This window comes from Streptomyces argenteolus, from assembly GCF_042902585.1.
GTDB classification, from domain to species: domain Bacteria; phylum Actinomycetota; class Actinomycetes; order Streptomycetales; family Streptomycetaceae; genus Streptomyces; species Streptomyces argenteolus.
Genome location: NZ_JBIBEG010000012.1, coordinates 56,863 through 114,533, shown reverse-complemented (window position 1 = coordinate 114,533; position 57,671 = coordinate 56,863). Strand labels below are relative to the sequence as shown.

Genomic DNA, 57,671 nt, shown 5'->3' with positions numbered 1-57,671 from the left:
GGTGGCGACGGTGAGCACGGCCGCGTCGCCGCTCACCCTGGCTCCGGCGAAGTCCGCGCCCAGCGACTTCTCCAGCACCGCGGCCAGGGCAGCGGCCCGGTACTCGCCGGCTATCCGGGTCCGGGCCTCTCCGGCGTCGAGGCCGAGGTCGCGGCGCATGGCCTCGATCAGCCCCGGTGAGAGTCCGTCGGCGGCAGCCGCCGGGGCGCCGCCCGTCTGGCCGGCCGAGGCGACACCGGTCAGACCGGCGAGGCCGAGTGCGCCCACCGTCACGACGGCGGCACCTGCGGCGAGAACGCGTCTGCGCACCATGCTTGTCTCCACGTCACTCTCCATTGCTTGGGGGGAAGTCGAGCTGTGCGTACTCGCCGGAGCGAGTTCGGCGGGGAGGGGGAACAGCCGAGAACGTAGCCGCGCTCACCCCGGCCGCAGGAGATCCCGTCCGCCCCCTACCACCGCGTTATGGGGCCGCGGCCCACGGCCGGGACATCCGCTTCCGCCAGGTCGAAAGCCGTAGCCGGAGCGCCCCGACCCGTTGTCCGCCCGGCCGCGTCAGGCGGCTATAGGCTCCGGCCATGGCGACGCACGAGCACGAGATCACCGAGCCTGTCGACCTCTGCCTGCCCGACGGCACGCTGAACCCCGCTGCGGTCGGCTGGTCCCGGACACCGCTGCACCGGGCGAACCTCCGCGGGTGGGGACGGACCAAGCGGTGGGAGTACTGGTGCGTGACCACACCCACGCACCTGGTGGCACTGACCGTGAGCGATCTCGACTTCCTGGCCCTGAACTCGGTCTACGCCCTCGTGTACGGGCCCGGCGAGCGCGAGTTCGAGTGCTCCTCGCTGGTTCCGGCCGCCCGCGGAGTCCGTCTCCCGGACACCGTCGCCGGGGCGCCGGGCTCCGAGGACGTGGTGGTCGGGCCGGCCCGGCCGACGGGCGGCAAGGTCCGGGTGGAGATCCGGGACGAGAACGCCGGCACGAGGCTGCGGGCCCGCTGCCTGACCCCCGAGCGTCTGCCGCTGGAGGTCGACATCCTGGTGGCCCGGCCGGAGCGCCACGAGTCGCTCTCCGTGGTGGTGCCCTGGAGCGGTCAGCGCTTCCAGTACACCTCCAAACACACCGCGCTCCCGGCGACCGGACGGCTGCGGATCGGCCGCGAGATCCTGACGTTCGGCGGGGAGAAGAAGGACGCCTGGGCCGTCCTGGACCATGGCAGGGGACGCTGGCCTCGCACGGTCGACTGGAACTGGGGTGCCGCCTCCGGGCGTACGGACGGGCACACGGTCGGCCTTCAGTTCGGCGGTCGCTGGACCGAGGGAACCGGGTCCACGGAGAACGCCCTCTGCGTCGACGGGCGGCTCACCAAGATCGGGGAGGAACTGGACTGGCAGTGGTCCACCTCCGACCCGATGGCCCCCTGGACCATCCGCGCCCCCTCGTCCGGCCAGGTGGATCTGACGTTCACGCCCTTCCACAACCGGTCCGTGCACACCGACGCCGGGCTGATCGCCAACCGCACCGACCAGTGCTTCGGCCACTACACCGGCCGGGTCCGCACGGACGACGGCACCGAGATCGCCGTGGACCGGCTGCTGGGATGGGCCGAGGACGTCCACATGCGCTGGTGACTCCCCCACGGCCACGGGCACGGGTAGGTTGCCCTCCATGCACATAGGCCCACTTCTGGGCTCGGGCCGCACCGCCGACGTGTACGCACTCGACGGCTCCTGGGTCCTGCGCCGCCATCGCGACGGCATCGACAGCACGGGCGAACTGGCTGTCATGTCCTACCTGTCGGCCTCGGGCTTCCCGGTCCCGCGCCTCGGCCCTCCGGCCGAGGCGGCACGGCCCACGGACCTCGTGCTCCAGCGGCTGACCGGACCGACCCTGGCGGACGCGCTGCTGGCGGGGACGGTCTCCGGCCCCGAGGCCGCGGACCTGCTGGCGCGTCTGCTGAGGGAGCTGCACGCGATACCCTCGCGGCTCTCCCAGGACCCCGAGGACCGCATCCTGCACCTGGACCTGCACCCGGGAAACGTGATCCTGGCCCAGGAGGGTGCCGTGGTGATCGACTGGCTGACGGCCTCCGAGGGACCGCCCGCGCTGGACCGGGCGATGAGCGCGCTGATCCTGGCCCAGCCGGCACTCGACCCCGCGTCCGCCGCCGGTGCCCCCGCCCGGGAGCTGCTGGCGGCACTGCTCTCCCGGTTCGCCGACGACGGCGGCGTACCCGCCGTGTCCCTGGCCCGCGCCACCGCGCTGCGCGCGGCGGACCCCCGGCTCACGGTGGGGGAGACCGCAGGGCTGGAGGAGGCGGCCGGGCTGGTCGCGTCGCTCGCGGGCTGACCACGGCGTCCGGCCCGCCGCGTACGGATCACTTCCGCAGGTAGGCCAGCACAGCCAGCACCCGGCGGTTCGTCGCGTCCGTCAGGGAGAGGTCGAGCTTGGTGAGGATCGAGCCGAAGTGCTTGCTCACCGTGCCCTCGCTGACCGTCAGCACCTCGGCGACGGAGGCGTTGGACCGTCCCTCCGCCATCAGCGCCAGCACCTCCCGCTCACGGGCGGTCAGCCGGGACAGCGGATCCCGACGGTGCCTCAGCAGCTGACGCACCACCTCCGGGTCGACGACCGTGCCGCCCTCGGCGACCCGCTGGAGCGCGTCGACGAACTCCTCGACCTTGCCCACGCGTTCCTTCAGCAGATAGCCCACCCCCGTCCCGTCGCAGGAGTCGAGCAACTCCTCCGCGTACGCACGCTGGACGTACTGGCTGAGCACCAGGACCGGGAGCCCGGGCCGGACTTCACGCAGGGCCACGGCGGCCCGCAGCCCCTCGTCGGAGAAGCCCGGTGGCATGCGTACGTCCGTCACCACGATGTCCGGGCCGTGTTCGGCCACGGCGGCGGTGAGCTCCTCGGCGGTGCCGGCGCCGGCCACCACCCGGTGGCCGAACCTCTCCAGCAGACCGACGAGGCCCTCCCGCAGGAGCACGCTGTCCTCGGCCAGCACGATGCGCAGCATCCGACTCTCATTCGGCCAGGTGGGCGGGGACCCGTGGTACGTCGAGCCGGAACACGGTCGGTCCCCCGGGCGGGCTGGACAGTAGCAGCCGCCCGTCGAGGACGGAGAGCCGGTCGGCGACGCCCTGGAGACCGGTGCCCCCGGACGTCACCGCGCCGCCGTCACCGTCGTCCCGTACCTCGACGGTCAGCCGTTCCCCGTCGGTGGTGCCGGTCACCCACGCCCGGCTCGCCCCGCTGTGCTTGGCCACGTTGGCGAGCGCCTCGCAGACGGCGAAGTAGACGGCGGTCTCCACAGGCTGTGGAAAGCGTTCCGCCACGTCGATGTCCACCTCCACGGGCACGGCCGAGCGGTCGGCCACGTCCTCGACCGCCGCGGCCAGGCCCCGGTCCGTGAGGACCTGGGGATGGATGCCCCTGATCAGCTCCCTGATCTCGACCAGCGCCTCCCCCGCCTCCTCGTGCGCCTTGGCCAGCAGGCCGCCCAGCGGCTCGGCCGGATTCTCCAGTCTGGCCAGCCCGAGCGTCATCGACAGCGCGACGAGCCGCTGCTGCGCCCCGTCGTGCAGGTCGCGTTCGATCCTGCGGCGCTCGGCCTCGAAGGCGTCCACCAACCGCATCCGGGAGCGGCCCAGCTCCTCGATGCGGGAGGCGAGTCCGTCCCCGTGCACGGAGAGCAGCGCCCTGGTCAGCGACGCCCGCGCCACCGCCGCCCACCCGAGCGGGTAGGCGAGGAGCGGCAGCAGCACCAAGCCGAGCAGCGCGACGGCGAACGCCTGCGGATACGAATCGGCCAGCCCGAGCTTCAGCACCCGCACCTCATCGCCTCCGGTCACCGCGGCCATGACCAGGGGCGTCGACACCAGCCCTCCGCAGACGGCGAACACCCCACCGGCCAGCAGCCCTTCGAGCGGCCACAGCACCCCGGCGAAGAGCAGCGCGTAGCCGAACTCCCGCCAGGTGGCCCGCTCCCGGAGCCGGGTGCGCAGCCACGCCGTCAGTCCCGGGCGTTCCGGGGCCCGGTGCGGGTCGCCGAGGGGCACCGGATCGACCAGCCGCAGCCTGTGCCGCTCCACGGCGGCCACCGGCACACCGATCAGCGCGAGCATCAACAGGAGGGGCAGCCCGACGAGTACGAGAGCGAGGGCCCCGCCCGCCGCCGCCAGCAGCAGGACGGTCAGCAGCAGGGCCAGCCCGGCCGGGACGCTGCTCAGCAGGTACAGCGCCGCGCGCCACGGCCAGCCGCCGAGCGGGTAACGGCGGTGCACGAGGGCCTGCCGCAGGGTGGGGGAACTCATGGGCCGCACGGTAGACAGCCCGGGCCGGGCTGCACCACCCGGCGAGCGGGGGTGCGGGGGTGGAGCTGGCTCCACCCTCAGGACTCCCCCTCGCTGCGATGTGGCCACCGGACGCCGCCGGTTGAGTGGTCCACATGAACCAGCCACCCACAGCGGTCCGTCTCGACGCCGTCACCAGGTCCTTCGGCAAGGCCGCCGACGCGGTCACCGCCTTGGCCGGCGTCAGCCTCACCATCCCCCAGGGATCCTTCACCGCGATCATGGGGCCGTCCGGCTCGGGGAAGTCCACCCTCCTCCAGTGCACGGCCGGGCTCGACCGGCCCACCTCAGGCCGGGTGTTCCTCGGCACCACGGACCTGACAGGGCTGAGCGAGCGGAGACTGACGCTGCTGCGCCGGGAGCGGATCGGCTTCGTCTTCCAGGCCTTCAACCTGCTGCCCGCGCTCACCGCCGAGCAGAACGTGGCCCTTCCCCTCCGCCTCGCGGGCCGCAGACCCCGGCGGGCGGAGGTGCGCCAGGTCCTGGAGCGGGTCGGCCTCGGGTCCCGGGCCGGACACCGGCCCGCCGAGCTCTCGGGCGGCCAGCAGCAACGCGTGGCCCTGGCACGCGCGCTGGTCACCCGCCCCGACGTGCTCTTCGGCGACGAGCCGACCGGAGCGCTCGACTCCCGTACGGGAGGGGAGGTCCTGGAGCTGCTGCGGTCGATGGCCGACAACGGCCAGACGGTCATCATGGTCACCCACGATCCGGTGGCGGCCTCCTACGCGGACCGTGTCGTGTTCCTGGCGGACGGATCGATACGGGACGAGCTGCTCGATCCGGCGGCCGAGCAGATCGCCGCGCGCATGACGTCCCTGGCGGTGGTCCCGTGCTGAGCTCCGCCCTTCGCTCGATGCGGACCCGCTGGGTCACCTTCGTCGGCTCGTTCGTCGCGCTCGCCCTGGGCGTGGGGCTGATCGCCATGACGGGCCTGGCACTGGCGGCCACCTTCGACGCCCCGCGGCGCGCCCCGGAACGCTTCGCCGCGGCCCCCGTGGTGGTGGCGCCCTCGGACACCCTGCGGGTCGCCACCCCCGGCGGGGAGCGCACGGCGAAACTCGCCGTCCCACGCCCGGTTCCGGCGAGCCTGGTCACCGGACTCGCTGGTCTGGGGCGTGCGGCCGAGGACCGCACGTTCCCCGTGGACCTCGCGGGCGATGCGGCCGTCGGGCACCCCTGGTCCATCGCCGCCGCCACCCCGTACCGCCTCGTCGCAGGCCGGGCCCCGGGCGCGGAGGGCGAGGTGGCCGTGACGGCCTCGGCCGGCAGGGGGCCGCGCCCCGGCGACCGGGTCCGGGTCACGGCTCCCGGCATCCCGGCGGGCACCGGGGTCCGCACGGTCGTCGGCGTCGTGGCGGACGCCGGCTTCGAGAAGGCGGTGTTCTTCGGCGACGCGGAGGCCGCCCGCATCCACCCGGCCGTGGACGCGGTGGCCGTGCACGCCGACGCGGACACCGTCCGGACGCTGGCCGCACGGGTCCCGGGCATGAGGGTCCTCACCGGCGACGACCGGCGACGGGCCGACCCCGATCCCGACCGGGACTCCGAGGCCCTGACCGCCGTCAACGCGATGCTGGGCACGGCGGCCGGAATCACCGGTTTCGTATCGGTCTTCGTCGTCGCCTCGACGTTCTCCTTCGCGGTGGCGCAGCGCAGAAGGGAGTTCGGGCTGCTCCGCACCGCGGGCGCGACCCCGGGTCAGGTGCGGCGCGCGGTCGTCGCGGAGGCGCTCGTGATCGGCGTGGTGGCCTCGGCCGCCGGGTGTCTGCTGGGGAAGGCCGGCGCCCCCCTGCTGGCCGGCCGGCTCGTCGACGAGGGCTTCGCCCCGGCGTGGTTCGCCGTGGGCGACGCGACATGGCCCCTGCACACCGCCTTCTGGACCGGACTGTGCGTGGCGCTCGCCGGGGTGGCGGTCGCCTCCCGCCGGGCGGGCAGGGTCCGGCCGGTGGAGGCGCTCCGCGAAGCGGCCGTGGACGAGGGCGGTGTGCCGACGAGCCGCGTGCTGACGGGGACGGCCGTCCTGCTGACCGGCCTGGCCCTGCTGGGCTGGTCCCTGCTGACCGACCCCGGGGACGTGCTCAAGCGGAAGACGTACATCCTGCAGCCGATGTGGATCACCGTCGGTTTCGCACTGCTCGCCCCCCTGCTCGTGCGCCCGCTGACGCGCCTGCTCACCTGGCTGCCCGCCCGGCTTCCGGGTGCCACGGGGATGCTGGCCCGGCAGAACGCGTCCGCCGCCGTCCGGCGCACCGCCGCGGTCGCCGCTCCGGTCCTGATCACCGTGGCACTGGCGGGCTCGCTGCCGGGCACGGTGGCGACGCTCGCCGAGGCCAAGGCCACCGAGGCGCGGGCGGTCTTCTCTCGCGCCGACTACGTGGCGGGCGGGGACGGACCGCTCGACCCGCGCTTCGTCCAGCGCGTACGGAACATTCCCGGCACCGTCACCAGCGCCTCCCGCTCGACCGGGGTCGCCGTCCTGGAGGAGGGCACCGCGCTCGTCTCGTCGGAGGCGAGAGCGGCCGACCCGGCCGCACTCGCCGCGACGGCCCGTCTGCCCCTCGTCGCCGGGAGTCTCTCCGACCTGGACGACGACTCCATCGTGGTGAACGAGGAATGGGCGACCCGGACGGTGGGGCGCAGCGTCGACGTGTGGCTGGGCGACGGCAGCAAGGCCTCGCTCCGGATCGCGGCGGTGATGCGGACGGGCACCGGAAGCAACGGCGTGTACGTGACCCCGGCCAACGCGGCGGGTGCCGCCGTCGACCGTGTCGACGTCACCCTCAAGGACGGCGCGGACGCCACCGCCGTACGCGCCCTCCTGGAGGCGGCCGGTCGGGACACGGGCACCCGCGTCCTGACCCGGGACGCGTGGGTGGCGGCGCACCACTCGTCCACCGGCGGCACCACCCGGGCCGGCATGCTGCTCATCCTGGGCATCGCCCTGCTCTACACGGGAATCGCCCTGGCGAACACCCTGGTCATGGCCACATCGGACCGGGTCCGCGACCTGGCGGTGCTCCGCCTCGCCGGCGCGACGCACGCGCAGGTGCTCCGGCTGGTGGGCGTCGAGGCGCTGATGGTGGTGGCGGTGGGAGCGGTCCTGGGCGCGGCGGTGGCCGGGCTGAACCTGCTGGGGGTGAAGGGCGCGCTGGAGCTGCTCTCGGTGAGTTCCCCGGTGGTCGTCCCCTGGACGGCCCTGGGCGTGGTCCTGACCGCCTGCGCCGTCCTGGCCGCGGTCTCCGCCGTACTGCCCGCGCTCGCGGCGCTGTGGACGAGACCGGTAGAGACGGCGGGCGCCCGGGAGTGAGGCCAGGGCCGAGGGACGGGGCCGGGTGGACTCCTGGGCCCGGGTCCGGACCGCACCCGGCTCCGGCTCCGGCTCCGGCTCCGGCTCCGGCTCCGGCTCCGGCTCCGGCTCCGGGAGGATCATGCCTCGGCCGTGCGCCCGCAGGTTTCGTGGGCAGGGCCGTAGGTCTGGGGCCTCAGTGGGCCGGCCCGGTCGCGACGGGCAGGTCCGAGGGGCGGCCCCACTCGCTCCACGACCCGTCGTAGACGGCCACCTCCTGGTATCCCGCGCACTCGGCCGCGAGAGCCAGGACGCACGCCGTGACCCCCGATCCGCAGCTGACGACCAGTCGCTCCCGGCTGCCGGCCAGGGCACGGAAGGCGGAGCGAAGCTCGCGCCGGGCCAGCATGCGGCCGTCGCGCTGGACCGCGTCGAACGGGAGGTTCAGCGCACCCGGCATATGGCCACCCCGCAACCCCGGCCGAGGCTCGGCGGCGATGCCGGCGAACCGGTCGCGGGACCTCGCGTCGACGACGGCGGAGCAAGGGTCGGCCAGCGCCTCCACGAGAGCGTCGCTGCCCACCAGCATCCCCGGCCGGGGACGCGCGGTGAAGTCACCGGCCGGACAGGGGCCCCCGGCCGCACGGCCCTCCACCGGGAGCCCGGCGGCCTCCCAGGCGGGCAGGCCCCCGTCGAGCACCACGACCCGGTCGAAGCCCATCGCGCGCAGCATCCACCAGGCACGGGCGCTGGAGTAGATCCCGGCGGCGTCGTACACGACCACGGTGTCCGTGTCGTTCACACCCTGGGCGCGCATCTCCGCCTCGAAGCACGCCGCCTGAGGCATCGTGTGCGGCAGCGGTGAGGCACCGTCGGACATGGCCCCGTCGATGTCGAACCGACGCGCCCCCGGAATGCGCCGCCCCACCGCGCGGTGCGCTCCCACGGAGGCATCGAGCACCACGATCCCAGGCGCCCCGAGCACGGACGCGAGCCGCTCCACGTCGACCAGCGGGTGGGGCGGACCACCCACCGCGTCGCCGGTGCCCGGTCCCTCGGTGTTCACCCAGACATCCTCACAGCGCCCCCACCGCCGAACCGGGGGTGATGCGCTCCTTCGCCGTATCCCTCTCCAGGACAAGCAAAAGCCCCAGGTCACGGCGAGTGAGTCCTGAGGCTTCCACAGAGCCGCCTTCGGGATTCGAACCCGAGACCTACGCATTACGAGTGCGTTGCTCTGGCCAACTGAGCTAAGGCGGCGCGCTCTGGCACACCATGGTGCGGCAGCAGCGACGCCAAGTCTACACAGTTTCCGGGGGTGCTCCGTACCGCCCGCCGTCGTCGGCGTATCCGCAGGTCAGCTGCACTTCTTGCCGTCCTTGGGCGGGGTGCCCTCCAGCAGGTAGGTGTTGATCGCCGTGTCGATGCAGTCGCTGCCCCGGCCGTAGGCGGTGTGTCCGTCCCCCTCGTAGGTGAGCAGGGTGCCGGAGGAGAGCTGGTCCGCGAGGGCCTCGGCCCACATGTACGGGGTGGCCGGGTCGCGGGTGGTTCCGACCACGACGATCGGGGCGGCGCCCTCCGCCTCGGTGCGGCGCGGGGTGCCGGTGGCCTCGACGGGCCAGGAACCGCAGTTCAGGGCGGCCCAGGCGAAACCCCTGCCGAAGACCGGTGAGGCCTTCTCGAAGTCGGGGAGCGCCTTCTCCACCGCTGCGGGACCGGCGAAGGCAGGGGCGAGGTCGAGGCAGTTCACGGCGGCATTGGCGAACATCAGGTTGGCGTACGTACCGCTGGGGTCGCGCTCGTAGTAGCTGTCGGCAAGCGCGAGGAGGCCGGAGCCCTCACCACGCTGTGCGCCGGAGATGGCCTCGCGGAGCTGGGGCCAGGCGGCCTCGTCGTACATGGCGGCGATCACGCCCGTCGTCGCCAGGGACTCGGTCAGCTGCCGGGTCTCGCCGGTCTTCGCCGGTTCGGAGTCCAGATCGGTGAACAGCTTCTTCAGGGCCGTCGACGCGTCGGAGGTGTTCGTGGTGCCGAGAGGGCAGTCGTCCTGCTTCACGCAGTCGGCGGCGAAGGACTGGAACGCCGCCTCGAAGCCGGCGGTCTGGTCACGGTTGACGTCGATCGCGGGGAGCGAGGGGTCCATGGCCCCGTCGAGGACCAGACGGCCCACCCGGGCCGGGAAGAGGTCGGCGTACGTCGCGCCGAGGAACGTGCCGTAGGACGCACCTACGTAGTGCAGCTTCTCGTCACCGAGGAGGGCCCGCAGGATGTCCATGTCACGCGCCGTCTCGACCGTGGACACGTGCGGAAGGATCGTGCCGGAGCGCTTCTCGCAGCCGTTCGCGAAGGCGTCGAAGGCGTCGTTCAGCGCGGTGACCTCGCCCTGGTCGTCGGGGGTCTGGTCCACCTGCGTGTAGGCGTCCATCTCCTTGCCGGTCAGGCACGTGACCGGTTCGCTGCGGGCCACCCCGCGCGGATCGACGGCGACCATGTCGTAACGGGCGCGGACGGGGGCCGGGTAGCCGATGGCCGCGTACCCCTGGAGGTAGCCGATGGCCGAGGCGCCGGGGCCTCCCGGGTTCACCAGGAGCGAGCCGATCCGCTTCCCCGGGCCCGTGGCCTTCTTGCGGGAGACGGCCAGCTTCACGTCCCCGTCGCCCGGCTTCGCGTAGTCCAGCGGGGCCTTCATCGTGGTGCACTGGAAGCCCTCCACCCCGCAGTCCCGCCAGCGCAACTCCTGGCCGTAGTACGGTTCCAGCTCCTCGGCGACGGCCGAACCCGTCGCCGACGCGCTGGGGGCCGAACTGCCGCTGCTGCAGCCGGAGACGAGAAGGCCGGCAGTGCCGAGCGCGGTGGCGAACGTACGGAGCAGGCGCCTGGTGTCCATCCCCGGAGCGTAGCCCCCGGGTGACGAGTCGGCCGATTCCCTCCCCGTACGGGTGAATTCGCTCGCTCCAGCGGCTCAGGGACCTCCTCGTGACGGGGCCAGGACGCCGCTGAGCCGGGCCGCGTCCGCGTCGGAGGCTCCCGCGCACCCTGACGGGGGTCAGCCGGCCCGCAGCGACATCGTCATGGCCTCCACGGCGAGCAGGGGGGCGACATTGCGGTCGAGGGCCCGTCTGCACGCGATCACGGCCTCGATCCTTCGCAGGGTCCGCTCGGGGGTGGACGACTCGGCGACCCGGTCGAGGGCGTCCCGTACGTCGGTGTTGGCGAGGGCGATCCGGGAGCCGAGCTGCAGGGCCAGCACATCGCGGTAGAAGCCGGTGAGCTCACTGAGTGCCAGATCGAGGCTGTCGCGCTGGGTACGTGTCCTGCGGCGCTTCTGCCTGTCCTCCAGCTCCTTCATCGCACCGGCCGTACCGCGCGGCATCCGGCCACCGGCCACTCCCCCCAGCGCCGCCTTCAGGTCCTCCGTCTCCTTGACGTCGACCTCCTCGGCGAGCTGCCTGGCGTCGTCCGTGGCCGTGTCGATCAGCTCCTGCGCCGCCTTGAGGCAGCCGCCGACGTCGTGGACCCGCAGAGGGAGTTTGAGTACGGCGGCGCGGCGGGCCCGTGCCCGCTCGTCCGTGGCGAGACGGCGCGCACGGCCGATGTGCCCCTGGGTCGCACGGGCGGCGGAGGCGGCCCGCTCGGGGTCGATGCCGTCGCGTCTGATCAGGACGTCCGCCACGGCGTCCACGGGCGGCGTGCGCAGCGTGAGATGGCGGCAGCGGGAGCGGATCGTGGGCAGCACGTCCTCCAGGGAGGGGGCGCAGAGCAGCCACACCGTGCGGGGCGCGGGCTCCTCCACCGCCTTCAGAAGGACGTTGCCCGCGCCCTCCGTGAGGCGGTCGGCGTCCTCCATGACGATGACCTGCCAGCGGCCCACCGCCGGTGAGAGCTGGGCACGACGGACCAGCTCACGCGTCTCCTTCACCCCGATGGAGAGCAGATCCGTGCGGATCACCTCGACATCGGCGTGCGTCCCGATCAGCGCCGTGTGGCAGCCGTCGCAGAACCCGCAGCCGGGCGCCCCTCCCAGAGCCCGGTCGGGGCTGGTGCACTGGAGCGCGGCGGCGAAGGCCCGGGCGGCGGTGGACCGGCCGGAGCCCGGCGGCCCCGTGAACAGCCAGGCGTGGGTCATCTTCGAGCCGGGGGGCACCGCCTCACCCGCGGAATTGGCGGTGACCAGCGCATCGGCGTCCCGGGCGGCGGCACCGAGCTGCTCCTGCACCCGGTCCTGTCCGACCAGGTCGTCCCATACGGTCATGGTCACCGCCCTTCCGGAGGCGTCGTGCGGAAAAGCCGGAATCCCCAGCGCTTCCCTATTGTGCGGGAAGGGTCTGACAATCCCGGCGTTCCGTTCCCGCTCCGGCGCCCGCGGGCAGCAGGGCGCTCGTCAGCCGACCGCCCGACCGTCGGTCAGCGGCGCGGCCGGCGGCCGCCGCGGCCGGAGCCGCCCTGGTCGTCGTCCTGTCCGCCGAGCAGTTCGTCGGCCAGCGAAGGGAGATCGTCGAGCGGTGTCTCCTCCGCCCAGTCGGAACGCGGCCGCTTCCTTTCCTGAGAGCTCCGTCCGGCCCGCAGGTCGTCGCTGACCTGAGGCAGCTCGCGGGTGCGCTCGTTCTCACCCTCGGGGCGGGAGGCACCACGCTCGTCGCGGAAGACGCCGGGCGGCACCCGGTCGGCCGGGGCCTCGTCCCGCACGGGCGGCAGCACGGCCGTCTCGTCCGCGTCGCGCACGGCCGGCATCACCGTCGTCTCCTCCGCGTCGTGTGCCGGCCGGCCGGGGCGGGCGATCGGGACGGGCTGGGTGATCTCGTTCGGGTTCACGACGGGGGTCGGGACGGTGAGCTCGTTGTCCGGCGCGGACGGCCCGGACCGGCCGGAGTGACCCGACCCGGACGGCCCCGACTCCGGGTGCCCGGTCTCCCGGGAACGCTTCGCAGCCTCGGCGGCCTCGGCCTCCTCCGCCCGTGCGGCGGCCTCTGCCTCGGCGCGACGACGTGCCTCCTCGGCCCGTACGAGCGCCTCCTCCGCCTTGCGCTGCTTCTCCAGGCGGAGTTCCTCCGCCTCCTTGCGCAGCCGCGCCTCCTCCTGCGCCTGGAGCCTCAGCCGCTCCTGCTCGGCCTCGCGCACCCGCTCCTCGGCCTCGATGCGCGCCCGCTCCTCCTCGGCACGGCGGCGCGCCTCCTCGGCGCGCCGACGGGCCTCCTCGGCCTGGCGCTCGGCCTCGCGCCGGCGTGCCTCTTCCTCCTCGCGGCGCCTGCGCTCCTCCTCCTCGGCACGGAGCTTGGCGAGCTGAGCCTCCCGCTCACGCTCCAGCCGCTCCTCCTCGGCCTTGCGCGCGGCCTCTTCCTCGGCCTTGCGCCTGGCCTCCTCCTCGGCGGCCCTGCGCGCCTCCTCCACGGCCTGGATCTCGGCCTCGGAGAGCGGCAGGAGCTGGTCGAGGCGGTGGCGTACGACCGTGGTGATCGCCTCGGGCTCCTGGCCGGCGTCCACGACCAGGTAACACGCCGGGTCGGCGGCGGCCAGGGTCAGGAAGCCGGAGCGCACCCGGGTGTGGAATTCGGCCGGCTCGGACTCCAGGCGGTCGGGCGCCTCGGTGAAGCGTTCCCGCGCCGTCTCCGGGTCGACGTCCAGGAGAACCGTCAGGTGCGGGACCAGCCCGCTCGTCGCCCAGCGCGAGATACGGGCGATCTCGGTCGGGGCGAGGTCACGGCCCGCGCCCTGGTAGGCGACGGACGAGTCGATGTAGCGGTCCGAGATGACGATCGCGCCGCGCTCCAGCGCCGGGCGGACGACCGAGTCGACGTGCTCGGCACGGTCCGCGGCGTACAACAGCGCCTCCGCGCGGTTGGACAGTCCTGCCGACGACACGTCGAGCAGGATCGAGCGCAGCCGCTTGCCGACGGGGGTGGCGCCCGGTTCGCGGGTGACGACGACCTCGTGGCCCTTGGCCCGGATCCAGTCGGCGAGGGCTTCGACCTGGGTGGACTTGCCGGCTCCGTCGCCCCCCTCGAGGACGAGGAAGAAGCCGTTCTCCGTGTGCGCCTCGGCGGGGTCCCCACCGCGCAGCGCCTCGCGCAGGTCGCGGCGCAGGGGAACTCCGGCGCGGTCGTCGGTCTTGGCGAGGACGATCACCGCGACGGGCAGCAGCAGGGCGCCGACCAGCATCAGGGTGAAGGCGGCGCCGCCGTGCGCGAAGACGAAGTCACCGGAACCCAGACGGTGCCGGCCGATGGCTGCCGCGACGAGCGGACCGCCCACCGCGCCGAGCGCGACCAGCACCCGGACGACGGCCTGGAGGTGCTCGGTGGCCCTGGCCTGCCGGGTCACCTCGGTCTCCTGGTCGATGACCGCGTGCCCGATGTGGGCGGCGACCCCCGCCGCGTAACCGGCGATCAGCGCGATCAGCAGCCCGGTGGCCGTGTCCGGCACCAGGCCGAGCGCGAGGAGCGCCACCCCCGTGACCGCGATGGCCAGCGCGAGCAGCCGCCGCCGTGACAGGGCGGGCAGCACCCCGCGCGCCGTGCGGATACCGAGTGCGGTGCCCCCGGTCAGGACCAGGATCAGCAGAGCGAAGGTGGCGGCCCCGCCACCGAGGTCGGCGGCGTGCAGCACCGAGACGCCGGCGGCGGCGGCGATGGCCCCGGCGACCACGGCGCAGGCGGCGACGACCAGCGGGAGGCTGCCGGTGCGGCCCTTGTCGGGCCCCGTTCCGGTGGACGGCCGGCGCAGGCCCTCCAGGGGAGAGCGCGGGCGGGGCGTCCGGGTGTCCGGCAGCTGGAGGAAGTACAGGGTCGAGATCGAGGCGGAGAAGAGGCCCGCCGCGACGTACGAACCGAGGGCGGCCTGGTGGGCGGAGAACCAGTCGAAGCCCGTGCCGAGCAGTTCGCCGATTAGTGCGGCGACCACCAGGACGGCCGCGGCGGCGGGTACCGCCAGGAAGTTCGTCCGCAGGGAGAGCCTGCGCAGGGCGTCCAGGTGGTCGGGCAAGGGACGCACGGCAGCGCCCTCGGGGGGCGGCGCGGGCAGCAGGGCGGGGGCGGCGCTCTCCTTGGCCACCGTCCACAACCGCTCGCCGGCTCCTGCCACGAAGACGGTGATCAGGATCATCATGAGTGCCTTGTCCGGCATCCAGTCGATCCACAGGGGGGCGACGACCAGCAGGGCGAGCCGCAGCCCGTCCGTCCCGATCATCAGCCAGCGGCGGTCCAGCGGACCGCCGGGCGCCGTGAGCGCCGTCAGCGGCCCCAGGAGTACGGCTCCGAAGAGCAGGGTGGAAAGAATCCGGGCACCGAACACGGCGGCGACGGCGAAGGCCGCCCCGCGGTATCCGGCCCCGAAGGAGCCCTCAAGGACCGCCGCCTGCAGCGACAACAGCACCAGCACGAGAAGGGCGAGTGAATCGCCGATACTCCCGACGAGCTGTGCGCTCCACAACCGCCGGAGCGGGGGAATGCGCAACAGGGCTCGTACGGCGCGCTCGCGTGAGTCTGCGGCAAGTGTGTCGGAGGTGGGGCTCACGACCGGTGGCTGCTCGGCTCGCGTCATCCGCCCAGCCTATCGGGAGCGGCACGGTACCCGGGGGCCGCGTCCGAACATATGCCCAGGGGGACCCGGGGCACCCGTACGAGAACACCGGAGGAGCCGGGTCGTCCCAGCTCCTCCGGTGTTCCGGAGAGACGCCGTACGCGTACGGCGTCCTCCGGACGTCAGCTCTCGTCGGCCGAGGCCACCACCGTCTTCGAGGTGGCCGCCTTCTTGGTGGCCGCCTTCTTCGCGGTGGTCGTCTTCTTGGCCGCCGTCTTGGTGGCGGTCGCCTTCTGGGCGGTCGTCGTCTTCTTCGCGGCGGTCGCCTTCTTCGCGGTCGCCTTCTTGGCCGGGGCCTTCTTCGCCGTCTTCTTCTTGGCCGGCCCCTTGGCCCGCTTCTCGGCGAGCAGCTCGTAGCCACGCTCCGGGGTGATCTCCTCGACGCTGTCGTCGGTCCGCAGCGTCGCGTTCGTCTCGCCGTCCGTGACGTAGGCACCGAAGCGGCCGTCCTTCACGACCACCGGCGCACCGCTCACCGGGTCCGTGCCCAGCTCCTTCAGCGGCGGCTTGGCGGCGGCCCGCCCCCGCTGCTTCGGCTGCGCGTAGATCGCGAGGGCCTCTTCGAGGGTGATGTCGAAGAGCTGGTCCTCGGAGGTCAGCGAACGGGAGTCCGTGCCCTTCTTCAGGTACGGGCCGTAGCGGCCGTTCTGCGCGGTGATCTCGACACCGTCGGCGTCCTCGCCGACCACGCGCGGCAGCGACATCAGCTTGAGCGCGTCGGCCAGCGTCACCGTGTCGAGCGACATCGTCTTGAAGAGCGAGGCGGTCCGCGGCTTCACCGCGTTCTTGCCGGTCTTCGGCGTGCCCTCGGGCAGCACCTCGGTGACGTACGGACCGTAACGCCCCTTCTTGGCGACGATCTGGTTGCCGGAGACGGGATCGGCACCCAGCTCGAAGTCACCGCTGGGGCTGGCGAGCAGTTCCTCCGCGTACTCGACGGAGAGCTCGTCCGGTGCCAGGTCGTCGGGGATGTCGGCCCGCTGGTGGCCCTCGCTGTCCTTCTCTCCCCGCTCGATGTACGGGCCGTAACGGCCGACCCGGAGCTTGATGCCGTTGCCGACGGGGAAGGACGAGATCTCCCGGGCGTCGATGGCGCCCAGGTCGGTCACGAGCTCCTTCAGCCCGCCGAGGTGGTCCCCGTCGCCGTTGCCCGCGTCGGAGGCCGCACCGGCCCCGGCCGTGTCGTCGCCCGCGCCGAAGTAGAAGCGCTTCAGCCACGGCACGGACTGCGCCTCGCCCCGGGCGATGCGGTCGAGGTCGTCCTCCATGCGTGCCGTGAAGTCGTAGTCGACCAGCCGGCCGAAGTGCTTCTCCAGCAGGTTGACCACGGCGAACGAGAGGAACGACGGCACCAGGGCCGTTCCCTTCTTGAACACGTAGCCGCGGTCCAGGATGGTCCCGATGATCGAGGCGTAGGTCGACGGGCGGCCGATCTCGCGCTCTTCGAGCTCCTTGACCAGGGAGGCCTCGGTGTAGCGGGCCGGCGGCTTGGTCGCGTGGCCGTCCGCGGTGATCTCCTCGGCGGAGAGCGCGTCGCCCTCGGCGACCTGCGGCAGCCGGCGCTCACGGTCGTCCAGCTCGGCGTTCGGGTCGTCCGCGCCCTCGACGTACGCCTTCATGAAGCCGTGGAAGGTGATCGTCTTGCCGGACGCGGAGAACTCGGCGTCACGGCCGTCGCTCGAACGGCCACCGATCTTCACGGTGACGGAGTTACCCGTGGCGTCCTTCATCTGGGAGGCGACGGTCCGCTTCCAGATCAGCTCGTACAGCCGGAACTGGTCGCCGGTGAGCCCGGTCTCCGCCGGGGTGCGGAAGCGGTCGCCGGAGGGGCGGATCGCCTCGTGCGCCTCCTGCGCGTTCTTGACCTTGCCCGCGTAGGTGCGGGGCTTATCGGGCAGGTAGTTCGCCCCGTACAGCTGCGTGACCTGCGCCCGGGCCGCGGAGACCGCGGTGTCCGAGAGGGTCGTGGAGTCCGTACGCATGTAGGTGATGAAGCCGTTCTCGTACAGCTTCTGCGCCACCTGCATCGTGGCCTTGGCCCCGAAGCCCAGCTTGCGGCTCGCCTCCTGCTGGAGGGTCGTCGTGCGGAAGGGCGCGTACGGCGAGCGGCGGTAGGGCTTCGACTCCACCGAGCGGACCGCGAACGCGGACTCGGCGAGCGCGGCGGCCAGGCTCCGGGCGTTCGCCTCGTCCAGGTGCAGCGTCTGGGCGGACCCGGCCTTGAGCTGTCCGTCGGGGCCGAAGTCGCGGCCCTGGGCGATACGGCGCCCGTCGACCGCGCTGAGGCGGGCGGTGAGCGTGGAGGGGTCGGTGGCGTCACCGGTGCGGCCGGTGCCGAAGGTGCCGGTCAGGTCCCAGTAGCCGGCGGAGCGGAAGGCGATGCGCTCGCGCTCCCGCTCGACGACCAGGCGGGTGGCGACGGACTGGACACGGCCGGCGGACAGCCGCGGCATGACCTTCTTCCACAGGACCGGCGAGACCTCGTAGCCGTAGAGGCGGTCGAGGATCCGGCGGGTCTCCTGGGCGTCGACCATGCGCTGGTTCAGCTCGCGCGGGTTGGCGACGGCAGCCCTGATCGCGTCCTTGGTGATCTCGTGGAAGACCATCCGGTGGACGGGGACCTTGGGCCTGAGGACTTCCTGCAGGTGCCACGCGATGGCTTCGCCCTCGCGGTCCTCATCGGTGGCGAGGAAGAGTTCGTCGGATTCGGCGAGGAGCTGCTTGAGCTTCCTGACCTGGGCTTTCTTGTCGGCGTTGACGACGTAGATCGGCTGGAAGTCGTTTTCGACGTCCACGCCGAGGCGGCGGACCTCACCGGTGTACTCGTCCGGCACCTCGGCGGCGCCGTTCGGCAGGTCGCGGATGTGCCCGACGCTCGCCTCGACGACGTATCCGGGGCCGAGGTAGCCCTTGATCGTCTTCGCCTTGGCAGGCGACTCGACAATGACGAGTCGGCGGCCTGCGGTCTCGCTGGTCGGGGACAACTTCGCTCTTCTCTCCGGTCGGCACTCGTGGGCATCCGGGCAGCGGTAGGCGCTGCTCGCGGTGCTGTCGCTGCGGAGTGTGACGGTACAACCCGCCCCCGTGTCAAACGGCAAAAGCCCGCAACGGCCACTCGAACGGTAACCCGACTTCCGCCATTCCTGCCGCCCGGACTGCCCGGTCCGCTCCTGGCGAAGCCGTCGCCTGCGGGTTTCACGGTGCTGTCGGGGAACCCGGCGACCGGATGCCCGGCGGCCTTCCGGCCCCCGCGGAGAAGTGGATCAGATGCGGAAGAAGCACCACACGCCGAGGACGAGGAAGAGTACGCCGAAGAGCGTGGCGAGAGCGGTGGAAGCGACGGGGCTCACGCCGAGGGCCACCGGCGCACGCTGGACGGTGCGCGCCCCCGTCCAGACGAGGAGGGCGGCGCCGAACAGGCCGAATGCCGTCCCGGCGAAGACCGCGGTGACGCTCTCCATGTCCGTACCCCTCGTGTTCTGGCCATCGGCTGCTGCCCGCGGCGCTCAGAGCACCGGGAGGCCGGCGCCGCCTCGGCCGCGCGGCCTGAGAGCCGCTCGGCACAGGGGAGGCTGCCACGCCGGTGCGTCGCCGGTACGAACCCCGGGTGAACAGCGCCCAGCTCACCGGGGAACGTCCCTGAGCGGAACCCGTGCATCACGCCGGTGGATGCCTCGCGTCGGCAGGAAGGCACTGGTCATCAGGGGGTTGAGCCCCGGAATCCGCTGCTCCTGTGTACGCGAACGGAGCCCGGGACGCAGCAAGGAACACGGCTCCCCGCCAGGTCAGAACCCGGGTGGCGGAACCTTTGACCGTGCGGTACGCCGGGGAGCTGCGCGACAGCAGCCGTGCGCCAGGGAGCCGGACAACGGTCTCCGGGCACGGAAAGTCGCGTTCCAGTGCACAGGGTCGGCACCCGGCGTGGACACCGGGACCTCGGCACAGGTACGTCAACACCGGGTGCCGCCCGCCACGGGGCGTCAGCCGGGGGCGCGTGGGGCGCAGGGGTGTCAGCGCACGGGATCCAGGAAACCTTCCTCCACCAGGAGCCGGATGGCCTGCGGGGTGCGATCGCGCAGCAGTACGGGATCCTCGGCCATCAACTGGGCGATGGCGTCCAGGATCCGCCCCGCCGGCAGCGAACCGTCGCAGACGCCCGCGAACCCGGCCCCGACCGCGTCGACCTTGGTCGCACGGCGCATACCGCGGTGCTGACGCAGCACCACGTGCTCGGGATCCTCCGCACCCGGCAGCCCGACCTGCTCCTGCACCACCTCTGCCGCGAGGGTGAAACGCGCGGCCAGCAACGCCGCGTCGTCGTGCTCACGCAGATAGTCCTGCCGGGCGAAGTGCGCCTCGACGGCGGGCCCGAGAGGCTGCTCCACGGCGTGCGGCCACTCCTCGACGACGACCGAGGCATGCCCGGCATCGGCCGCGGCGGACCTGCGGAGCGTGATCCAGCCGAAGCCGACGGCCTTCGTACGGCGGGCCTCGAACTCGTCCAGCCAGGCCTCGTACCGCTCGGCGTACCGCTCGGGATCGGCGCGGTGGTCGCCGCTGTCGCGCAGCCAGAGCTCGGCGTACTGCGTGATGTCCTGCACCTCACGCTGCACGATCCAGGCGTCGCAGCCCGCGGGGACCCAGGAGCGGACACGGTCCTGCCACTCCTCGCCCTCGACGTGCTGCCAGTTGGCCAGAAACTGTGCGTATCCACCCTGGTTGAGCCGCTCCCCCGCCTGCCGCACGAGCGTCCGGCACAGGTCGTCGCCGCCCATACCGCCGTCGCGGTACGTCAGCCGGGCTCCGGGCGAGATGACGAAGGGCGGGTTGGACACGATCAGGTCGTACGTCTCCGTGCCGACCGGCTCGAAGAGGGAGCCCTCCCGCAGATCGGCGGGCGCCGCCCCGGACAGGGCGAGAGTGAGGCGGGTGAATTCCAGCGCACGCGGGTTGACGTCCGTGGCCGTGACCCGGGTGGCGTGCTGGGCGGCGTGCAACGCCTGGATCCCGGAACCCGTACCCAGGTCCAGGGCGGAGGTGACGGGCTCGCGCACGGTGATCCCGGCGAGCGTGGTGGACGCCCCGCCGACTCCCAGGACGACCCCTTCCTCGTGCGAGCCGATGCCGCCGGCCCCGCCGACCGCGCACCCCAGGTCGGAGACGATGAACCAGTCCTGGCCCTCCGGCCCGCCGTAGGGCCGCACGTCGACGGTGGCACGGACCAGGTCGCCTTCAGGGACCAGCCAGCCGTCCTCCAGGCACTCCTCCAGCGGGATCGCGGCGGCTGCTGCCTCAGCCGGCACGGTGCGCTGGAGGAGGAACAGCCGCACCAGCGTGTCGAGCGGCGTGTCCCCCCGGGTGGCGCGGAGCGCGGGGACGGTCTCGCTGCGGGCCAGCGCGGCGTACGCGGGCGCACCGAGCCGTTCGAGGAGGCCGTCGGCCGTGAAGGCGGCGGCGATCAGGGCTTCGCGGAGCCGGAGCGCGCGGTCGGATGCGGGGAGACTGGTCGTACTCACCCGACCATTGTGGCCGCTCGCACCGACAACGGCAGCGGCCCGGCCCCCTCGACGGGTGACCGGGCCTCCGCGGACGGCCTGCGCCCTGCTGCCTGCCGGCAGCCGCTACGCCTTGACGGTCGCCGAGGGTGAGGCGGGCTTGTCGGCCGAACCGGACGGCGCGGGGGCGGGCGGCGCCGAGCCGGTCGGCTTCTGGCAGCCCTTCTGCTTGGCCATCGCGGAACCGACCTCGCCGGACTGCAGCTTCTTCAGCGCCTGGTCACCGTTGGTGCTGATCTTGTTCAGCTCGTCGGCGATCCCCTTGAGGCCGTCGGCGAACTCCGCCTGGTCCTCCGTGTCGAGTGCGTCGACCTTCGTCTTCAGCTCGGCGTAGGCCGCGGAGGAGGCGTTCAGCTCCTTCACCGCCTCCTTCTGCGTGGTCTCACCACCGTCGACGGGCGGCGCACCGGCCGAATGCACGGCCGTACCCAGCGCCTTGTAGGCCTGCGAGATCTGCTGGAAGGCAGCCGAGTCGGTCGCCTGGACGTCGGCGGGCTTGCTGTTGTCGGCCGTCTGCTGCTGGATCGAGGCATTGGCGTTCGCGATCTTCTGCAGCTGCGGCTGCACCTGGTCGCAGACCTTCTTCGCCCAGTCGTTCACCTTGTTGTCGCTGTCGTCGCTGCAGCCCGACAGCGTCAGTACGAGTACCGCACCGCCGGACAGTGCGGCTGCAAGCTTCTTGTTCACCGGATGGGATCCCTTCCAAGGCTCTCGGCCCCGGAACTTACACGCCACGTGGGCGACATTCAGGCGCCCGCCATCCCATTTGTAATCTTTTGAAGCCATTTGCACCAAGGGAAATGAGGGAGATACCACTCGCTTCCTCTCCCGGACGCCCGCAGAAGCGTCACCCCTGCCCCCATGGCACGCCCCGTGCCGAAGCGGCGGGTGACGCGTCAGAACGCGCCGCCCGCCGCCTCGCTGAGCCGACGTCACCCCACAGGCCGTCTCCGGTGGGTCATGCCGTTCACGAAACAGCAGCGGGATCGGTGGACTTGACGGGACCGCCCCCTCCTCCGCCGTCGTCGCCCGGCCCCTCGTCCTCCCCTACGGCGATGCCACGGCGCTTGGACACGTAGACCGCGGCGATGACGACGACGAGCGCGATGACGGCCACCACCGCCCGCACGGGCGCGCTCGCGTCGTCGCCGTAACTGAACTGCACCACGGCGGGCGCGATGAGGAGCGCCACGAGGTTCATCACCTTGAGGAGCGGGTTGATGGCCGGGCCCGCCGTGTCCTTGAACGGGTCGCCGACCGTGTCGCCGATCACCGTCGCCTCATGTGCCTCGCTGCCCTTGCCGCCATGGTGTCCGTCCTCGACGAGCTTCTTGGCGTTGTCCCACGCGCCACCCGAGTTGGCGAGGAAGACGGCCATCAGCGTGCCGGTGGCGATCGCCCCCGCCAGATAGGAGCCCAGCGCCCCGACCCCGAGGGTGAATCCGACGGCGATCGGCGCCAGGACCGCCAGCAGACCGGGCGTGGCCAGCTCGCGCAGCGCGTCCTTCGTGCAGATGTCGACGACACGGCCGTACTCCGGCTTCTCCGTGCCGCCCATGATCCCGGGGTGCTCGCGGAACTGTCGCCGCACCTCGTAGACCACGGATCCCGCCGAACGGGAGACCGCGTTGATGGCCAGCCCGGAGAAGAGGAAGACGACCGCGGCCCCGAGGATCAGGCCGACCAGATTGTTCGGCTGCGAGATGTCCAGACTCAGCCCCAGCTCCCCCGCCCCGGCTCCCACATCGTCCACCGCCGTGGCGATCGCGTCCCGGTACGAGCCGAAGAGCGCCGCTGCCGCCAGGACCGCCGTGGCGATCGCGATGCCCTTGGTGATGGCCTTGGTGGTGTTGCCGACCGCGTCCAGGTCGGTGAGGACCTGGGCGCCGGCGCCCGTCACGTCCCCGGACATCTCGGCGATGCCCTGGGCGTTGTCCGAGACCGGGCCGAAGGTGTCCATCGCGACGATGACGCCCACCGTGGTGAGCAGACCCGTCCCGGCCAGGGCCACCGCGAAGAGCGCCAGCATGATGGACGTACCACCGAGCAGGAAGGCGCCGTAGACGCCGAGACCGATCAGGAGCGCGGTGTAGACGGCCGACTCCAGGCCGATGGAGATGCCGGCGAGGATGACGGTCGCCGGGCCGGTCAGCGAGGACTTCCCGATGTCCCGGACCGGCCGCCGGCCCGTCTCGGTGAAGTAGCCGGTGAGCTGCTGGATGAGGGCGGCGAGCACGATCCCGATGGCGACGGCGACCAGGGCGAAGACACGGGGGTCACCCCCGTGCGAGGTGATGGCGCCGTCGGTGACCCCGTCCAGTTCGGCGTACGTGGACGGGAGGTAGACGAACACGGCCACGGCCACCAGCACGAGCGAGACCACCGCGGAGACGAAGAACCCGCGGTTGATGGCGCTCATCCCGCTGCGGTCGGCGCGCCTGGGGGCGACCGCGAAGATCCCGATCATCGCGGTGACGACGCCGATCGCGGGAACCATCAGCGGGAAGGCGAGCCCCGCGTCCCCGAAGGCGACCTTGCCCAGGATCAGAGCGGCCACGAGCGTCACGGCGTACGACTCGAAGAGGTCGGCCGCCATGCCCGCGCAGTCACCGACGTTGTCACCCACGTTGTCGGCGATGGTGGCCGCATTGCGTGGGTCGTCCTCCGGGATCCCCTGCTCCACCTTGCCCACGAGGTCGGCGCCCACGTCGGCGGCCTTGGTGAAGATGCCACCGCCGACCCTCATGAACATGGCGATCAGTGCGGCACCGAGCCCGAATCCCTCGAGCACCTTGGGCGCGTCGGCGGCGTAGACGAGCACCACGCAGGAGGCACCGAGCAGACCGAGGCCCACCGTGATCATTCCGACCACGCCCCCCGTACGAAAGGCGATCTTCATCGCTTTGTGCGAGACGGCGGTGAGATCCTTTTCCGGCTCACCCTCCGCAGGGGTCGCCTCACGCGCGGCAGCGGCCACACGCACATTGCTGCGCACGGCGAGCCGCATACCGATGTATCCGGTGGCTGCCGAGAAAAGCGCACCCACCAGGAAGAACAGCGAGCGCCCGATGCGCTGCGACCAGGTGTCCGCCGGAAGCAGCAGAAGCAGGAAGAACACGACGACGGCGAAGATGCCGACGGTACGCAGTTGCCGGGCCAGATAGGCATTCGCGCCTTCCTGGACGGCAGCCGCGATCTCTTTCATGCGTTCGGTGCCTTCACCCGCGGCCAGCACCTGGCGCACGAGCAGCTGGGCGACGACCAGCGCGGCAAGGGCGACGACCGCCACGACGACGACGATCAGCCGATTGCCATCGGTGAGTACTGCGGCCGCGAGTGAGGTGGAACGGCCTGAAGGGACGGATACGTGCGCCAGTTCTGCCAGTGGGGTGGTGAGGATCTCCGCCATACGTCCTCCTTGACGCTGAGCGCTCAAGACGTGGACGGATTGTAGGGAGCAAAACCTGATCAAGACAGTGGGTGGTCAATGAAATCGACTTTCGTCCACCCAATGGCAAATGATCTCGGACGCAATTGAACCCGAATGCAGTAATGGGGCAGAGGTGTGGCGCATGCAAATTCTCGGAGATCACGGATCACGCGAAAAGAAAAATCCCCTGCTCAGCAGGGCCCGAAATCCCGATCACCTCCGGCGTGGGTGAGCCGCTGGATACGCCGCACGGGGGCGCGGGGGCGGGGCGGGGCGGCGCGGGGCGGTATGGGGTGCGGGGGCGGGGCGGGGGCGGCGTGTGGCTGGTAGCCGGGCCGGAACCGCTGTTGGCGCGCCTGGCGGCTCCTCGGAAGCCGACGGAGGTATCTCGGCACCGGAAGCCCTCCGGGTACCGCTGCGGTCAGGGCAGCCAGGGTGCCGGCGAAGGCGCGGAGAGGGTGACAACCGCCGGTGGTCGAAGGGCGGCGCCGGTGGCGGCCCAGGGGCCGGGGGACGCCGGTTGCCGCAGGAGCGGAGAGGGGGCGGACGCCGGTTGCCGCGGAGCGGTGGCGGTGGCGGACACGGAAGGCCGGAGGCTGGGGCGGACGCCGGTTATCGAGGGGCGGGGGTGCGGAGAACCGAGGGTGGCGTGGGGGTCATGCCGACGGCACACAACGGTGCGCCGATGGGCAGAGCACGGGCGAGATACAGCGGGGGCACCGGCCAGACAGGGGCGCCGACGGGACGGGCCAACGACGAGACGGGCTGGGCTGCCGGCACGGAGGGCCGGGCTACCGGCGACACGAAGGCGCTGGCCGACAGCGGGGCCGCCGGCGGGCACCTGGGCGCCGGTCGGGCAGCGGGCGCCGGTCGGGCAACGGTCCTCGCGCGGCGAGGCTGAGGCCGCCCGGATTCGCGGCATCCACGCAGGACACCGCTACCGAGACGCGGCTGAGAAGTCCTGGCCAGGCACTCGGCTGATCGGCTGACCGGCGGGCCTGCTCCGGTAGGTGGCCCAAGAGCGAGAGGCAGGACCAGGTGTCCTGCGACCGAGGGTCAGGGCCGGGGGTTCAGGGAAGTGCCACGGCCGTGGTCGTCGGCCAGGTCATACGGATGACTCCGCCGTCGGGCCCAGCGAGGACCTCCACGTCGTCGACCAGACCGCTGATGACCGCGAGGCCCATCTCGTCCTCGCTGTCCGCCTCCGGCTCTGCCTCGTCCGGACCTGCGCCGCCGGGCGAGCCGGGCCCTGAGGCCTCAGCGCCCGAAGCAAGGAGGCCGTCGCCCACCTCGATGGAGAACGCTTTCTCCTCCTCGGTCAGAACGACGGAGACCGGAGCAGAGATGTCGTGGCTCCGATGGAGTCCGACCGCACGGCTGCACGCCTCGCCGACCGCGAGTCTCACTTCGTCGAGCACCGCCTCATCGACGCCTGCCCGGCGTGCCACGGCGGCTGCCACGAGGCGGGCCGTCCTGACGTGTTCGGGCTGAGCGCTGAAGCGGAGTTCAACGGTTGGCATGGCCATCCCCCTCAAACCTACGGACGTGCATCTCAGGGGCCCGGGCGTGGCGCCCGGTACCCCTGCTCTCATTCTTCTCCGGAAACCGACGAAGCCGGCAGCCGACCCCAAAGGCCGACCGCCTGCTCATGGCGGCTGTCTGCTGCCGCCTGCCGGTCTGTCACTGCGTGCCTGCCGACCCTGGAGGGATCGGCGTGCGCCGACCGTCAGTCGGTTGCCGCGACAGCCTCGTCGACCGTGGTGTGGATGGGAAACACCTTGGTCAGACCTGTGATCCGGAAAATCTTGAGAATGCGCTCCTGGTTGCACACCAGTCGCAGCGAGCCCTCATGGGCCCGGACACGCTTCAAGCCGCCAACGAGCACGCCGAGGCCGGTGGAGTCGAGGAAGTCGACGCCTTCCATGTCGACAACCAGGTGGTAGCTGCCGTCATTCACCAACTCGACCAACTGCTCGCGCAGCTTGGGCGCGGTATACACATCAATCTCGCCACCGACCTCGACGACCGTACGGTCGCCACCAGGGCCGGACACATTGCGAGTCGACAGGGACAGGTCCACGGATCCTCCAGCACCTTGCTATCGAGCGGTCGCCCCTCGGTCTCCCCGACGGAGGCCAGGGGACGGATCGCCAGCCGCGATGGCATTCAATCACTTACCAGCAGCCATGCACGACGCCTTGGGACCATTGTCCGTCACGCCAGTGACACACTCGGTGCCGATGGCCAAGAATCACCGCCCCAGTCGACCACCTGAGAACCCGGGCTCGCGCCCCTCTCCCACGGTGGTTCTCGACCGGCTCGCCGCAGCGGCGGGCCGGGCAGCGCGCATCACTCATACGGAGCACTTGCCCCCGCGTGCGGGAACCCATGCCATCTGGCCGGACCGCATCCGGCCGGAGGTGATCTCGGCGATCGCCCGGGCCGGAATCGACCATCCGTGGACCCACCAGGCCACGGCGGCGGAGCACGCCCTGGACGGCGAGTCGGTCGTGATCGCTACCGGAACGGCGTCCGGCAAGTCGCTCGCCTACCTCGCTCCGGTACTGAGTGCCCTCCTGGACGGCTCGCAGGCCCCTAACGGCCGCGGCACGACCGCTCTGTACCTCGCGCCCACGAAAGCCCTGGCAGCTGACCAGCGCCGCGCCGTGAAGGCACTGGCCGCGCCTCTGGGCGCCGCGGTGCGTCCCGCCGTCTACGACGGCGACACGCCGGTCGAAGAACGCGAATGGGTGCGCCAGTACGCCAACTACGTGCTGACCAACCCCGACATGCTCCACAGGGGCATACTCCCCTCCCACCCTCGCTGGGCATCCTTCCTCCGCTCGCTGCGCTTCGTGGTGATCGACGAGTGCCACACCTACCGGGGTGTCTTCGGCTCCCATGTCGCCCAGGTGCTGCGCCGTCTGCGCCGGCTGTGCGCGCGCTACGGCTCCGATCCCGTCTTCCTCCTCGCCTCCGCCACCGCGGCTCAGCCCTCGGTCGCCGCAGGCCGTCTCACCGGCCTGCCCGTCAGGGAGGTGTCCGACGACGCCTCACCGCGGGGCGAGATGGTCTTCGCACTCTGGGAGCCCCCGCTGACCGAGCTGCACGGGGAGAAGGGGGCTCCAGTCCGCCGCACCGCGACGGCCGAGACGGCCGACCTCCTGACCGATCTGACCCTGCAGGGCGTCCGCTCGGTCGCGTTCGTACGCTCCCGGCGCGGCGCGGAGCTCATCTCCGTCATCGCGAAGGAACGGCTGGCCGAGGTGGACCGCTCCCTCCCCGGGCGGGTCGCGGCCTACCGCGGCGGCTATCTGCCCGAGGAACGAAGGGCCCTCGAACGGGCCCTGCACTCCGGTGACCTGCTCGGCCTCGCGGCGACGACCGCCCTCGAGCTCGGCATCGACGTCTCAGGCCTGGACGCCGTCATCATCTCCGGCTACCCGGGGACCCGCGCCTCCCTGTGGCAGCAGGCGGGCCGGGCCGGGCGTGCCGGGCAGGGCGCCCTGGCCGTTCTGGTGGCCCGCGACGACCCGCTGGACACCTTCCTCGTCCACCATCCCGAGGCGCTGTTCCAGCAACCGGTGGAGTCCACGGTCCTGGACCCTGACAACCCGTACGTGCTCGCCCCGCACCTGTGCGCGGCAGCCGCCGAACTCCCGCTGACCGAGACCGATATCGCCCTCTTCGGTCCCGCCGTGCCCGAGCTGCTGCCGCAGCTGGAGGCCGCGAAGCTGCTGCGCAGGCGGACGACGGGCTGGCACTGGACCCGCCGAGAACGCGCGGCCGACCTCACCGACATCCGCGGAGGGGGCGGCCGTCCGGTCCAGATCGTCGAGGAGGGCACCGGCCGGCTCCTGGGAACCGTCGACGAATCCGCCGCGCACACCACCGTCCACGAAGGCGCCGTCCACCTCCATCAGGGCCGGACGTATCTGGTGCGACGACTGGATCTGGAGGATTCGGTGGCCCTGGTCGAGGAAGCCGCCCCTCCCTACTCGACGAACGCCCGCGACACGACCGCCATCACCGTCCTGGAGACCGACACAGAGATTCCCTGGGGCGACGGCCGGCTCTGTTTCGGCTCGGTTGAGGTGACCAACCAGGTCGTCTCCTTCCTGCGCCGCAGGCTGATCACCGGGGAGGTGCTGGGCGAGACCAAACTCGACCTGCCGCCCCGCACCCTGCGTACCCGGGCCGTGTGGTGGACGGTCACCGAGGACCAGCTCGACGCCGCCCGGATCAGCCCCGAGATCCTGGGCGGGGCGCTGCACGCAGCCGAACACGCCTCCATCGGCATGCTGCCGCTCTTCGCCACGTGCGACCGATGGGACATCGGCGGCGTCTCCGTGCCGCTGCACCCGGACACTCTCCTTCCCACGGTGTTCGTGTACGACGGCCACCCCGGTGGCGCCGGCTTCGCCGAACGCGCCTTTCACACGGCCTGTACATGGCTCACTGCGACGCGTCAGGCCATCGCCTCCTGCGAGTGCGAGGCGGGCTGTCCGTCCTGCATCCAGTCCCCCAAGTGCGGCAACGGCAACGAGCCGCTGCACAAACGAGGCGCCGTACGCCTCCTGACCGAACTCCTCAGGACCGCCCCCGCCGACCCCGGGGAAGCCGGCCTGCCGGACGGAGGCAAGGGCTGAGATCACCTGCCTGAGGCGGCACCCTGGTGGGTGCCGGCGTCCCTCCGAGCCGACCACGCCCGGGTGGACGCCGGTCCCGCCGTACGGGGTGGGCCCACCTCGGCCTCCGGAGGCCCTGCTCTCGACCTGACCTCCGGCCTGTACGGGCCGAAGCGCGCCCGGGCGGTCACATCGGCGATCTCCCCCTGAATCGCACACCGCACCACCTCCGTGTCCTGGGCCCGGGCGACCTCGCGCGCCGCACCGCACGCTGTCTCCGTACCCCGCAGCGCCCGGTCAGCTGCGGCGAGTGCCGCCAGGTCCGCCGCCCCGCCGGCCTTGTGCCGGGTGGCCACGGCCTGGCCCAGACCCAGCACCACAGCGAACACCGCGCAGAGCGTCGTGGTGGTGACGGCCACCCACACCGTCGCCAGCCCTTGGTCACCGGTGACCGGTTGGGTTCTCCTCCCGCTCACAGACCCGTCTCCACGGTGTCCTCGGCCAACGCGACCGCTTCGGCGCCCAGTGTCAGAGCCAGCGGCCCGGGCCCGGGGGCCGGTGCCTCGACCCGCACCCGCCACAGCTCCCCCACCCGCTCCACGGCCACTCGCGCCCTGGCCGGCGCCGCTTCGCTCGCCGCGGCCCGGACCATGCCCTCCGGCTCCGACCGGGCCGCAGCCCGCGCCCCGGCCCGCGCGGCGTCCACGCATCGAATCTGGTCCGCCGCAGCCACCAGTGCCCAGACGAGCGCCAGGACGAAGGCCACCAGCACGGGCAGGGCCATCGCGGCCTCCGCAGCCACCGCCCCCCGGTCACTTCCCCGGCCCCGTCCCTGGCACGATGCCTCAGAACTTCGCCGCGGTGCCTCAGAACTTCGCATCGAGCGCGTCCTTGATCAGCGCCTGAAGCGCCGAGAGCACGGCACCGCTCGTCACGACCTTGTAGAGCACCGCCGCGAACGCGCAGGCGGCGATGGTGCCCACCGCGTACTCGGAGGTCGTCATCCCTCGGTCCAAGGCGTGGCGTCGAACACGCCCTCCGAACCTGTCCTCCCAGACCCGGCGTGCCGCAGTCAACGCCCGTCCCACGACTTTTCCACCCATCACGACCCCCACATTTCTTGGATTCGACAGATTCGAAAGATTCGGCAATGTGCTCGGAAATGGAGCTGGAACTGCGCTCTGGCCCCTGCTGCCGTGCCCAGCGCTGGACACCGCCCAGCCCGGACACGGGTTGCTCCTGGGGCCGGCCCGGGTCCGTGAGGACCGGACACCGCCCGACGGAGGCCGTCATCCGGCGGGGAGCCGACGAACACCGGCCCGGCTGCATCGGCTTCGGTCGCCGCCCGCAGACATGCAGGCTCGGCCCGGCCTTTTCGTTCAGCGGTGATGCAACAAGCCGGTCGCCAGTCCGATCACCACGGGTGCCACTCCCACCGCCAGGAATGCAGGAAGGAAGCAGAGCCCGACCGGCGCGGTGATCAGCACCCCGGCTCGTTGGGCTCGGGCCACGGCTGCGCTCGCCCGCTCGGCCCGCATTTCGTCGGCCAGTCCGGAAACCGGCTCGGCCGCCGGAGCCCCCGTCGACCCGGCCCGCTCGAGGCAACGGGCGAGAGGAGCGGCGCCCGGTATCGCACCGAACCGGCCCCATGCCTCGGCGGGTTCGCCTCCCAGCCGGATCTCCGCAGCGGTGCGAGCGAGCTGATCGCCGACCGCACCGCCCACCGACTCCCCGACCGCCTCCGCCGCGTCCCGCGGTCCGGCGCCCGCCGAGAGACAGGCTGCCAGCAGGTCCGCGACCAGCGGCAACTGCCTCGCAACGAGAGCGACCTCCGCTTCCCGCCCAGCCGATCCGCGTCCCTTTCCGGAGCGTTGCCACCGCCACACCCCGTATGCCGCGGCCAGCCCCGCAGCGCCACCCACCGATCCGCCGACGAGGATCCAGCCGACAGCCCCGGCCGCCACGGGCGGCGCCCATCGCCGGGCACGGAGCAGAGCTGACCTCCGCACGCCCAGCCGGCCGAGACGGGGCCCGGGGGTGGGGAGCCCGGACAACAGCGCCCTTCGTCTCCGTATCGCCCTCTCGTGGCGTCGCCCGGTCGACACGAGAGCGAGATACACGGCTGTGCCGAGCGCTGCGCCGACCACGCCTGCCACCCCCAACAGCGCATCCACGTCCCGCGTTCCGTTCATCCGGCCTCCCCTGACCGCACGATCCGCGATGCCCAGAGAAGCCCCGCGGTCTCCAGCGCTCCTCCTGTCAGCAGGCAGACCAGACCGCCCGGACTGTGCAGGAGCACCCCGAGCGGGTCCGCCCCGAGAGCCGCTCCGAGCCCCAGGCCCACCAGCGGCAGCAACGCCAGCACCGCCACCGTCGACCAGGCACCTGCCAACTGGGCGCGAAGTTCCTCCCTGTGGCGCCGCTCCGCCCTCAGCGCGCTCTCCAGCCGTGTCAAGCCCGCCGCGAGGCCTGCTCCGCCGTCCACAGCCACCCGCCAGCAGGCAGCCACCCCCGCGAGTCCTTCGGAGCCGGGCCGGGACGCCGCCTGGAGCAGGGCTTCCGGCACGTCCCCTCCGAACCGCGCCGCGGCCAGCACCGCGGACTCGGCGGTCCCCAGGGCGCCGGCGTTCCGCCCGGCCGTGAGCAGAGCCTGCCCGGGCTCATGACCTGCCCGGAGCTCCGCAGCCACCGCACCGCAGAGTGCAGTCACCGCGTCGGCGGCGTGCTCCCGCTCACGTCGCCGCGCCCTGCGCCGTGTCCAGCGCCGTGCCAGCGGAACCGCCACAGCCCCCGCGAGCAAGGGCAGCACCGAATCCCCCACAAGGGCGAGAAGTGCCGCCACAGGGGCGCACAGCCATTCCCTTCGCTCGAGGCAGAGCGTGCGGAGTCTCGCCCATCCCGCAGCGCCACGAAGCTCCAGCCGCGCCCTCGGCAGCATCGCCCGTGCTCGTCGCGCCCCCGGGTCCCTCGCCACGGCGATACCGCCTGCCAGCCCGGCGCAGACCGCCATCACCCACACCGAGACCTGTACCGAGGCACCGGGCACCGCGGCGCTCACGGGTGGGGCCCGATCAGCGCCAAGCCGATCAGCGACCCGAGCTGCTCCCAACCCCGCTCCGGCACGAACCCGTCCGCGCCCCAGCGCAGCGCGGGCACCGTGACCACCAGGCCTGCCGCGTCGCGCTCGAGCACGTGGACTTCGGAGAGCCGCCGTCGGCCGCCGCTGTCCCGCACGAGGTGGACCACCACGGAGAGCGCTGCCGCGAGCTGACTGTGCAGGGCCGCCCGGTCGAGTCCCGCGGCCGTCCCCAGTGCCTCCAGACGCGCCGGAACGTGCTCCGCGGCATTCGCATGGACCGTGCCGCAACCGCCTTCATGCCCGGTGTTCAGGGCTGCCAGCAACTCCGTCACCTCAGCGCCCCGGACCTCCCCCACCACCAGCCGGTCGGGACGCATGCGCAGCGCCTGGCGCACGAGGTCCCGCAGGGTCACCCGGCCCGCACCCTCCTGGTTGGCGGGGCGTGACTCCAGGCGCACCACATGAGGGTGGTCCGGCCGCAGTTCGGCCGAGTCCTCGGCGAGCACGAGACGCTCCCTCTCCCCGACGGCACCCAGCAGACTCGACAGCAGTGTCGTCTTTCCGGCGCCCGTACCCCCACTGATCAGGTACGAGACCCGGGCCTCCACCAGTGCCCTGAGCAGGTGGTCACCACCGGGCGGGAGCGTCCCGGCCTGGACGAGTTCCGCCAGTGTGAAAGCCCTGGGCCGCACCACCCGCAGCGAGAGACACGTCGAACCCACGGCCACCGGCGGCAGAACTGCGTGCATGCGCGTCCCGTCAGGCAAACGGGCGTCCACCCAGGGCCGAGCGTCGTCGAGGCGCCGACCCGCGACCGCGGCAAGCCTCTGAGCCAGCCTCCGGACCGCCGTCGCGTCCTGGAACGTGACCCGGGTCAGTTCCAGGCCCGCGCCCCGGTCCACCCATACCCGGTCGGGGGCTGACACCAGGACGTCGGTCACCGCCGGATCCGCCAGCAGCCGCTCGAGAACCCCCGTGCCGACCAGCTCGCCGCGCAGTTCCTTCGCCGCGCCGAGCACCTCCGCGTCGCCGAGCAGACGGCCCTGCTCCCTCAGCGCGGCGGCAACCCCGGCGGGAGTGGGCGCAGCACCGCTGCGAGCCAGCCGCTGCCGCACGGCGTCGAGAAGCGCGTCGGTCATGACGCCCCTCCGCCGGAGTGCCGCGCGGGAACGCCCTCGAGACGGCCGGACCCGTCCGCTCGCTCCCAAAATTCCGTACAGAAGCGCGCCAGCACGCTCCGTGAGTTGCTGCCCGGCGGCATACCGCCGTCCAGAGCCGAGGACAGCCCCGGCTCCAGGGGCAGGTCGCCGACGAGCGGCAGCTCCAGCGCCTGGGCCACCCACCGGTCGTCCAGGCCCGCCGTGTAAGGGCCTCGTGCCACGACCCGCAGGTCGTCCAGCACCGCGCCGGCAGCTGCAGACACCCTCCGGGCCGCGGCCACCGCCCTCAACTCGCCGGGCACGACCAGCAGCCCGACGTCGAGCTGTGCCAGAACTTCCGTCACGCTCTCGTCGAAGCGCCGCGGCAGATCCACCACCACCACTCCGCCCAGCCGACGCGCTGCGGCCAGCACCGACTGCATGGCTTGCGGAGGCACGGACGCCTCGTCCCCCCTGCCCCAGCTGAGCACCCGCAGGCCATGCAGCGCGGGCAGGGACTCCTCCAGCGCCCTGCCACCCAACCGGCCCCTCGAACGGGCGAAATCAGGCCACCGCAGCCCTTCGGATTCCTCTCCGCCGAGCAGAACGTCGATGCCGCCCCCCAAGGGGTCCCCGTCGATCAGCATGGTCCGTCTGTCCGACCTGGCCGCCGTCACGGCAAGGGCGCAGGCCAGTGTGGACGCGCCCGCTCCGCCACGCCCTCCCAGCACTCCCACGGTGAGTGCCGGTCTGCCCACCCCCTCGGCGGCATTGGCGATCTGGTCGACGAGCCAGTCCTCGGATTCAGGCAGCCGCAGCACGTACTCGGCGCCGATCTCCACGGCACGCCGCCAGACGTCCGGCTCCGCCCGGTCCCGTCCGACGAGCATGAGCCCGCGCCTCCGGGATGCCCCCAGGCAGCGCCGGGCCGCGTCGTCGCCCACGAGGACCAAAGGAGCCCGCTCCCAGCGGCCCTTCTCCTGCGGCAGCCCGTGAAGTACCTCGGGCACCGCCCCGGCCGCCGCGCACAGCCTGAGCAGATCGTCCAGCAGATCCGCGTCCTCGGTCACGATCATCGGCCCGCCGGCTCGCCGGTCGACTGCCGGCAGGCCTACGTCCGCGAAAGATCCAGCCACGATCTCCGCCCCCTTCTCGCTGTCCCTCCAGTGCGGTTTCGCGGCGGCCTCGGACCGATCCCGAGACGCGCGATTCCGGAACCCGCGGACTTCACGGGTGGAATCAACATGCAACGCCTCGGAAAAACATGTGGATCTTGCTCAAAAACTGTGGACAACCGCAGCCCTGTGAATATCTCGGTAGCTCGTACAGGGGACTTTCGGAGCGCAGCCCTTCCACTACGCACCGTGACGAGCGATGATCGAGGGGCCCCCGGGCCAATACAGGCAACGGGGCGACAAGGGGGCACCGCAAGCCGAGCCCTGGGCAGAAAACGCGTCCGGACATGCGACGACCCCCGCCGGGGGGGAGAGCGGGGGTCGTCCCCACGGCCGACTCGGGGGGGGAGGAGCCGGACCGGGTTAGCACGGTCGCGAACGATCCGTGACTTCCATGGTGTACCCGAGCGCCTTCTCAGGCAAACCCGCCAACCGGACTTTACGCCGAATGGCGGGCCCCTATGCTCACCTTTGTGGAAAATTGCTTCTCGCCGCGCACAGCAGCCTTCTTTGACCTGGACAAGACGGTCATTGCGAAGTCATCGACGCTCACCTTCAGCAAGTCCTTCTACCAGGGCGGACTGATCAACCGCCGCGCCGTACTGCGCACCGCGTACACACAGTTCGTGTTCCTTGCCGGGGGCGCCGACCACGATCAGATGGAGCGGATGCGCCAATACCTGTCGGCGCTCTGCAAGGGATGGAACGTCCAGCAGGTCAAGGAGCTCGTCGCCGAGACCCTGCACGACCTGATCGACCCGATCATCTACGACGAGGCGGCAACCCTCATCGAGGAGCATCACACGGCAGGGCGCGACGTGGTCATCGTCTCGACCTCCGGCGCCGAAGTCGTCGAACCGATCGGGGAACTGCTCGGCGCCGACCGGGTCGTCGCGACCCGCATGGTCATCGGGGACGACGGCTGCTTCACGGGCGAGATCGAGTACTACGCCTACGGCCCGACCAAGGCGGAGGCGGTCAAGGCCCTCGCGGAGTCCGAGGGCTACGACCTCTCCCGTTGTTACGCCTACAGCGACTCGATCACCGACGTGCCGATGCTGGAAGCGGTCGGCCACCCCCACGCCGTCAATCCGGACCGCGCACTGCGCCGTGAAGCCACACTCCGCGAGTGGCCGATTCTCGTCTTCGACCGGCCGGTGCGGCTCAAGCAGCGTCTGCCCGCGTTCTCCATGCCGCCACGACCGGCACTGGTGGCGGCAGCCGCGCTGGGTGCGGCAGCGATCACAGCCGGGCTGGTCTGGTACGCCAACCGCCGCCGCTCCGCAGCGGCCGCCACCTGAGAAGAGGCCCAGCGAGCGGAAGGCGCCTGAGCCCCGGACGGCGTCTTACCGCGACGCCCGAATCTGCACCGTTTGAACCTAAAAGTAAAGAAGTGCGGGCAGGACTTCCACTCCCCCTCGGCCTGGAGTACAAAGGATTCAACGGCCCGCGAGACCAAGGACATCCGAGAGGATCACCTTTTCACGCACATACGGCCCCACGGACCGAGCACGAAAGCCGAGCACCCACGCGACGTCGACCCGTCGATTACGGGCCAGCCGCACCAGGTGACGGGCAATGATCCCGGCCTGATGGGCATGTATCGAGGACGCTTGGTAACTGGGCGGACGTGCCAGCGGCGGTACCGGAAACGGTGCCGCCGCAACCCTTTCGGGCCGCTCACGCCCTCGCGGGATGCTCTCGCGTCACGCCGCCCCGCGCTGCAGCGCCTCGCACACCGCCGTGGACTCCCGGACCCCGAGTTCGACCGAGTGCCCACAATGGGCGATCCACGCGGCCATGCCCTCCGGGGCACCCGAGAGGTACCCCTCGAAAGCAGCCACGTAAGCGGCCCGCCCCTGCTCGGCGTGCCCGACCTCGGCAGGGCAGATCGACTTTGGATCAAGACCGCTGCCGATCAGCACGACACGCTCGGCGGTCCGGGCGACCAGGCCGTTGTGCGAGCCGAAGGGCCGCAAGGCCAGAAGTTCGCCGTGCACGACGGCGGCCATGACCAGCGCCGGCGCCGCACTTCCGGTGATGATCAGCTGCGACAGCCCTTCGAGCCGCCCGGACACCTCCGTGGCACTCGGGAGAGGCGCTTCGAGCAACGGCTCGTCGACACGCTCGCCCGCCAGCCGGGGCCTGCCGACCGTATCGTCCGGGGTCACCCCGCCCGCTGCCACCAGATGCAGCCGAGCCAGCACGCGAAGCGGTGACTGACGCCAGATGGAGAGGAGCTGCCCCGCTTCAGCCGTGAGCCTCAGGGCGGCGCCCACGGTGCGCGCCTCGATGTCGCCGCTGAAGTCCGTGCGCCGGCGCACCTCCTCGAGATTCCAGTCGGCGCCCGAGAGCGCCGCCGAACCCCTGGCTCCGCGCAGGGCGGCCTCCGCGGTGACCTCATTGCTACGGCGCCGCATCACCCGGTGCCCGTAGACACGGTCCACAGCCTTGCGTACGGAGTCCACCGCGTCGCCGACCCCGGGCAGAGCCCCGAGAGCGGCAAGCGGATCCGAGGAAGTCGTACTCATAAGTAGGGAGGCTACGCGCACCCGGTGCGGATACTGCCCGCGAGTGGCCATCTTCACCAACCTCGACAGCACAGAGCGATTGAGCGGCTACCCTAGGTGAACATGAAGATCGCTTTCGTAGGGAAGGGCGGCAGCGGCAAGACGACGCTGTCCTCGCTCTTCATCCGCCACCTCGCCGCCAATGAAGCCCACGTCATCGCGGTGGACGCCGACATCAATCAGCACCTCGGGGCCGCGCTCGGCCTCGACGAGAGCGAGGCGGCCGCACTGCCGGCCATGGGCGCCCAGCTGCCTCTCATCAAGGACTACCTCAGGGGAAGCAACCCCCGCATCGCATCCGCGGAAACGATGATCAAGACCACGCCCCCCGGAGAGGGCTCGCGACTGCTGCGCGTCCGCGAGGACAACCCGGTCTACGACGCCTGCGCCCGCACGGTCCGCCTCGACGACGGCGACATCCGTCTGATGGCCACCGGGCCCTTCACCGAGTCGGATCTGGGTGTCGCCTGCTACCACTCCAAGGTCGGGGCGGTCGAGCTCTGCCTGAACCACCTGGTCGACGGACCGGACGAGTACGTGGTGGTGGACATGACGGCGGGTTCGGATTCCTTCGCGTCAGGCCTGTTCACCCGCTTCGACATGACCTTCCTGGTGGCCGAGCCCACCAGAAAGGGCGTCTCCGTCTACCGCCAGTACAAGGAGTACGCCCGGGACTTCGGTGTCGCCCTGAAGGTGGTGGGCAACAAGGTGCACGGCCAGGACGACCTCGATTTCCTGCGCGCGGAGGTCGGCGAGGACCTGCTGGTAGGAATCGGCCACTCGGACTGGGTACGGACGATGGAGAAGGGCCGGCCGGCGCCGTTCGAGCTGCTGGAGGCGGACAACCGGATGGCACTGCAGTCCCTGCAGGACGTCGCGGAGGACTCGTACGAGCTGCGCGACTGGGAGCGCTACACGCGCCAGATGGTGCACTTCCACCTGAAGAACGCCGAGAGCTGGGGCAACGAGAAGACGGGTGCCGACCTGGCTGCCCAGGTCGACCCCGCCTTCGTCCTGCATGAGCACTCCACCGCCGCGGGCGCAGCCCAGCCGGCATGACCGACGGGAGCGGAGCCGGGGCGGCCCTACTCCGCGCCGCTGCCTGCCCCCTGGCCTGCCGGCTGATCCGCCGGCCTGGCAGGCACGGGGCTGGCCGCGGGCTTGCCCGGAGCCGTCCCCGCGAGGAAGGCGGGCCAACCCGGCTTCGGCGCTTCGCCCACCTTCAGCGTCCCGAGCTTGGCGAGCGTCGCCGGGTCCTGCGCGTCGAGCCAGTCGGCGAGCTGGCGGAAGGAGACGCACCGCACGTCCTGCTGCGTGCACACGGTCTTGATCGTTTCCTCCACGGCGCGCATGTAGGTGCCGCCGTTCCAGGATTCGAAGTGGTTACCGATGATCAGTGGGGCACGATTGCCGTTGTAGGCGCGGCCGAACGCCTGAAGCAGGCCGTCCCGCATCTGGTTGCCCCAGTAGGAGTGCTGGCCCGGGTCGCCCTGGGTCTTCGTCCCGGACTGGTTGAACATGAAGTTGTAGTCCATCGAGAGCGTCTCGAACGCGCGACCCGGCACAGGGACGAGTTGCAGGGGGAGATCCCAGATCCCGTCCTTCTTCGCGGGCCAGACCTGGTTGCCGACGCCACTGGAGTCGTAGCGGAACCCCATGGTCCGCGCCGCCGCGACCATGTTCTTCTGCCCCTCCAGGCATGGGGTGCGGGCGCCGATCAGTTCCTTGTCGTAGTCGAAGGGCAGGGGCGCCTCGGCCTTGAGCGCCGGGGCGTTGGTCTTCCAGCCCTTCACGAAGGCCTTCGCCTGGCTGATCTCGCTCTTCCACTCCTCGACCGACCAGGTGCCGACCCCTCCGTCCGGGCCGCAGAAGTGCCCGTTGAAGTGCGTGCCGATCTCGTTCCCGTCCAGCCATGCGGCACGCAACTCCTTCAGCGTGGCGCGAATCCCCTCGGTGTCGTTGAAGCCGATGTCTGAGCGGCCCGCCGCATGCTGCGGCGGCTCGTAGAGCGCCTTCTTCTCCTCCGGCAGGAGGTACACACCGCTGAGGAAATACGTCATCTTCGCGTCGTACTTCTTGGCCACGGCGCGGAAGTGCGAGAACAGTTTCTGACTGTCCTCCCCGGCGCCGTCCCAGGAGAACACCACGAATTGCGGGGGCTTCTGGCCGGGCTTCAGGCGCTTGACCGCGGGAAGCTTTGGCTGGACACCGGTGAAAGCCGTGGAGCCGTCGCCGATGAGCTTGACCGCCCCCTTGGGCGCCGCGGCCGGGGAGTTCCCCTCCGCGCCCGGGGTCTGCTTCTTTACGCCTCCGGACCCGGGGCCGGCGACCCCCGCGTCCGGACCCGAGCAGCCGGCCAGGCCGGCGATCAGCGCCGTGACCACGGCACCCAGGGCGATCCGCTTCGTGGCGGCCATCATCCGTCCACCCTCTTCCTTGCAGGAGTCGTGCGTTGAAGTGCCGACGCGGCGCGGTCAACGTCACACGCGGCCCTGCTGGAATCAGTACGACAAGCCGGATGAAAAGCTGCTTATTCACTTCAAGGAGTGACTCACTGGGCTATTTGCTCGAAAGCATGGACACCCTTCTTTACTCTCCATTACGATTCGTTTACGGAGAGTTGAGAAATCCCGCCGCATCACCCCACCGCCGCACGCCGTGAACCACGGCCGCCGTCACTCACATACCGCGACCGCGCTGCCCCGGAGGAGACGGGAACATGTCTGCCTGCGTCCCTACCCGCAATGACCACTCGCCCCGCCGTTCCCGCCCGCCCCGCGCCTCGGGGGCCAAGCGGCCACACAGTCCACCGCCCGGTCGGGGACGTTTCCGCGTCTCGGGCGCCGACCTGTCCGCATCGATCACCGTCTTCCTGATCGCCGTACCCATGTCGCTCGGTCTCGCCGTGGCCATGGACGCACCCTTGGCCGCCGGACTCGTCTCGGCGGCGATCGGCGGCATCGTCGCCGGCCTGCTCGGCGGCACACCTCTTCAGGTGAGCGGGCCGTCCGCAGGGCTCACCGTCGTCACCGCGGAGCTGATCCAGATCTACGGCTGGCGCACCACGTGCGCCATCACGATCGGCGCCGGCCTGCTGCAGATCCTGCTGGGATCGCTGAGAGCCGCACGCAACGCGCTTGCCGTCAGCCCGGCGATCGTGCACGGGACACTTGCCGGTATCGGGGTAGCCATCGCACTCGCCCAGCTGCACATCGTGCTCGGCGAGGCACCACGAAGTTCGGCTCTCGACAATGCCCTCGCGCTCCCCGCGCACGTGGAGCACTTCAGTCCGGCAGGGCCCCTCGTCGGGGCGCTGACCATCACCCTCCTGGTGCTGTGGCCACGACTGCCCGGCCGCGTCGGAGGCGCGCTGCGCAGAATTCCCGCCGCACTCGCCGCCGTGTTCGTCGCGACGGCTGTGGCAGCTGTAGCGGCCCCCGGGATCGCCCGGGTGGACCTTCCTTCCTGGCGCTCTCACGCCCTGCCGGAAATGCCGCAGGGCCCGATGGCCGCCCTCGCCGCGGCTGTTCTGACCGTCACACTCGTGGCCAGCCTCGAATCCCTGCTCGCCGCGGTCTCCGTGGACAAGCTGGCTGCCGACCGGGCCGCGGCCCCGCCCAAGCCCGGCGGCAAGGCGGCGGCTCCCGTCAAGCGCTCGGACCTCGACAGGGAACTGCGCGCCCAGGGTGTCGCCAACGCACTGTCCGGACTCGCCGGCGGCCTGGCCGTGTCCGGTGGCGCCGTACGCAGTTCCGCCAACGTGCGAGCCGGCGCCGAGACGCGGGCGGCCACCGTGCTGCACGGCGTCTGGGTACTCCTCGCGGCCGTGCTGCTGGTCACGGCCCTCGAATGGATCCCTCTGGCAGCACTCGCCGCGCTGGTGATGGTGGTCGGCATCCAGATGGTCAGCTTCGCCCATATCCGCAAGGTTCACCGGCACCGCGAGTTCCTGGTCTACGGCGCCACCATCAGCGGTGTTCTCCTCGCCGGGGTGCTCGAAGGGGTGGCGATCGGCATCGTCGTGGCGGTGGCCGTCGCCCTCCACCGCCTGGCCCGTACGAGGATCACGGTGACGGAGCATGACGGCCGATACCTGGTGACCGCTCGCGGGCAGCTGACCTTCCTGGCCGTCCCGCGCCTCAGCCGCGTGCTCGGCCGGCTCCCCCAAGGAGTACACGCCGTGGTCGAGTTGGACGGCTTCTTCATGGACCACGCGGCCTACGAGACCATCCAGGACTGGTACGCGGCGCAGACCGCGATGGGGGGCCAGATCGAATTCACCGGGCGCTCGGGGGGCAGGATCGCCGAGCCTGCGTCCGCGGCCCATTCCTGCTGCCGCCCGTGGACGCCATGGCGTAACCATCACTGCCACGACCGCGTACACGAGACCGGGCCGGGCACCACCGACCACACTGCGCACACGGTCACGCCGACCGCCCCTGTGACGGTCTCCGCCTCCGCCGGCGAGCGGCAGGGCGGCCATCGACTGCTCAGCGGCCTCAGCTCGTTCCAGCGGACCACCGCGCCATTGGTCCGTGAGGAACTGGCCCGGCTGGCCGCCGAGGGGCAGCGGCCCTCCCAGCTGTTCCTCACCTGCGCCGACTCCCGTCTGGTCACCAGCATGATCACGGCAAGCGGCCCCGGCGATCTCTTCACCGTACGGAACGTCGGTAACCTCGTCCCCCCACCGGGCACCGGAGACGCCGGGGGCGACGACTCGGTGGCCGCCGCCATCGAGTACGCGGTGGACGTGCTCAAGGTCGAGTCGATCACCGTATGCGGCCACTCCGGATGCGGGGCCATGCAGGCCCTGCTGGGGGGCGCTCCGAAGACTCCCGGCACGCCGCTCTGGCGATGGCTGCGGCACGGGCTTCCGAGCTTGGAGCGCATGCGCTCCAAGCACCACTCCTGGGCGCGCATCGCCGGACGACTGCCGGCCGACGCGGTGGAGCAACTCTGTCTGACCAATGTGGTCCAGCAGCTGGAGCACCTCAGGGCCCACGAATCGGTGGCTCGCCGGCTCGCGGCAGGAACGCTGCAACTGCACGGCATGTACTTCCATGTCGGCGAGGCACAGGCCTACCTCCTGACCGAGGGCGCCAGTTCAGGGACCGGCCCGGACGAGGTGTTCGCCAGGGTCGCCCCAGGGGCCGTATGGAGTGCCGCTCCGAGCTCGGAGGCTCTGCACCCCACCGCCGACTCCCCCGTGAGCGCCTGAACCGCTCGCACACCCGGTCCGTGAGACCTTGTGGTCCCGCTTTCGCACCGCACTCCGCTGCCGGCGGAAGCGGGACCTCGACTCCGTAACACGAGAATAGGTCTAAACCAATTTCCGGCAGGCACTTGTCACCTGGCCTGTGGCCTGATGAGCTGTCCCCCGGGACACAACGGACACCCTGGGAATGGGAGATGTCGTGAGCAACGAAAGCCTGGCCAATCTGCTCAAGGAGGAGCGGCGGTTCACACCGCCTGCCGATCTGGCCGCGAACGCCAACGTGACCGTGGAGGCGTACGAGCAGGCCGAGGCGGACCGGCTGGGCTTCTGGGCCGAGCAGGCCCGACGCCTGACCTGGGCCACGGAGCCGACCGAGACACTCGACTGGAGCAACCCGCCCTTCGCGAAGTGGTTCGCCGACGGCAAGCTCAACGTCGCGTACAACTGCGTGGACCGCCACGTCGAGGCGGGGAACGGCGACCGGGTCGCCATCCACTTCGAGGGCGAGCCCGGCGACAGCCGTGCGATCACCTACGCCGAGCTGAAGGACGAGGTCTCCCGCGCGGCCAACGCCCTCACCGAACTCGGTGTCGGCAAGGGCGACCGGGTCGCCGTCTACCTGCCGATGATCCCGGAGGCAGCCGTAGCGATGCTGGCGTGCGCCCGGATCGGTGCCGCCCACTCGGTGGTCTTCGGCGGATTCTCCGCGGACGCCATCGCCGCCCGCATCCAGGACGCCGACGCCAAGGTCGTCATCACCTCGGACGGCGGCTACCGCCGGGGCAAGCCCTCCGCGCTGAAGCCCGCCGTGGACGACGCGGTCTCCCGAATCGACAGCGTCGAGCACGTCCTGGTGGTGCGGCGCACCGGCCAGGACACGGCGTGGACCGAGGGCCGGGACGTCTGGTGGCACGAGATCACGGCCAGGCAGTCGACCGAGCACACCCCCGAGGCCTTCGAGGCCGAACAGCCTCTCTTCATCCTCTACACCTCGGGGACCACGGGTAAGCCCAAGGGCATCCTGCACACCTCCGGTGGCTACCTGACCCAGGCGGCGTACACCCATCACGCGGTCTTCGACCTCAAGCCCGAGACCGACGTGTACTGGTGCACCGCCGACATCGGCTGGGTGACCGGGCACTCGTACATCGTCTACGGCCCCCTGGCCAACGGCGCGACCCAGGTGATGTACGAGGGCACCCCGGACACGCCCCACCAGGGCCGCTTCTGGGAGATCGTCCAGAAGTACGGCGTCACGATCCTCTACACCGCGCCGACCGCGATCCGTACGTTCATGAAGTGGGGAGACGACATCCCCGCCAAGTTCGATCTCTCGTCTCTGCGTGTCCTCGGTTCGGTCGGTGAGCCGATCAACCCCGAGGCCTGGATCTGGTACCGCAAGCACATCGGCGCCGACACGTGCCCCATCGTGGACACCTGGTGGCAGACCGAGACGGGCGCGATGATGATCTCTCCGCTGCCCGGCGTGACGGCGACCAAGCCGGGCTCAGCACAGCGGGCCCTGCCCGGGATCTCCGCCACCGTCGTCGACGACGAGGCCCGGGAGGTGCCGGACGGAGGGGGCGGCTACCTCGTCCTCACCGAGCCGTGGCCGTCGATGCTCCGCACCATCTGGGGCGACGACCAGCGTTTCATCGACACCTACTGGTCGCGCTTCGAGGGCAAGTACTTCGCCGGTGACGGCGCCAAGAAGGACGAGGACGGCGACATCTGGCTGCTCGGCCGGGTCGACGACGTCATGCTCGTCTCGGGGCACAACATCTCGACCACCGAGGTCGAGTCGGCCCTCGTGTCGCACCCGGCGGTCGCCGAGGCAGCCGTGGTCGGTGCCAACGACGAGACGACCGGGCAGGCCATCGTGGCCTTCGTGATACTGCGCGGCACCGCCACCGCCTCCGACGAGCTCGTCGCCGAGCTGCGCAACCACGTCGGCGCCACCCTCGGGCCCATCGCGAAGCCCAAGCGGGTCCTCCCGGTGGCCGAGCTGCCGAAGACCCGGTCCGGCAAGATCATGCGCCGCCTGTTGCGTGATGTCGCCGAGAACCGTGAGCTGGGCGATGTCACGACCCTCACCGACTCGTCGGTCATGGCCCTCATCCAGACGCAGCTGCCCGCCGCGTCCTCCGAGGACTGAGACGAGAGCGGCCACGGCACGGCTCCGAGGGGCATCCGGTACCACCGGGTGCCCCTCGGAGCGTCCGGTGAGGGACGTCCGCACGCCTCCGGGCAGGCGGCACCGGATCCGGATACCGTTTCGAGACCCCAGGTAGAGTGGTGGTTTCGTCGACGGAGCACGTCTGGCGAAGCACGTCGGCACGGGCACATCGCACATGGATCGCACGGGCGGACGTACTTCGGAGCGGTACGCACGCCGGCGCGGGCACGTGGGACGGCCCGTCACCACGGACAATCACACAGGACATCTCCACAGGGGCGCCGGGAAGTCTGGTCGGCATGTGACACCGCCATGCCACCACCACCGCAACCCGACCCGGAGGTCCCCCCGTGGCCACGCCCACACCCCCGTCCGACAACCGCGGCACCCTGTTCGGCCGGCTGCCCCTGCCCGAGCGGAACTACGTCGCCGAGGCGCTCCGCACCGAGACGGTCGGCGGCGTCATCCTGCTGGTGGCGGCCGTGGCCGCGCTGATCTGGGCGAACACCTTCGGCTCGAGCTATGAGGCCGTCAGCCACTTCCACTTCGGCCCCGAGGCGCTGGGGCTCGACCTCTCGGTGGCTCACTGGGCGGCCGACGGACTGCTCGCCGTCTTCTTCTTCGTGGCAGGCGTCGAACTCAAGCGTGAACTGGTCGCCGGCGAACTCCGCGATCCGCGGGCGGCGGCCCTGCCGGTCGCCGCAGCGCTCTGCGGCATGGCCGTACCCGCCGTCGTCTACATGCTGACCGCCATGGCGGGAGACGGCTCCACCAGCGGCTGGGCCGTCCCCACCGCCACCGACATCGCCTTCGCGCTCGCCGTGCTCGCGGTCATCGGCACCTCGCTGCCGGCTGCCCTGCGGGCCTTCCTGCTGACGCTCGCCGTCGTCGACGACCTCTTCGCCATCCTGATCATCGCCGTCTTCTTCACCGAGAACATCGATTTCCTGGCGCTCGGCGGTGCCTTCGCCGGCCTGGTCGTGTTCTACGTGCTGCTGCGCACGGGGGTGAAGGGGTGGTACGTGTACCTCCCGCTCGCGCTGGTCATCTGGGGTCTGATGTACAACAGCGGGGTCCACGCCACCATCGCCGGTGTCGCCATGGGACTCATGCTGCGCTGCACCAGGCGTGAGGGTGAGGCGCACTCGCCCGGCGAGCACATCGAGCACCTGGTACGCCCCCTGTCGGCGGGTGTCGCGGTTCCGCTGTTCGCACTCTTCTCGGCCGGTGTCACCCTCAAGGGCGATGCCCTGGCGGGTGTTTTCACCCAGCCCGAGACACTGGGAGTGGTTCTCGGCCTGGTGGCCGGCAAGACCATCGGTATCTTCGGCGGCACCTGGATCATCACCCGCTTCACCAAGGCCGAACTCAACAAGGACCTGGCCTGGGCGGACGTCTTCGCGGTGGCCACGCTGGCCGGTATCGGGTTCACCGTTTCCCTGCTCATCGGGGAGCTCGCCTTCGAGGGCGACGAGGACATGATCAACGAGGTCAAGGCCGCAGTCCTCGTCGGTTCCCTCATTGCCGCCGTACTCTCCGGTGTACTGCTCAAACTGCGGGTACGCAGATACAGGGCGCTGTACGCGGCCGAGGAACTCGACGCGGACGAATCAGGGGTTCCCGACATCTACGAGCAGGACGACCCGGAGTACCACCTGCGGATGGCAGCGATCCACGAGAAGAAGGCCGCCGAGCACCGCCGCCTTGCCGAACGGGCGGGGGCAGCGAGCAGCAAGCCGGACAGTCCGGCATGATCTGACATCGGATGTACGGAAGAGGAGAGGGAGTCAGGGATGAGCGACCCCGGCAACTACGCGGGCACCGGCACGTACGCGGGCAGCACCGACCGTAGTCTCGGACAGCTGTTCGCTACGGCGACCGCCGAGATGTCCGCCCTGGTACACGACGAGATCGCCCTGGCGAAGGCCGAGGTGCGTCAGGACGTGAAGCGCGGCGTGATCGGCAGCGTGGCGTTCATCGTCACGGGTGTACTGATCCTCTTCGCGATCCCCGTTCTGAGCTTCGCGGCGGCGTACGGCATCCACAACCTCGGGCTGGGTCTCGCCTGGTCGTTCCTGATCGTGGGGGGCGCGTTCATCCTGCTGGGCATCCTGCTGGCCCTGTTCGGACTGGCCAAGTTCAAGAAGGTCAAGCCGCCGGAGAAGTCCATCGCCTCGGCCAAGCAGACCGCAGCGGTCCTTCAGGGCGTCAAGCCGCACCCCCGCCCGGCCGTCACCACCGTCGCGATCGAGCGGGCCCAGGGCAGCTCGCTCACGGACAAGGCCATCGAGAACCGTCCTGTCCAGGACAAGGCGGTCTCTGTGACACGCTCGTCCACATGACCGACCCTGATTACAGCGCATCCGGCCCGGTAGGGCCGTTGGGACCGGCGGCCGGCTCCGGCGGCCCCGTCCGCCTGGACGGCCCCTGGACCCACCGCGATGTGGCGGCCAACGGCGCACGGTTCCACATCGCCGAGCTCGGCGACGGACCGCTGGTGCTGCTGTTGCACGGTTTCCCGCAGTTCTGGTGGACCTGGCGCCACCAGCTGACCGCCCTGGCGGACGCCGGATACCGCGCGGTCGCGATGGACCTCCGCGGGGTCGGCGGCAGTGACCGTACGCCCCGGGGGTACGACCCGGCCAACCTGGCACTCGACGTCACCGGCGTCATCCGCTCGCTCGGGGAGCCCGACGCCGCTCTGGTGGGGCACGACATGGGTGGGTACCTCGCCTGGACGGCCGCCGTGATGCGGCCGAAGCTGGTGCGGCGGCTCGTGGTGTCGTCGATGCCGCATCCGCGCCGCTGGCGTTCGTCCATGCTCTCCGACCTCGCACAGTCCCGGGCCGGCTCCCACATCTGGGGGTTCCAGCGGCCGTGGGTCCCGGAGCGGCAACTCGTCGCGGACGACGCCGCACTGGTGGGCCGGCTGATCCACGACTGGTCCGGGCCGCGTACCCCCGACTTCCCCGACGACAAGACCGTGGACGTCTACCGGCGCGCGATGTGCATCCCCTCGACGGCGCACTGCTCGATCGAGCCGTACCGGTGGATGGTCCGCTCGCTGGCCCGTCCGGACGGCGTCCAGTTCAACCGGCGGATGAAGCGGCCCGTGCGTGTGCCCACGCTGCATTTGCACGGATCGCTCGATCCGGCGATCCGGACGCGTAGTTCCGCGGGGTCGGGCGAGTACGTCGAGGCACCGTACCGGTGGCGACTTTTCGACGGTCTGGGCCACTTCCCCCATGAGGAGGATCCGGTCGGGTTCTCGACCGAACTCATCAACTGGCTCAAGGATCCTGAGCCGGATCGGTAGTCACGGGCACACATGTCCGACGAACAGCCAATTGCCTGCCGCATAAGCCAATTGGCTGACTCACACGCGATTACCGACCTTGGGTCACGGGCAGACGTCGGGGTATGGGCTGGACGCGCGACTTCAATGACGCAGCACGCAACCGCCGCTCGACCGCTCCTGCTGGTCCGAGCATTCACGAGGGGGGCGGCTCTCCGAGCCGGGTGCACGATGTGAGTGATTTCCATGAGCTGCGACTGGGCATTCCGCGCATCCTCCACCGAAGGGCCCGCTGGGTGTCGGCGCGGCTGCGTCATCCCCGCGGCTGATCCAGAGACCGCCCTACCGCACACCGCACACGAGACCCCGGGCTCCTGAGCCCGGGGTTCCCGGTGCGCCATCACGCCGACGGGACCGGGAAGCCACCTGAGCCCGAGGCCAGGCGGGTGCGATCCCGTGAGCCCTGCGGTACCCGGCCGCAGGACTCCTCGCCGCACGGGAGCGTGCGGAGCCGTCAGGCCGCCGCACGGGAGCGACAGGGCCGTCAGGCTCCGGCTCCCCGCGCGAGCGCGTTGCCGGTCGACCAGCGGGCCGGCCTCCCGGCAGAGCCCTCAGAGCGCGCAGCCCTGGCTGTCGACCTGCTGGACGCTGGACTTGCCGAGCTCGATGTCCTGCCGGATCTCGTCGGCCGTCAGGGCGTAGCCCGTGTCAGGGTCGTCGAGCGACTTCGCGAACACCACTCCGTACACCTTGCCGTCCGGGGTGAGCAGGGGCCCGCCGGAGTTGCCCTGGCGGACCGTCGCGTACAGCGAGTACACGTCACGCCGGACCGTACCCCGGTGGTAGATGTCCGGGCCGTTGGCATCGATGCGTCCGCGGATGCGCGCCGAGCGCACGTCGTAGGCGCCGTTCTCCGGGAACCCGGCGACGATGGCACTGTCACCGCTCTCCGCGTCGCTGTCCGTGTCGGTGAAGCGCAGCGGCCGGGCGTCGAGGTCCGGGACGTCCAGGACGGCGATGTCCCGCTGCCAGTCGTAGAGGACGACCTTGGCGTCGTACAGCCGGCCCTCGCCACCGATCTGGACGGTGGGTTCGTCGACGCCACCGACCACGTGGGCGTTGGTCATCACACGGCGGTCGGAGAAGACGAAACCGGTACCTTCGAGGACCTTGCCGCAGCCGGGCGCCATGCCGACGACCTTCACGATCGACTTCTTCGCGCGGGCGGCGACCGGGCTGCCGACCAGGGCCGGGTCAGGGGGCTCGACCTCGGTGATGGGCTCGTTGGCGAACGGGCTGAAGACCTGCGGGAAGCCGTTCTGGGCAAGGACCGAGGAGAAGTCCGTGAACCAGTTGGAGGCCTGATCGGGCATCACCCGGGAGACCCCGAGCAGCACCGAGGAGTTGCGGACCTCCTTGCCCAGCGTCGGGAGTGACGTACCCGCCAGCGCCGAGCCGATCAGCCAGGCGACCAGGAGCATGGCCACCACGTTGACCAGGGAGCCGCCGGTGGCGTCCAGGGCGCGCGCGGGTGACCACGTGATGTAGCGGCGCAGCCTGTTGCCGAGATGGGTGGTGAAGGCCTGACCCACGGAGGCGCACACGATCACGATCACGACCGCGACGATGGCGGCGGTCGAGGAGACTTCCGATCCGTCGGTCATCTGGTCCCAGATGACCGGCAGCAGGTAGACGGCCACGAGCCCGCCGCCCAGGAAGCCGATCACGGACAGGATGCCGACGACGAAGCCCTGGCGATAGCCGATGACCGCGAACCACACGGCGCCGACGAGCAGCAGGATGTCCAGCACGTTCACCGTCTATAGCCTCGCAGATTCGTCACCTGGCCCGTCCGGTTCGACGGGGTCCGGGCCAGGCCCGGAACAGCGCAGCACGGGAGTCAGCCTGTCATGCGCGCCAGTCGAGCGGCACCTGCCTGGTCCTGTCCCAGGGGCGTTCCCACCCCGCGTAGTGCACAATCCTGTCGATCACCCCGGCTGTGAATCCCCACACCAGAGCGGATTCGACCAGGAACGCGGGGCCTTGATGACCGCTGGGATGCACGGCGGTCGCGCGATTGGCCGGATCCGTGAGATCCGCCACGGGGGCGGTGAAGACCCGGGCGGTCTCGGCCGGGTCCACGACTCCCACCGGGCTCGGGGTGCGCCACCAGCCGAGGACGGGCGTGACCACGAAACCGCTCACCGGGATGTAGAGCCTGGGCAGGACCCCGAAGAGCTGCACACCGCTCGGATCGAGTCCCGTCTCCTCCTCGGCCTCCCGCAGGGCGGCTCGAAGCGGCCCCGTGGTGGCGTGGTCACCGTCCTCGGGGTCCAGTGAGCCTCCAGGGAAGGACGGCTGGCCGGGGTGGGAACGCAGGGAGCCGGCACGCTCCATCAGAAGCAGCTCAGGACCCCGCTCGCCCTCACCGAAGAGGATCAGGACGGCGGACTGGCGCCCCGCGCCGTTCTCCGGCGGCAGGAAGCGGCTCAGCTGCTGAGCTCTGACGGTCCGCGCCGCCCGGGCGACGGGCTCGAGCCAGGAGGGCAGGCCCTCGGCGGAGACGGTGAGCGCGGTGTCCTGCGGCGCGCTGCCTCCCGTGGTGGCCGCGTCGGCCGCGGCCCGTGTGCTCTGTGCGTGCGTCATGGGCACCCCCGTCGTTCCAACGCCTGTCGTCCGCCATTTCGTTCCGCCCGGCACCGTACGAGGGTCCGGATCACCCGTCCGGGAATCCCCGTGCCCCGCGACGGGCTCCCCACGCTGCGCGGAGGCCCGTGCCACGTGAGCCGACGCCGGCGGCGCACACCGGCCGCCGGCGCCGGGGACTCCTCCGCTCACCCGGCTCCCAGGGGCGGAGCGGGGCGGCCCGGATAGTCCGGGGGCGGGCTGAGGCGCTGCCCGGGATACCCGCCCATCTCGTACTTCAGGAGCTTCTTCGCCTTGTCCGGGTCGGTCTCCCCCTCCCCGTAGGCGGGGCAGAGCGAGGCGATCGGGCAGGCTCCGCAGGCGGGCTTACGGGAGTGGCAGATGCGGCGACCGTGGAAGACCACTCGGTGCGAGAGCATCGTCCACTCGCTCTTCGGGAAGATCGCGGCGACCTCCGCCTCGACCTTCTCCGGGTCCTCCTGCTCGGTCCACTTCCACCGGCGGACCAAGCGGCCGAAATGCGTGTCCACCGTGATGCCAGGCACCCCGAACGCGTTGCCGAGGACGACGTTGGCCGTCTTGCGGCCCACCCCGGGCAGCTTGACCAGGTCCGCGAGACGGCCCGGGACCTCCCCGCCGAAGTCGTCCCGCAGGGCGGCCGACAGCCCCATCAGGGAGCGTGCCTTGGCCCGGAAGAATCCGGTCGGCCGGATGATCTCCTCGAGCTTGTCGGGGACGGCGGCGGCCATGTCCTCCGGCGTCGGATACGCGGCGAAGAGAGCGGGGGTGGTCTGGTTGACCCTCAGGTCGGTGGTCTGGGCCGAGAGCACCGTGGCGACCAGGAGCTCGAAGGGATTACGGAAATCCAGCTCGGGGTGGGCGTACGGATAGACCTCGGCGAGCTCACGGTTGATCCGGCGGGCACGGCGCACCATCGCGAGATGCGACTCCGGCTTGGCTGCCTTGCCTGCCCCCGCACCACCCGAGCCGGACGCACCCTTTTTCCTACTTCGTACACCCTGTTCGCCCACGGCGGAATTCTTGTCTCCCGACACCCCATCAGCCCCCTTGGCCTGTGCTGTCACCGGCGTACCGGACACCCGGCCAGCCTAGAGCCAGGGGCTGACATCCGCCCCGGTCACCGCGCATCCACGCCCAATCGGCCCCCTGCCGTAGGGTCCGGCACGCCCGTGCGTCAAACTGGTTTGTGATCGATCGCACTGTTTTACCGTCCGGCATCATGGAAACCACGCTTCCCTGAACAGGCCGACAAGGAGAGAACTCGTGGACGACGTTCTGCGGCGCGCCCCGCTTTTCGCGGCGCTCGATGACGAGCAGGCCGCGGAGCTCCGCGCCTCGATGAGTGAGGTGACCCTCGCGCGCGGCGACGCGCTGTTCCACGAGGGCGACCCGGGTGACCGGCTGTACGTGGTCACCGAGGGGAAGGTGAAGCTCCACCGCACCTCCCCCGACGGGCGGGAGAACATGCTGGCCGTCCTCGGCCCCGGTGAGCTGATCGGTGAGCTGTCGCTCTTCGACCCGGGCCCTCGGACCGCCACCGCGACGGCGCTCACCGAGGTCAAGCTTCTCGGCCTCGGCCACGGAGACCTCCAGCCCTGGCTGAACGCCCGCCCCGAGGTGGCCACCGCGCTGCTGCGCGCCGTCGCCCGCAGGCTGCGCAAGACGAACGACCAGATGTCCGACCTGGTCTTCTCCGACGTTCCGGGCCGCGTCGCCCGTGCGCTCCTCGACCTGTCGCGCCGCTTCGGCGTGCAGTCGGAGGAGGGCATCCACGTCGTGCACGACCTGACCCAGGAGGAGCTGGCCCAGCTGGTCGGCGCCTCCCGCGAGACGGTCAACAAGGCGCTCGCCGACTTCGCGGGCCGCGGCTGGCTGCGTCTCGAGGCGCGCGCCGTGATCCTGCTGGACGTGGAGCGGCTGGCGAAGCGGTCCCGCTGACGCCTCCGCCGCGCGCACGGCGTCCGGGACAGCCGGAACCGGCCCTCGCCCGAAAGAGCGCGCGAAGACAGCCGCACAGACGTGGAAGGGCCCCCACCGGGGGCCCTTCCCGCATCTGCGCGGCCGGATCAGATCAGGCCGTGCTCGGTGAGGTACTCCATCTGGGCGCGCACCGACAGCTCCGCGGCCGGCCACAGGGAACGGTCCACGTCTGCGTACACCGCGGCGACGACCTCGGCCGGTGTCCCGTGGCCCGCCTCCACAGCTGTCTCGACCTGTGCCAGCCGGCTGGCACGGTGGGCCAGGTAGAACTCGACCGCGCCCTGTGCGTCCTCCAGGACCGGCCCGTGCCCCGGGAGCACCGTGTGCACCCCGTCGTCGACGGTCAGCGAGCGCAGCCGCCGCAGGGTGTCCAGGTAGTCGCCGAGCCGTCCGTCCGGGTGCGCGACCACGGTCGTGCCGCGCCCCAGGATCGTGTCGCCGGTCAGCACCGCACCGTCGGCGGGCAGGTGGAAGGAGAGCGAGTCGGCGGTGTGCCCGGGGGTGGGCACGACCCGGAGCTCGAGTCCACCCGTGGTGATCACGTCGCCGGCCGCCAGCCCTTCCTCCCCCAGCCGCAGGGCGGGATCCAGGGCACGCACGTTCGTGCGCGTGAGCCCGGCGAAGCGGGAGGCCCCCTCGGCGTGGTCGGGGTGGCCGTGCGTCAGCAGGGTGAGGGCGACGCGCCTGCCCGCCCGCTCCACGGTGTCGACGACGGCGCGCAGATGTATGTCGTCGAGCGGCCCGGGGTCGATCACGACGGCCAGCTCGGAGTCCGGTTCCGCGACGATCCAGGTGTTCGTGCCGTCGAGGGTCATCGCCGAGGCGTTGGGCGCCAGGACGTTGACCGTGCGTGCGGTGGCCGGCCCGGAGAGGACGCCGCCACGGGGCTGGCCCGGCAGTGCGGCCGCGTCGCTCATGCGGGGTCACCGTCCGTTCCGCCCCCGGCGGGGGCAGGACCGCCCGCCGGTACGTGCTTGGTGAACTCCTCGTGCCCCGGCCAGGTCAGCACCAGCTCCTCACCCTCCATGCGGGCCTCTGCCAGCACAGGAGCCAGGTTCTGGGAATCAGCCGCCTTCAGTGCCTCCCCGGCCGTCCCGTACGGCCTCAGGGCCCGCAGGGTGGCGACGGTGGGCGGCATCATCAGCAGCTCACCGCGGTCGTAGCCGTCGGCAGCGTCTCCCGGGCGGATCCAGACGGTCCGGTCGGCCTCGGTGGAGGCGTTCCGGGTGCGCTGGCCTTCGGGGAGGGCGGCCACGAAGAACCAGGTGTCGTAACGTCGCGGTTCGAACGCCGGGGTGATCCAGCGGGCCCACGCCGCCAGCAGGTCCGAGCGCAGTACGAGTCCCCGGCGTTCCAGGAACCCGGCGAAGGACAGCTCCCGGGCGACGAGGGCCTTACGGTCGGCCTCCCAGTCGTCGCCCGTGGTGTCGCTCACCACGGTGTCGGCGGTCGGCCCGGCCAGCAGGACGCCCGCTTCCTCGTACGTCTCACGGACCGCCGCGCAGACCACGGCCTGTGCCTCGGCCGCGGTGTCCACGCCGAGGCGCGCGGCCCAGCTCTCCAGGGAGGGACCCGCCCACCCCACGAGGTGGTCGTCGTCACGCGGATCGACCCCGCCACCCGGATAGGCGTACGCGCCCCCGGCAAACGCCATGGAGGTGCGCCGGCGCAGCATGTGGACGGCGGGACCCGTGGTTCCGGCCTCCGGCGGGTCGTCCCGGAGCAGCATCACCGTGGCCGCTCTCCTGGGGACCACGGCCGTCAGCTCGCCGCTGGCGAGGGCCCTGATCCGGGCGGGCCATTCCGGTGGGTACCACTGACCGTTGGACATGGCCGGAGGCTATCCGGAACCGCGCCGATGTTCGAGGGGCCTCGGACACGGATGTCTTCCCCGTACATGCAGTCCGCCGCGTGCCCGCGCGGCCTCCGGTCCGCGCAGTCGGCCGGCTGCCGGCACGGCCCCGCACACGCGTGATCCCGCCCGGTCGCGGGACCGGGCGGGATCAGAGAGGTGTGGGATCAGAGGGGTGCGGGCTCAGGCGTCGACGAGCTCGACCTGGACCTCGACCTCCACCGGGGCGTCCAGCGGCAGCACCGCGACGCCCACGGCGCTGCGGGCGTGCACGCCCTTGTCGCCCAGGACGGCGCCGAGCAGCTCGCTCGCGCCGTTGATCACGCCCGGCTGCCCGGTGAAGTCGGCGGCGGAGGCGACGAAGCCCACGACCTTCACGACACGGGCGATCCGGTCGAGGTCGCCCGCGACCGACTTCACGGCCGCCAGGGCGTTCAGCGCGCAGGTCTTCGCCAGCTCCTTGGCCTCGTCCGGCGTCACCTCGGCGCCGACCTTGCCGGTCACCGCGAGCTTGCCGTCCACCATCGGGAGCTGGCCGGAGGTGTAGACGTACACCCCTGACCGCACGGCCGGCTGGTAGGAGGCCAGCGGCGGTACGACGTCCGGAAGCGTCAGGCCGAGTTCGGCGAGCTTCGCCTCGACGGCGCCGGCCACTACGGCTTCTCCCGCTTCAGGTAGGCCACGAGCTGCTCGGGGTTGTTCGGGCCGGGAACGACCTGGACCAGCTCCCAGCCGTCCTCGCCCCAGGTGTCCAGAATCTGCTTGGTCGCGTGCACGAGAAGGGGCACGGTCGCGTATTCCCACTTGGTCATGAGCCGACTGTAATGCCTGGCACAGGCGGCCTCGTGCGTAGCCTGCCTGCCGACTGGTTAGGCTCGAAGACGTGAGCAGGTTCCAGGTCGTCAGCGGCAAGGGCGGGACCGGTAAGACCACGGTCGCCGCCGCACTCGCGCTCGCCCTCGCGACCGAGGGCAGGCGCACCCTCCTCGTCGAGGTCGAGGGCAGACAGGGCATCGCCCAGCTCTTCGAGTCGGAGGCACTCCCCTACGAGGAACGCAGGATCGCGGTGGCGCCGGGCGGTGGCGAGGTCCACGCCCTGGCCATCGACGCCGAGCGCGCGCTCCTGGACTACCTCCAGATGTTCTACAAACTCGGCAGCGCCGGCCGGGCGCTGAAGAAGCTCGGCGCCATCGACTTCGCCACCACCATCGCGCCCGGCGTACGCGACGTCCTGCTGACCGGCAAGGCCTGCGAGGCCGTGCGGCGCAAGGACAAGCAGGGCAGGTTCGTCTACGACTACGTGATCATGGACGCGCCCCCCACCGGCCGGATCACCCGCTTCCTCAACGTGAACGACGAGGTGGCGGGCCTGGCGAGGATCGGGCCGATACACAATCAGGCACAGGCCGTCATGCGGGTCCTGAAGTCCCCCGAGACCGCCGTCCACCTGGTGACCCTCCTGGAGGAGATGCCCGTCCAGGAGACGGCCGACGGCATCGCGGAACTGCGGGCCGCCGAGCTCCCCGTGGGCCGGATCGTGGTCAACATGGTGCGGCCCCATCTGCTGGACGAGGACGCGCTGCGCACGGCGTCGGGAAACCGCCGCAAGGAGCTCGCGAAGACGCTCACCCGGGCGGGCGTGACCGGGTCCGCGGGGCTGGTGCGACCGCTGCTGGAACAGGCGGCCGAGCACGCCCAGCGGGTCGGCCTGGAGCGTGAGCAGCGCGCGGTGCTGGCCGGGCTGGGGCTGCCCACGGCCGAGCTCCCGCTGATGGGCGAGGGGGTGAGCCTGGCCGCTCTGTACGAGCTGGCGGAGGAGTTCCGTAAGCAGGGTGTGGGCGACGAGACCGCGGACGAGGCGGGGCGGACGCCCCGGGGCCGTGGCGCCGGACGAGGGGTGGGGTCATGACGCTGGGCACGGAGATCGCACCGGGGCTGGACACGGACGCGCTCCTGGACGACCCGGAGATCCGTATCGTCGTGTGCTGCGGCTCCGGTGGGGTGGGCAAGACCACGACCGCCGCGGCGCTCGGCGTGCGGGCGGCCGAGCGTGGGCGCAAGGTCGTCGTCCTCACCATCGACCCGGCCCGCCGGCTCGCCCAGTCCATGGGCATCGACCGGCTCGACAACGTGCCACGCCGGGTCGACGGCATCGCGGGCGACGGCGAACTGCACGCCATGATGCTCGACATGAAGCGCACCTTCGACGAGACGGTCGAGGCGCACACGGACGCCGAGCGGGCCCGGGCGATCCTGGAGAACCCCTTCTACCAGTCGCTGTCGGCCGGCTTCGCGGGCACGCAGGAATACATGGCGATGGAGAAGCTCGGGCAGCTGAGGGCGCGGGACGAGTGGGACCTGATCATCGTCGACACACCGCCGTCCCGGTCCGCGCTGGACTTCCTGGACGCGCCGAAACGTCTCGGCTCCTTCCTGGACGGGAAGTTCATCCGGGTGCTGATCGCCCCGGCGAAGATCGGCGGACGGGCCGGGATGAAGTTCCTGAACGTCGGCATGTCGATGATGACCGGCACGCTCGGCAAGCTGCTCGGCGGGCAGTTCCTGCGCGACGTACAGACCTTCGTCGCGGCGATGGACTCCATGTTCGGCGGATTCCGTACCCGGGCCGACGCGACGTACAAGCTGCTCCAGGCTCCTGGGACGGCCTTCCTCGTCGTGGCGACGCCGGAGCGGGACGCCCTGCGCGAGGCCGCCTACTTCGTGGAACGCCTGGCCGCCGAGGAGATGCCGCTGGCGGGCCTGGTCCTCAACCGGGTGCACGGCAGCGAGGCCTCACGGCTCTCGGCGGAGCGGGCGCTCACGGCCGCAGAAAATCTTGAGGGCATCGGCATTGTGGATCAGGCGGCCGGGAAAGCTGGCCTTGGTGACCCGGCTGACCCGGTGGCCGCCACCTCTCCCGAAGCCCCGGAGTCACCGTTCTCCCCCGAAGAGAGCAACGAGCCGCCCCTGCACGACCACGAGCCGCACGACCACGAGCCTCACCGGCACGAGCCGCCGCTGAACGACCCGACCTCGGGCTCCCGGACATCGCGCACCCCCGAACCGCGTGGCCGGAAGTCGCCTGACCCGTCCGAGTCATCCACCCACACGGAAGCAGACAGGCACGACACCTCAGCCACCGATGCCGTCACCGTCGACCAGCTGGCCGCCGGACTGCTGCGGCTGCACGCCGAACGGATGCAGGTCGTCGCGCGCGAGCAGCACACGCGTGAGCGCTTCACCACGCTGCACCCCGAGGTACCCGTGACCGAGGTGGCCGCACTGCCCGGCGACGTCCACGACCTCTCCGGCCTCAGGGCCGTCGGGGAACGGCTCGCGACCGGTTCAGTTCCGGTTTGAGCTGGTCCGCCCGCCGGTCTCCCGTCACCGGCAGTCCCACGGGCCACGCCCCCGGGGGCCTCACCCCACGGCGGCGAACGTCTCGTGCAGGTCGTCGTCGCGCAGTCCGTCGTCGTGCAGATCGTCGTCCAGCCCGACCGCTGCGGGCAGCAGGCCCGCGGACCGCTCGTACTCACTGCGCGCGGTATCCAGCAGGCGGCGCCAGGACGTGACGGTCGGCCGGCGGCGCAGCAGTGCGCGGCGCTCCCGCTCCGTCATTCCGCCCCACACGCCGAACTCGACGCGGTTGTCCAGCGCGTCGGCCAGGCACTCGGTCCGCACCGGGCATCCG

47 protein-coding genes and 1 tRNA gene (2 of these 48 only partly in view) are annotated in these 57,671 nt (G+C 71.4%); 16 read left to right on the top strand and 32 right to left on the bottom strand.

Going from position 1 to position 57,671, the window contains the following annotated elements; all coding sequences use genetic code 11:
* Positions 1-312, bottom strand: partial view of an alpha-lytic protease prodomain-containing protein gene (locus ACFY8O_RS31155; RefSeq protein WP_387908341.1) — the 5' portion only. 1,047 nt of this gene lie to the left of the window's left edge; 312 of the gene's 1,359 nt are visible here — the first part of the coding sequence; the start codon lies at positions 310-312; its stop codon lies beyond the left edge, outside the window.
* 263 nt (positions 313-575) lie between these two features.
* Between ACFY8O_RS31155 and ACFY8O_RS31150 the strand changes: the two genes are divergently transcribed.
* Both ACFY8O_RS31150 and ACFY8O_RS31145 read left to right on the top strand, forming a co-directional pair.
* Positions 576-1,631 (top strand): DUF2804 domain-containing protein, encoded by a 1,056-nt coding sequence (locus ACFY8O_RS31150; RefSeq protein ID WP_387908338.1) that lies wholly within the window; start codon positions 576-578, stop codon positions 1,629-1,631.
* Positions 1,632-1,668: 37 nt separating this feature from the next.
* Complete coding sequence (locus ACFY8O_RS31145; protein WP_387908335.1) at positions 1,669-2,349, top strand: phosphotransferase; 681 nt, start codon at positions 1,669-1,671, stop codon at positions 2,347-2,349.
* Positions 2,350-2,377: 28 nt separating this feature from the next.
* On the opposite strand, the gene ACFY8O_RS31140 is transcribed toward ACFY8O_RS31145, so the two are convergent.
* Both ACFY8O_RS31140 and ACFY8O_RS31135 read right to left on the bottom strand, forming a co-directional pair.
* On the bottom strand, positions 2,378-3,022 hold the full coding sequence (locus ACFY8O_RS31140) for a response regulator transcription factor (RefSeq protein WP_387908332.1): 645 nt from the start codon (positions 3,020-3,022) through the stop codon (positions 2,378-2,380).
* Between the two features lie 7 nt (positions 3,023-3,029).
* Positions 3,030-4,319 carry a sensor histidine kinase gene (locus ACFY8O_RS31135; RefSeq protein WP_387908329.1) on the bottom strand — a complete coding sequence of 430 codons (1,290 nt, stop codon included), beginning with the start codon at positions 4,317-4,319 and terminating at the stop codon, positions 3,030-3,032.
* Between the two features lie 134 nt (positions 4,320-4,453).
* On the opposite strand from ACFY8O_RS31135, the gene ACFY8O_RS31130 reads away from it, so the two are divergent.
* Positions 4,454-5,194, top strand: a complete 741-nt coding sequence (locus ACFY8O_RS31130) for an ABC transporter ATP-binding protein (protein WP_387908326.1) — start codon at positions 4,454-4,456, stop codon at positions 5,192-5,194.
* The gene (locus ACFY8O_RS31125; RefSeq protein ID WP_387908323.1) at positions 5,188-7,665 is read left to right on the top strand and encodes an FtsX-like permease family protein; all 2,478 of its coding nucleotides are present in this window, start codon (positions 5,188-5,190) and stop codon (positions 7,663-7,665) included. The genes ACFY8O_RS31130 and ACFY8O_RS31125 overlap by 7 nt, the downstream gene beginning before the upstream one ends.
* Before the next feature lie 175 nt (positions 7,666-7,840).
* Here ACFY8O_RS31125 and ACFY8O_RS31120 read toward each other — a convergent pair whose 3' ends face one another.
* The 12 genes from ACFY8O_RS31120 to ACFY8O_RS31065 form a co-directional block, all read right to left on the bottom strand.
* Positions 7,841-8,710, bottom strand: coding sequence for a sulfurtransferase (locus ACFY8O_RS31120; protein ID WP_387908321.1), 870 nt, complete (start codon positions 8,708-8,710; stop codon positions 7,841-7,843).
* Between the two features lie 120 nt (positions 8,711-8,830).
* Positions 8,831-8,904: transfer RNA gene (locus tag ACFY8O_RS31115), tRNA-Thr, on the bottom strand.
* A 97-nt stretch (positions 8,905-9,001) separates the two neighbouring features.
* Complete coding sequence (locus ACFY8O_RS31110; RefSeq protein ID WP_387908319.1) at positions 9,002-10,531, bottom strand: alpha/beta hydrolase; 1,530 nt, start codon at positions 10,529-10,531, stop codon at positions 9,002-9,004.
* Positions 10,532-10,690: 159 nt separating this feature from the next.
* Positions 10,691-11,896 carry a DNA polymerase III subunit delta' gene (locus ACFY8O_RS31105; RefSeq protein ID WP_145809502.1) on the bottom strand — a complete coding sequence of 402 codons (1,206 nt, stop codon included), beginning with the start codon at positions 11,894-11,896 and terminating at the stop codon, positions 10,691-10,693.
* A 152-nt stretch (positions 11,897-12,048) separates the two neighbouring features.
* On the bottom strand, positions 12,049-15,180 hold the full coding sequence (gene tmk, locus ACFY8O_RS31100) for a dTMP kinase (protein ID WP_387908315.1): 3,132 nt from the start codon (positions 15,178-15,180) through the stop codon (positions 12,049-12,051).
* 161 nt (positions 15,181-15,341) lie between these two features.
* The gene (gene topA / locus ACFY8O_RS31095; protein WP_387908312.1) at positions 15,342-18,203 is read right to left on the bottom strand and encodes a type I DNA topoisomerase; all 2,862 of its coding nucleotides are present in this window, start codon (positions 18,201-18,203) and stop codon (positions 15,342-15,344) included.
* Between the two features lie 279 nt (positions 18,204-18,482).
* The gene (locus ACFY8O_RS31090; RefSeq protein ID WP_145809499.1) at positions 18,483-18,680 is read right to left on the bottom strand and encodes a hypothetical protein; all 198 of its coding nucleotides are present in this window, start codon (positions 18,678-18,680) and stop codon (positions 18,483-18,485) included.
* A 549-nt stretch (positions 18,681-19,229) separates the two neighbouring features.
* Complete coding sequence (locus tag ACFY8O_RS31085) at positions 19,230-20,735, bottom strand: DUF7059 domain-containing protein (RefSeq protein ID WP_387908309.1); 1,506 nt, start codon at positions 20,733-20,735, stop codon at positions 19,230-19,232.
* Between the two features lie 105 nt (positions 20,736-20,840).
* Positions 20,841-21,461: a small secreted protein gene (locus tag ACFY8O_RS31080; RefSeq protein ID WP_387908306.1), complete on the bottom strand. Its 621-nt coding sequence runs from the start codon at positions 21,459-21,461 to the stop codon at positions 20,841-20,843.
* A 280-nt stretch (positions 21,462-21,741) separates the two neighbouring features.
* Positions 21,742-24,183 carry a sodium-translocating pyrophosphatase gene (locus ACFY8O_RS31075; RefSeq protein WP_387908303.1) on the bottom strand — a complete coding sequence of 814 codons (2,442 nt, stop codon included), beginning with the start codon at positions 24,181-24,183 and terminating at the stop codon, positions 21,742-21,744.
* A 1,091-nt stretch (positions 24,184-25,274) separates the two neighbouring features.
* Complete coding sequence (locus ACFY8O_RS31070) at positions 25,275-25,724, bottom strand: ATP-binding protein (protein WP_387908300.1); 450 nt, start codon at positions 25,722-25,724, stop codon at positions 25,275-25,277.
* Positions 25,725-25,930: 206 nt separating this feature from the next.
* On the bottom strand, positions 25,931-26,284 hold the full coding sequence (locus ACFY8O_RS31065) for an STAS domain-containing protein (protein WP_003967428.1): 354 nt from the start codon (positions 26,282-26,284) through the stop codon (positions 25,931-25,933).
* Positions 26,285-26,363: 79 nt separating this feature from the next.
* On the opposite strand from ACFY8O_RS31065, the gene ACFY8O_RS31060 reads away from it, so the two are divergent.
* Positions 26,364-28,853, top strand: coding sequence for a DEAD/DEAH box helicase (locus ACFY8O_RS31060; protein WP_387908297.1), 2,490 nt, complete (start codon positions 26,364-26,366; stop codon positions 28,851-28,853).
* 2 nt (positions 28,854-28,855) lie between these two features.
* On the opposite strand, the gene ACFY8O_RS31055 is transcribed toward ACFY8O_RS31060, so the two are convergent.
* From ACFY8O_RS31055 to ssd, 7 genes are all read right to left on the bottom strand, one after another.
* Complete coding sequence (locus ACFY8O_RS31055) at positions 28,856-29,308, bottom strand: Rv3654c family TadE-like protein (RefSeq protein WP_387908294.1); 453 nt, start codon at positions 29,306-29,308, stop codon at positions 28,856-28,858.
* The gene (locus ACFY8O_RS31050) at positions 29,305-29,712 is read right to left on the bottom strand and encodes a TadE family type IV pilus minor pilin (protein ID WP_387908291.1); all 408 of its coding nucleotides are present in this window, start codon (positions 29,710-29,712) and stop codon (positions 29,305-29,307) included. Before ACFY8O_RS31050 ends, ACFY8O_RS31055 begins: the two co-directional genes overlap by 4 nt.
* Entirely contained in the window at positions 29,699-29,935 is a 237-nt protein-coding gene (locus tag ACFY8O_RS31045; protein ID WP_145809492.1) for a DUF4244 domain-containing protein, read from the bottom strand. The genes ACFY8O_RS31050 and ACFY8O_RS31045 overlap by 14 nt, the downstream gene beginning before the upstream one ends.
* A gap of 276 nt (positions 29,936-30,211) precedes the next feature.
* The gene (locus ACFY8O_RS31040) at positions 30,212-31,024 is read right to left on the bottom strand and encodes a type II secretion system F family protein (protein ID WP_387908287.1); all 813 of its coding nucleotides are present in this window, start codon (positions 31,022-31,024) and stop codon (positions 30,212-30,214) included.
* Positions 31,021-31,842 carry a type II secretion system F family protein gene (locus ACFY8O_RS31035; protein ID WP_387908483.1) on the bottom strand — a complete coding sequence of 274 codons (822 nt, stop codon included), beginning with the start codon at positions 31,840-31,842 and terminating at the stop codon, positions 31,021-31,023. The genes ACFY8O_RS31040 and ACFY8O_RS31035 overlap by 4 nt, the downstream gene beginning before the upstream one ends.
* Before the next feature lie 44 nt (positions 31,843-31,886).
* Entirely contained in the window at positions 31,887-33,050 is a 1,164-nt protein-coding gene (locus ACFY8O_RS31030) for a TadA family conjugal transfer-associated ATPase (RefSeq protein WP_387908285.1), read from the bottom strand.
* On the bottom strand, positions 33,047-34,186 hold the full coding sequence (ssd, locus tag ACFY8O_RS31025) for a septum site-determining protein Ssd (protein ID WP_387908282.1): 1,140 nt from the start codon (positions 34,184-34,186) through the stop codon (positions 33,047-33,049). Before ssd ends, ACFY8O_RS31030 begins: the two co-directional genes overlap by 4 nt.
* Before the next feature lie 500 nt (positions 34,187-34,686).
* On the opposite strand from ssd, the gene ACFY8O_RS31020 reads away from it, so the two are divergent.
* On the top strand, positions 34,687-35,526 hold the full coding sequence (locus ACFY8O_RS31020) for an HAD family hydrolase (RefSeq protein WP_387908278.1): 840 nt from the start codon (positions 34,687-34,689) through the stop codon (positions 35,524-35,526).
* Positions 35,527-35,931: 405 nt separating this feature from the next.
* Here the strand turns inward: ACFY8O_RS31020 and ACFY8O_RS31015 are convergent, their stop codons facing one another.
* The gene (locus ACFY8O_RS31015; RefSeq protein ID WP_387908275.1) at positions 35,932-36,756 is read right to left on the bottom strand and encodes an oxidoreductase; all 825 of its coding nucleotides are present in this window, start codon (positions 36,754-36,756) and stop codon (positions 35,932-35,934) included.
* 96 nt (positions 36,757-36,852) lie between these two features.
* Here ACFY8O_RS31015 and ACFY8O_RS31010 point away from each other — a divergent pair, with 96 nt between their 5' ends.
* Complete coding sequence (locus ACFY8O_RS31010) at positions 36,853-37,854, top strand: ATP-binding protein (protein WP_145809487.1); 1,002 nt, start codon at positions 36,853-36,855, stop codon at positions 37,852-37,854.
* A gap of 26 nt (positions 37,855-37,880) precedes the next feature.
* Here ACFY8O_RS31010 and ACFY8O_RS31005 read toward each other — a convergent pair whose 3' ends face one another.
* Positions 37,881-39,215 (bottom strand): hypothetical protein, encoded by a 1,335-nt coding sequence (locus ACFY8O_RS31005; protein ID WP_387908271.1) that lies wholly within the window; start codon positions 39,213-39,215, stop codon positions 37,881-37,883.
* Between the two features lie 299 nt (positions 39,216-39,514).
* On the opposite strand from ACFY8O_RS31005, the gene ACFY8O_RS31000 reads away from it, so the two are divergent.
* The 6 genes from ACFY8O_RS31000 (at position 39,515) to ACFY8O_RS30975 (ending at position 47,810) form a co-directional block, all read left to right on the top strand.
* Entirely contained in the window at positions 39,515-42,013 is a 2,499-nt protein-coding gene (locus ACFY8O_RS31000) for a SulP family inorganic anion transporter (protein ID WP_387908268.1), read from the top strand.
* A gap of 184 nt (positions 42,014-42,197) precedes the next feature.
* On the top strand, positions 42,198-44,165 hold the full coding sequence (gene acs, locus ACFY8O_RS30995) for an acetate--CoA ligase (protein WP_387908264.1): 1,968 nt from the start codon (positions 42,198-42,200) through the stop codon (positions 44,163-44,165).
* Between the two features lie 371 nt (positions 44,166-44,536).
* Entirely contained in the window at positions 44,537-45,940 is a 1,404-nt protein-coding gene (nhaA, locus tag ACFY8O_RS30990) for a Na+/H+ antiporter NhaA (protein WP_387908261.1), read from the top strand.
* 39 nt (positions 45,941-45,979) lie between these two features.
* A complete protein-coding gene (locus ACFY8O_RS30985) occupies positions 45,980-46,528 on the top strand; it encodes a phage holin family protein (protein WP_387908258.1) in 549 nt (182 codons plus the stop codon).
* Positions 46,525-47,502 (top strand): alpha/beta fold hydrolase, encoded by a 978-nt coding sequence (locus ACFY8O_RS30980; protein WP_387908256.1) that lies wholly within the window; start codon positions 46,525-46,527, stop codon positions 47,500-47,502. The genes ACFY8O_RS30985 and ACFY8O_RS30980 overlap by 4 nt, the downstream gene beginning before the upstream one ends.
* A 104-nt stretch (positions 47,503-47,606) precedes the next feature.
* Positions 47,607-47,810: a hypothetical protein gene (locus tag ACFY8O_RS30975; protein ID WP_145809480.1), complete on the top strand. Its 204-nt coding sequence runs from the start codon at positions 47,607-47,609 to the stop codon at positions 47,808-47,810.
* Between the two features lie 282 nt (positions 47,811-48,092).
* On the opposite strand, the gene ACFY8O_RS30970 is transcribed toward ACFY8O_RS30975, so the two are convergent.
* The 3 genes from ACFY8O_RS30970 to nth all read right to left on the bottom strand — a co-directional run bounded on the left by ACFY8O_RS30970 (position 48,093) and on the right by nth (position 51,158).
* Positions 48,093-49,298, bottom strand: a complete 1,206-nt coding sequence (locus ACFY8O_RS30970) for a MarP family serine protease (protein WP_145809479.1) — start codon at positions 49,296-49,298, stop codon at positions 48,093-48,095.
* 91 nt (positions 49,299-49,389) lie between these two features.
* Complete coding sequence (locus ACFY8O_RS30965; RefSeq protein WP_387908251.1) at positions 49,390-50,127, bottom strand: NUDIX hydrolase; 738 nt, start codon at positions 50,125-50,127, stop codon at positions 49,390-49,392.
* 188 nt (positions 50,128-50,315) lie between these two features.
* Positions 50,316-51,158 (bottom strand): endonuclease III, encoded by an 843-nt coding sequence (nth, locus tag ACFY8O_RS30960; protein WP_387908249.1) that lies wholly within the window; start codon positions 51,156-51,158, stop codon positions 50,316-50,318.
* A 253-nt stretch (positions 51,159-51,411) separates the two neighbouring features.
* On the opposite strand from nth, the gene ACFY8O_RS30955 reads away from it, so the two are divergent.
* A complete protein-coding gene (locus tag ACFY8O_RS30955) occupies positions 51,412-52,086 on the top strand; it encodes a Crp/Fnr family transcriptional regulator (RefSeq protein ID WP_014046869.1) in 675 nt (224 codons plus the stop codon).
* Positions 52,087-52,214: 128 nt separating this feature from the next.
* Here ACFY8O_RS30955 and ACFY8O_RS30950 read toward each other — a convergent pair whose 3' ends face one another.
* The 4 genes from ACFY8O_RS30950 to ACFY8O_RS30935 form a co-directional block, all read right to left on the bottom strand.
* Positions 52,215-53,045 (bottom strand): MBL fold metallo-hydrolase, encoded by an 831-nt coding sequence (locus tag ACFY8O_RS30950; protein ID WP_387908245.1) that lies wholly within the window; start codon positions 53,043-53,045, stop codon positions 52,215-52,217.
* A complete protein-coding gene (locus tag ACFY8O_RS30945) occupies positions 53,042-53,959 on the bottom strand; it encodes an NUDIX hydrolase (protein WP_387908242.1) in 918 nt (305 codons plus the stop codon). Before ACFY8O_RS30945 ends, ACFY8O_RS30950 begins: the two co-directional genes overlap by 4 nt.
* A gap of 204 nt (positions 53,960-54,163) precedes the next feature.
* Positions 54,164-54,634: a RidA family protein gene (locus tag ACFY8O_RS30940; RefSeq protein ID WP_145809474.1), complete on the bottom strand. Its 471-nt coding sequence runs from the start codon at positions 54,632-54,634 to the stop codon at positions 54,164-54,166.
* A complete protein-coding gene (locus ACFY8O_RS30935) occupies positions 54,634-54,792 on the bottom strand; it encodes a DUF4177 domain-containing protein (RefSeq protein WP_019992579.1) in 159 nt (52 codons plus the stop codon). Before ACFY8O_RS30935 ends, ACFY8O_RS30940 begins: the two co-directional genes overlap by 1 nt.
* Positions 54,793-54,863: 71 nt before the next feature.
* Here ACFY8O_RS30935 and ACFY8O_RS30930 point away from each other — a divergent pair, with 71 nt between their 5' ends.
* Together ACFY8O_RS30930 and ACFY8O_RS30925 are read left to right on the top strand one after the other, a co-directional pair.
* A complete protein-coding gene (locus tag ACFY8O_RS30930) occupies positions 54,864-55,889 on the top strand; it encodes an ArsA family ATPase (protein ID WP_387908239.1) in 1,026 nt (341 codons plus the stop codon).
* Positions 55,886-57,340 (top strand): ArsA family ATPase, encoded by a 1,455-nt coding sequence (locus ACFY8O_RS30925; protein WP_387908236.1) that lies wholly within the window; start codon positions 55,886-55,888, stop codon positions 57,338-57,340. The genes ACFY8O_RS30930 and ACFY8O_RS30925 overlap by 4 nt, the downstream gene beginning before the upstream one ends.
* Positions 57,341-57,400: 60 nt before the next feature.
* Here ACFY8O_RS30925 and ACFY8O_RS30920 read toward each other — a convergent pair whose 3' ends face one another.
* On the bottom strand, positions 57,401-57,671 hold the 3' portion of the coding sequence (locus ACFY8O_RS30920; RefSeq protein ID WP_387908233.1) for a WhiB family transcriptional regulator. The gene runs 107 nt beyond the window's last position; 271 of the gene's 378 nt are visible here — the last part of the coding sequence; the start codon falls outside the window, past its right edge; its stop codon occupies positions 57,401-57,403.

What these genes read in the sequence shown, in the direction of transcription:
- ACFY8O_RS31150 (WP_387908338.1), top strand. Translation starts at nt 576, where the DNA reads ATGGCGACGCACGAGCACGAGATCACCGAGCCTGTCGACCTCTGCCTG.
- ACFY8O_RS31145 (WP_387908335.1), top strand. Translation starts at nt 1,669, where the DNA reads ATGCACATAGGCCCACTTCTGGGCTCGGGCCGCACCGCCGACGTGTAC.
- ACFY8O_RS31140 (WP_387908332.1), bottom strand. Translation starts at nt 3,022, where the DNA reads ATGCTGCGCATCGTGCTGGCCGAGGACAGCGTGCTCCTGCGGGAGGGC.
- ACFY8O_RS31135 (WP_387908329.1), bottom strand. Translation starts at nt 4,319, where the DNA reads ATGAGTTCCCCCACCCTGCGGCAGGCCCTCGTGCACCGCCGTTACCCG.
- ACFY8O_RS31130 (WP_387908326.1), top strand. Translation starts at nt 4,454, where the DNA reads ATGAACCAGCCACCCACAGCGGTCCGTCTCGACGCCGTCACCAGGTCC.
- ACFY8O_RS31110 (WP_387908319.1), bottom strand. Translation starts at nt 10,531, where the DNA reads ATGGACACCAGGCGCCTGCTCCGTACGTTCGCCACCGCGCTCGGCACT.
- ACFY8O_RS31105 (WP_145809502.1), bottom strand. Translation starts at nt 11,896, where the DNA reads ATGACCGTATGGGACGACCTGGTCGGACAGGACCGGGTGCAGGAGCAG.
- tmk (WP_387908315.1), bottom strand. Translation starts at nt 15,180, where the DNA reads ATGACGCGAGCCGAGCAGCCACCGGTCGTGAGCCCCACCTCCGACACA.
- ACFY8O_RS31090 (WP_145809499.1), bottom strand. Translation starts at nt 18,680, where the DNA reads ATGGAGAGCGTCACCGCGGTCTTCGCCGGGACGGCATTCGGCCTGTTC.
- ACFY8O_RS31075 (WP_387908303.1), bottom strand. Translation starts at nt 24,183, where the DNA reads ATGGCGGAGATCCTCACCACCCCACTGGCAGAACTGGCGCACGTATCC.
- ACFY8O_RS31070 (WP_387908300.1), bottom strand. Translation starts at nt 25,724, where the DNA reads ATGCCAACCGTTGAACTCCGCTTCAGCGCTCAGCCCGAACACGTCAGG.
- ACFY8O_RS31060 (WP_387908297.1), top strand. Translation starts at nt 26,364, where the DNA reads ATGGCATTCAATCACTTACCAGCAGCCATGCACGACGCCTTGGGACCA.
- ACFY8O_RS31050 (WP_387908291.1), bottom strand. Translation starts at nt 29,712, where the DNA reads ATGCGAAGTTCTGAGGCACCGCGGCGAAGTTCTGAGGCATCGTGCCAG.
- ACFY8O_RS31045 (WP_145809492.1), bottom strand. Translation starts at nt 29,935, where the DNA reads ATGGGTGGAAAAGTCGTGGGACGGGCGTTGACTGCGGCACGCCGGGTC.
- ACFY8O_RS31040 (WP_387908287.1), bottom strand. Translation starts at nt 31,024, where the DNA reads ATGAACGGAACGCGGGACGTGGATGCGCTGTTGGGGGTGGCAGGCGTG.
- ACFY8O_RS31035 (WP_387908483.1), bottom strand. Translation starts at nt 31,842, where the DNA reads ATGGCGGTCTGCGCCGGGCTGGCAGGCGGTATCGCCGTGGCGAGGGAC.
- ACFY8O_RS31030 (WP_387908285.1), bottom strand. Translation starts at nt 33,050, where the DNA reads ATGACCGACGCGCTTCTCGACGCCGTGCGGCAGCGGCTGGCTCGCAGC.
- ACFY8O_RS31020 (WP_387908278.1), top strand. Translation starts at nt 34,687, where the DNA reads ATGCTCACCTTTGTGGAAAATTGCTTCTCGCCGCGCACAGCAGCCTTC.
- ACFY8O_RS31015 (WP_387908275.1), bottom strand. Translation starts at nt 36,756, where the DNA reads ATGAGTACGACTTCCTCGGATCCGCTTGCCGCTCTCGGGGCTCTGCCC.
- ACFY8O_RS31005 (WP_387908271.1), bottom strand. Translation starts at nt 39,215, where the DNA reads ATGATGGCCGCCACGAAGCGGATCGCCCTGGGTGCCGTGGTCACGGCG.
- ACFY8O_RS31000 (WP_387908268.1), top strand. Translation starts at nt 39,515, where the DNA reads ATGTCTGCCTGCGTCCCTACCCGCAATGACCACTCGCCCCGCCGTTCC.
- acs (WP_387908264.1), top strand. Translation starts at nt 42,198, where the DNA reads ATGGGAGATGTCGTGAGCAACGAAAGCCTGGCCAATCTGCTCAAGGAG.
- ACFY8O_RS30985 (WP_387908258.1), top strand. Translation starts at nt 45,980, where the DNA reads ATGAGCGACCCCGGCAACTACGCGGGCACCGGCACGTACGCGGGCAGC.
- ACFY8O_RS30980 (WP_387908256.1), top strand. Translation starts at nt 46,525, where the DNA reads ATGACCGACCCTGATTACAGCGCATCCGGCCCGGTAGGGCCGTTGGGA.
- ACFY8O_RS30975 (WP_145809480.1), top strand. Translation starts at nt 47,607, where the DNA reads ATGGGCTGGACGCGCGACTTCAATGACGCAGCACGCAACCGCCGCTCG.
- ACFY8O_RS30965 (WP_387908251.1), bottom strand. Translation starts at nt 50,127, where the DNA reads ATGACGCACGCACAGAGCACACGGGCCGCGGCCGACGCGGCCACCACG.
- ACFY8O_RS30950 (WP_387908245.1), bottom strand. Translation starts at nt 53,045, where the DNA reads ATGAGCGACGCGGCCGCACTGCCGGGCCAGCCCCGTGGCGGCGTCCTC.
- ACFY8O_RS30945 (WP_387908242.1), bottom strand. Translation starts at nt 53,959, where the DNA reads ATGTCCAACGGTCAGTGGTACCCACCGGAATGGCCCGCCCGGATCAGG.
- ACFY8O_RS30935 (WP_019992579.1), bottom strand. Translation starts at nt 54,792, where the DNA reads ATGACCAAGTGGGAATACGCGACCGTGCCCCTTCTCGTGCACGCGACC.
- ACFY8O_RS30925 (WP_387908236.1), top strand. Translation starts at nt 55,886, where the DNA reads ATGACGCTGGGCACGGAGATCGCACCGGGGCTGGACACGGACGCGCTC.